The sequence below is a fragment of the Aquidulcibacter sp. genome (assembly GCF_049239865.1).
Lineage (GTDB): Bacteria > Pseudomonadota > Alphaproteobacteria > Caulobacterales > Aquidulcibacteraceae > Aquidulcibacter.
Genome location: NZ_JBMLTR010000144.1, coordinates 1 through 55,787 on the forward strand (window position 1 = coordinate 1; position 55,787 = coordinate 55,787).

58 protein-coding genes (1 of these 58 running past the window's edge) are annotated in these 55,787 nt (G+C 56.5%); 38 read left to right on the forward strand and 20 right to left on the reverse strand.

Annotation, left to right across the window (positions count from 1 at the left end):
• The coding region (locus ACOVRA_RS10495) for a TonB-dependent receptor domain-containing protein (protein WP_421720253.1) at window positions 1-718 on the forward strand (718 nt) is incomplete at its 5' end.
• Between the two features lie 104 nt (window positions 719-822).
• Complete coding sequence (locus ACOVRA_RS10500; RefSeq protein WP_292932993.1) at window positions 823-2,040, forward strand: serine hydrolase domain-containing protein; 1,218 nt, start codon at window positions 823-825, stop codon at window positions 2,038-2,040.
• Here the strand turns inward: ACOVRA_RS10500 and ACOVRA_RS10505 are convergent.
• Entirely contained in the window at window positions 1,998-2,582 is a 585-nt protein-coding gene (locus ACOVRA_RS10505) for an AAA family ATPase (protein ID WP_292932995.1), read from the reverse strand. The two genes, ACOVRA_RS10500 and ACOVRA_RS10505, sit on opposite strands and share 43 nt — an antisense overlap.
• 222 nt (window positions 2,583-2,804) lie before the next feature.
• Between ACOVRA_RS10505 and ACOVRA_RS10510 the strand changes: the two genes are divergently transcribed.
• The 9 genes from ACOVRA_RS10510 (at window position 2,805) to ACOVRA_RS10550 (ending at window position 12,450) form a co-directional block, all read left to right on the forward strand.
• On the forward strand, window positions 2,805-5,582 hold the full coding sequence (locus tag ACOVRA_RS10510; protein ID WP_421720254.1) for a TonB-dependent receptor: 2,778 nt from the start codon (window positions 2,805-2,807) through the stop codon (window positions 5,580-5,582).
• A 297-nt stretch (window positions 5,583-5,879) separates the two neighbouring features.
• Window positions 5,880-6,866 carry a phosphate/phosphite/phosphonate ABC transporter substrate-binding protein gene (gene phnD / locus ACOVRA_RS10515; protein ID WP_421720255.1) on the forward strand — a complete coding sequence of 329 codons (987 nt, stop codon included), beginning with the start codon at window positions 5,880-5,882 and terminating at the stop codon, window positions 6,864-6,866.
• Window positions 6,863-7,711: a PhnD/SsuA/transferrin family substrate-binding protein gene (locus tag ACOVRA_RS10520; RefSeq protein WP_421720256.1), complete on the forward strand. Its 849-nt coding sequence runs from the start codon at window positions 6,863-6,865 to the stop codon at window positions 7,709-7,711. The genes phnD and ACOVRA_RS10520 overlap by 4 nt, the downstream gene beginning before the upstream one ends.
• 1 nt (window position 7,712) lies before the next feature.
• Window positions 7,713-8,615, forward strand: coding sequence for a phosphonate ABC transporter, permease protein PhnE (gene phnE, locus ACOVRA_RS10525; protein WP_421720257.1), 903 nt, complete (start codon window positions 7,713-7,715; stop codon window positions 8,613-8,615).
• Entirely contained in the window at window positions 8,612-9,475 is an 864-nt protein-coding gene (phnE, locus tag ACOVRA_RS10530; RefSeq protein ID WP_421720258.1) for a phosphonate ABC transporter, permease protein PhnE, read from the forward strand. The genes phnE (ACOVRA_RS10525) and phnE (ACOVRA_RS10530) overlap by 4 nt, the downstream gene beginning before the upstream one ends.
• A 112-nt stretch (window positions 9,476-9,587) precedes the next feature.
• Window positions 9,588-10,379: a phosphonate ABC transporter ATP-binding protein gene (phnC, locus tag ACOVRA_RS10535; RefSeq protein ID WP_421720259.1), complete on the forward strand. Its 792-nt coding sequence runs from the start codon at window positions 9,588-9,590 to the stop codon at window positions 10,377-10,379.
• Window positions 10,376-11,065: a DapH/DapD/GlmU-related protein gene (locus ACOVRA_RS10540; protein WP_421720260.1), complete on the forward strand. Its 690-nt coding sequence runs from the start codon at window positions 10,376-10,378 to the stop codon at window positions 11,063-11,065. Before phnC ends, ACOVRA_RS10540 begins: the two co-directional genes overlap by 4 nt.
• A gap of 15 nt (window positions 11,066-11,080) precedes the next feature.
• Entirely contained in the window at window positions 11,081-11,626 is a 546-nt protein-coding gene (phnN, locus tag ACOVRA_RS10545) for a phosphonate metabolism protein/1,5-bisphosphokinase (PRPP-forming) PhnN (protein ID WP_421720261.1), read from the forward strand.
• The gene (locus tag ACOVRA_RS10550; protein ID WP_421720262.1) at window positions 11,626-12,450 is read left to right on the forward strand and encodes a transglutaminase-like domain-containing protein; all 825 of its coding nucleotides are present in this window, start codon (window positions 11,626-11,628) and stop codon (window positions 12,448-12,450) included. Before phnN ends, ACOVRA_RS10550 begins: the two co-directional genes overlap by 1 nt.
• 9 nt (window positions 12,451-12,459) lie before the next feature.
• On the opposite strand, the gene ACOVRA_RS10555 is transcribed toward ACOVRA_RS10550, so the two are convergent.
• From ACOVRA_RS10555 to phnF, 3 genes are all read right to left on the reverse strand, one after another.
• Window positions 12,460-14,187, reverse strand: a complete 1,728-nt coding sequence (locus ACOVRA_RS10555) for an ABC transporter ATP-binding protein (RefSeq protein ID WP_421720263.1) — start codon at window positions 14,185-14,187, stop codon at window positions 12,460-12,462.
• A gap of 197 nt (window positions 14,188-14,384) precedes the next feature.
• On the reverse strand, window positions 14,385-15,518 hold the full coding sequence (locus tag ACOVRA_RS10560; protein WP_292933017.1) for an alpha-D-ribose 1-methylphosphonate 5-triphosphate diphosphatase: 1,134 nt from the start codon (window positions 15,516-15,518) through the stop codon (window positions 14,385-14,387).
• 46 nt (window positions 15,519-15,564) lie between these two features.
• Window positions 15,565-16,317, reverse strand: a complete 753-nt coding sequence (gene phnF, locus ACOVRA_RS10565) for a phosphonate metabolism transcriptional regulator PhnF (protein WP_292933019.1) — start codon at window positions 16,315-16,317, stop codon at window positions 15,565-15,567.
• Between the two features lie 136 nt (window positions 16,318-16,453).
• On the opposite strand from phnF, the gene phnG reads away from it, so the two are divergent.
• The 8 genes from phnG to ACOVRA_RS10605 are packed head-to-tail and all read left to right on the forward strand — an operon-like array spanning window position 16,454 to window position 23,084.
• Complete coding sequence (gene phnG, locus ACOVRA_RS10570; RefSeq protein WP_421720264.1) at window positions 16,454-16,939, forward strand: phosphonate C-P lyase system protein PhnG; 486 nt, start codon at window positions 16,454-16,456, stop codon at window positions 16,937-16,939.
• A gap of 2 nt (window positions 16,940-16,941) precedes the next feature.
• Window positions 16,942-17,559 (forward strand): phosphonate C-P lyase system protein PhnH, encoded by a 618-nt coding sequence (gene phnH, locus ACOVRA_RS10575; protein ID WP_421720265.1) that lies wholly within the window; start codon window positions 16,942-16,944, stop codon window positions 17,557-17,559.
• Window positions 17,560-17,561: 2 nt separating this feature from the next.
• Window positions 17,562-18,695 carry a carbon-phosphorus lyase complex subunit PhnI gene (locus tag ACOVRA_RS10580; RefSeq protein ID WP_421720266.1) on the forward strand — a complete coding sequence of 378 codons (1,134 nt, stop codon included), beginning with the start codon at window positions 17,562-17,564 and terminating at the stop codon, window positions 18,693-18,695.
• A complete protein-coding gene (locus ACOVRA_RS10585) occupies window positions 18,692-19,633 on the forward strand; it encodes an alpha-D-ribose 1-methylphosphonate 5-phosphate C-P-lyase PhnJ (RefSeq protein WP_421720267.1) in 942 nt (313 codons plus the stop codon). Before ACOVRA_RS10580 ends, ACOVRA_RS10585 begins: the two co-directional genes overlap by 4 nt.
• A 2-nt stretch (window positions 19,634-19,635) precedes the next feature.
• Window positions 19,636-20,454: a phosphonate C-P lyase system protein PhnK gene (gene phnK / locus ACOVRA_RS10590; protein ID WP_292933029.1), complete on the forward strand. Its 819-nt coding sequence runs from the start codon at window positions 19,636-19,638 to the stop codon at window positions 20,452-20,454.
• A gap of 48 nt (window positions 20,455-20,502) precedes the next feature.
• Entirely contained in the window at window positions 20,503-21,207 is a 705-nt protein-coding gene (gene phnL, locus ACOVRA_RS10595) for a phosphonate C-P lyase system protein PhnL (protein ID WP_292933031.1), read from the forward strand.
• Between the two features lie 36 nt (window positions 21,208-21,243).
• Window positions 21,244-22,389, forward strand: a complete 1,146-nt coding sequence (locus ACOVRA_RS10600) for an alpha-D-ribose 1-methylphosphonate 5-triphosphate diphosphatase (protein WP_421720268.1) — start codon at window positions 21,244-21,246, stop codon at window positions 22,387-22,389.
• The gene (locus ACOVRA_RS10605; protein ID WP_421720269.1) at window positions 22,386-23,084 is read left to right on the forward strand and encodes a DUF1045 domain-containing protein; all 699 of its coding nucleotides are present in this window, start codon (window positions 22,386-22,388) and stop codon (window positions 23,082-23,084) included. Before ACOVRA_RS10600 ends, ACOVRA_RS10605 begins: the two co-directional genes overlap by 4 nt.
• Here ACOVRA_RS10605 and ACOVRA_RS10610 read toward each other — a convergent pair.
• The 6 genes from ACOVRA_RS10610 to ACOVRA_RS10635 all read right to left on the reverse strand — a co-directional run bounded on the left by ACOVRA_RS10610 (window position 23,081) and on the right by ACOVRA_RS10635 (window position 28,884).
• The gene (locus tag ACOVRA_RS10610) at window positions 23,081-23,494 is read right to left on the reverse strand and encodes a DUF1330 domain-containing protein (RefSeq protein WP_292933036.1); all 414 of its coding nucleotides are present in this window, start codon (window positions 23,492-23,494) and stop codon (window positions 23,081-23,083) included. The genes ACOVRA_RS10605 and ACOVRA_RS10610 overlap by 4 nt on opposite strands.
• Window positions 23,491-24,387, reverse strand: coding sequence for a haloalkane dehalogenase (locus tag ACOVRA_RS10615; RefSeq protein WP_421720270.1), 897 nt, complete (start codon window positions 24,385-24,387; stop codon window positions 23,491-23,493). Before ACOVRA_RS10615 ends, ACOVRA_RS10610 begins: the two co-directional genes overlap by 4 nt.
• A 67-nt stretch (window positions 24,388-24,454) precedes the next feature.
• Window positions 24,455-26,929: a cation-translocating P-type ATPase gene (locus ACOVRA_RS10620; RefSeq protein WP_421720271.1), complete on the reverse strand. Its 2,475-nt coding sequence runs from the start codon at window positions 26,927-26,929 to the stop codon at window positions 24,455-24,457.
• Window positions 26,892-27,596 carry a cytochrome c3 family protein gene (locus ACOVRA_RS10625; RefSeq protein ID WP_421720272.1) on the reverse strand — a complete coding sequence of 235 codons (705 nt, stop codon included), beginning with the start codon at window positions 27,594-27,596 and terminating at the stop codon, window positions 26,892-26,894. The genes ACOVRA_RS10620 and ACOVRA_RS10625 overlap by 38 nt, the downstream gene beginning before the upstream one ends.
• Entirely contained in the window at window positions 27,593-28,183 is a 591-nt protein-coding gene (locus ACOVRA_RS10630; protein WP_421720273.1) for a hypothetical protein, read from the reverse strand. The genes ACOVRA_RS10625 and ACOVRA_RS10630 overlap by 4 nt, the downstream gene beginning before the upstream one ends.
• Window positions 28,184-28,191: 8 nt before the next feature.
• On the reverse strand, window positions 28,192-28,884 hold the full coding sequence (locus ACOVRA_RS10635; RefSeq protein ID WP_290801577.1) for a helix-turn-helix domain-containing protein: 693 nt from the start codon (window positions 28,882-28,884) through the stop codon (window positions 28,192-28,194).
• Between the two features lie 289 nt (window positions 28,885-29,173).
• On the opposite strand from ACOVRA_RS10635, the gene ACOVRA_RS10640 reads away from it, so the two are divergent.
• On the forward strand, window positions 29,174-29,749 hold the full coding sequence (locus tag ACOVRA_RS10640) for an NAD(P)H-dependent oxidoreductase (protein WP_421720274.1): 576 nt from the start codon (window positions 29,174-29,176) through the stop codon (window positions 29,747-29,749).
• Here the strand turns inward: ACOVRA_RS10640 and ACOVRA_RS10645 are convergent, their stop codons facing one another.
• Window positions 29,750-30,103 (reverse strand): DUF4342 domain-containing protein, encoded by a 354-nt coding sequence (locus ACOVRA_RS10645; RefSeq protein WP_290801558.1) that lies wholly within the window; start codon window positions 30,101-30,103, stop codon window positions 29,750-29,752.
• A 163-nt stretch (window positions 30,104-30,266) separates the two neighbouring features.
• On the opposite strand from ACOVRA_RS10645, the gene ACOVRA_RS10650 reads away from it, so the two are divergent.
• The 4 genes from ACOVRA_RS10650 to ACOVRA_RS10665 are packed head-to-tail and all read left to right on the forward strand — an operon-like array spanning window position 30,267 to window position 34,943.
• Window positions 30,267-31,643 (forward strand): efflux transporter outer membrane subunit, encoded by a 1,377-nt coding sequence (locus tag ACOVRA_RS10650; RefSeq protein ID WP_421720275.1) that lies wholly within the window; start codon window positions 30,267-30,269, stop codon window positions 31,641-31,643.
• Window positions 31,640-32,977, forward strand: a complete 1,338-nt coding sequence (locus tag ACOVRA_RS10655; protein WP_421720276.1) for an efflux RND transporter periplasmic adaptor subunit — start codon at window positions 31,640-31,642, stop codon at window positions 32,975-32,977. The genes ACOVRA_RS10650 and ACOVRA_RS10655 overlap by 4 nt, the downstream gene beginning before the upstream one ends.
• A complete protein-coding gene (locus ACOVRA_RS10660) occupies window positions 32,974-33,714 on the forward strand; it encodes an ABC transporter ATP-binding protein (RefSeq protein ID WP_292933046.1) in 741 nt (246 codons plus the stop codon). Before ACOVRA_RS10655 ends, ACOVRA_RS10660 begins: the two co-directional genes overlap by 4 nt.
• Window positions 33,714-34,943, forward strand: a complete 1,230-nt coding sequence (locus tag ACOVRA_RS10665; RefSeq protein ID WP_292933047.1) for an ABC transporter permease — start codon at window positions 33,714-33,716, stop codon at window positions 34,941-34,943. The genes ACOVRA_RS10660 and ACOVRA_RS10665 overlap by 1 nt, the downstream gene beginning before the upstream one ends.
• Before the next feature lie 113 nt (window positions 34,944-35,056).
• Here the strand turns inward: ACOVRA_RS10665 and ACOVRA_RS10670 are convergent, their stop codons facing one another.
• Window positions 35,057-35,581 (reverse strand): general stress protein, encoded by a 525-nt coding sequence (locus ACOVRA_RS10670; protein WP_290801545.1) that lies wholly within the window; start codon window positions 35,579-35,581, stop codon window positions 35,057-35,059.
• A gap of 50 nt (window positions 35,582-35,631) precedes the next feature.
• Window positions 35,632-36,099 carry a hypothetical protein gene (locus tag ACOVRA_RS10675; RefSeq protein ID WP_421720277.1) on the reverse strand — a complete coding sequence of 156 codons (468 nt, stop codon included), beginning with the start codon at window positions 36,097-36,099 and terminating at the stop codon, window positions 35,632-35,634.
• 118 nt (window positions 36,100-36,217) lie between these two features.
• Here ACOVRA_RS10675 and dps point away from each other — a divergent pair, with 118 nt between their 5' ends.
• The 6 genes from dps to ACOVRA_RS10705 all read left to right on the forward strand — a co-directional run bounded on the left by dps (window position 36,218) and on the right by ACOVRA_RS10705 (window position 41,421).
• Window positions 36,218-36,739: a DNA starvation/stationary phase protection protein Dps gene (gene dps / locus ACOVRA_RS10680; RefSeq protein ID WP_292933050.1), complete on the forward strand. Its 522-nt coding sequence runs from the start codon at window positions 36,218-36,220 to the stop codon at window positions 36,737-36,739.
• 121 nt (window positions 36,740-36,860) lie between these two features.
• Window positions 36,861-37,193, forward strand: a complete 333-nt coding sequence (locus tag ACOVRA_RS10685; RefSeq protein ID WP_421720278.1) for a hypothetical protein — start codon at window positions 36,861-36,863, stop codon at window positions 37,191-37,193.
• Window positions 37,194-37,264: 71 nt separating this feature from the next.
• Window positions 37,265-37,864 (forward strand): biliverdin-producing heme oxygenase, encoded by a 600-nt coding sequence (locus tag ACOVRA_RS10690; protein ID WP_292933051.1) that lies wholly within the window; start codon window positions 37,265-37,267, stop codon window positions 37,862-37,864.
• A 50-nt stretch (window positions 37,865-37,914) separates the two neighbouring features.
• Entirely contained in the window at window positions 37,915-40,491 is a 2,577-nt protein-coding gene (locus ACOVRA_RS10695) for an HWE histidine kinase domain-containing protein (protein WP_421720279.1), read from the forward strand.
• An 87-nt stretch (window positions 40,492-40,578) separates the two neighbouring features.
• Window positions 40,579-40,806, forward strand: coding sequence for an entericidin A/B family lipoprotein (locus tag ACOVRA_RS10700; protein ID WP_366557164.1), 228 nt, complete (start codon window positions 40,579-40,581; stop codon window positions 40,804-40,806).
• A gap of 33 nt (window positions 40,807-40,839) precedes the next feature.
• Window positions 40,840-41,421, forward strand: a complete 582-nt coding sequence (locus ACOVRA_RS10705) for an RcnB family protein (RefSeq protein WP_421720280.1) — start codon at window positions 40,840-40,842, stop codon at window positions 41,419-41,421.
• 92 nt (window positions 41,422-41,513) lie between these two features.
• Here ACOVRA_RS10705 and ACOVRA_RS10710 read toward each other — a convergent pair whose 3' ends face one another.
• On the reverse strand, window positions 41,514-42,272 hold the full coding sequence (locus ACOVRA_RS10710; protein WP_421720281.1) for a response regulator: 759 nt from the start codon (window positions 42,270-42,272) through the stop codon (window positions 41,514-41,516).
• Between the two features lie 70 nt (window positions 42,273-42,342).
• Here ACOVRA_RS10710 and ACOVRA_RS10715 point away from each other — a divergent pair, with 70 nt between their 5' ends.
• From ACOVRA_RS10715 to ACOVRA_RS10735, 5 genes are all read left to right on the forward strand, one after another.
• Window positions 42,343-42,738, forward strand: a complete 396-nt coding sequence (locus ACOVRA_RS10715; protein WP_421720282.1) for a NepR family anti-sigma factor — start codon at window positions 42,343-42,345, stop codon at window positions 42,736-42,738.
• A complete protein-coding gene (locus tag ACOVRA_RS10720; RefSeq protein WP_292933734.1) occupies window positions 42,735-43,397 on the forward strand; it encodes a sigma-70 family RNA polymerase sigma factor in 663 nt (220 codons plus the stop codon). Before ACOVRA_RS10715 ends, ACOVRA_RS10720 begins: the two co-directional genes overlap by 4 nt.
• Window positions 43,397-45,067, forward strand: a complete 1,671-nt coding sequence (locus tag ACOVRA_RS10725; protein ID WP_421720283.1) for a sensor histidine kinase — start codon at window positions 43,397-43,399, stop codon at window positions 45,065-45,067. The genes ACOVRA_RS10720 and ACOVRA_RS10725 overlap by 1 nt, the downstream gene beginning before the upstream one ends.
• A 103-nt stretch (window positions 45,068-45,170) precedes the next feature.
• A complete protein-coding gene (locus ACOVRA_RS10730; protein WP_290804887.1) occupies window positions 45,171-45,344 on the forward strand; it encodes a DUF1328 domain-containing protein in 174 nt (57 codons plus the stop codon).
• A gap of 37 nt (window positions 45,345-45,381) precedes the next feature.
• The gene (locus ACOVRA_RS10735) at window positions 45,382-45,735 is read left to right on the forward strand and encodes a glycine zipper domain-containing protein (protein WP_290804890.1); all 354 of its coding nucleotides are present in this window, start codon (window positions 45,382-45,384) and stop codon (window positions 45,733-45,735) included.
• A gap of 290 nt (window positions 45,736-46,025) precedes the next feature.
• On the opposite strand, the gene ACOVRA_RS10740 is transcribed toward ACOVRA_RS10735, so the two are convergent.
• Genes ACOVRA_RS10740 through ACOVRA_RS10750 form a run of 3 tightly spaced genes read right to left on the reverse strand, consistent with a single transcriptional unit; the run spans window position 46,026 to window position 47,153 of the window.
• Window positions 46,026-46,253 (reverse strand): CsbD family protein, encoded by a 228-nt coding sequence (locus ACOVRA_RS10740; protein ID WP_421720284.1) that lies wholly within the window; start codon window positions 46,251-46,253, stop codon window positions 46,026-46,028.
• A gap of 38 nt (window positions 46,254-46,291) precedes the next feature.
• Complete coding sequence (locus ACOVRA_RS10745; RefSeq protein WP_421720285.1) at window positions 46,292-46,981, reverse strand: superoxide dismutase; 690 nt, start codon at window positions 46,979-46,981, stop codon at window positions 46,292-46,294.
• On the reverse strand, window positions 46,971-47,153 hold the full coding sequence (locus ACOVRA_RS10750) for a hypothetical protein (protein ID WP_421720286.1): 183 nt from the start codon (window positions 47,151-47,153) through the stop codon (window positions 46,971-46,973). The genes ACOVRA_RS10745 and ACOVRA_RS10750 overlap by 11 nt, the downstream gene beginning before the upstream one ends.
• 191 nt (window positions 47,154-47,344) lie before the next feature.
• On the opposite strand from ACOVRA_RS10750, the gene ACOVRA_RS10755 reads away from it, so the two are divergent.
• From ACOVRA_RS10755 to ACOVRA_RS10765, 3 genes are all read left to right on the forward strand, one after another.
• Window positions 47,345-49,681 carry a glycosyltransferase family 4 protein gene (locus ACOVRA_RS10755; protein WP_421720287.1) on the forward strand — a complete coding sequence of 779 codons (2,337 nt, stop codon included), beginning with the start codon at window positions 47,345-47,347 and terminating at the stop codon, window positions 49,679-49,681.
• Complete coding sequence (locus ACOVRA_RS10760) at window positions 49,678-50,955, forward strand: glycoside hydrolase family 130 protein (protein ID WP_421720288.1); 1,278 nt, start codon at window positions 49,678-49,680, stop codon at window positions 50,953-50,955. Before ACOVRA_RS10755 ends, ACOVRA_RS10760 begins: the two co-directional genes overlap by 4 nt.
• A gap of 81 nt (window positions 50,956-51,036) precedes the next feature.
• Entirely contained in the window at window positions 51,037-51,621 is a 585-nt protein-coding gene (locus ACOVRA_RS10765) for a fasciclin domain-containing protein (protein WP_421720289.1), read from the forward strand.
• Window positions 51,622-51,675: 54 nt separating this feature from the next.
• On the opposite strand, the gene ACOVRA_RS10770 is transcribed toward ACOVRA_RS10765, so the two are convergent.
• From ACOVRA_RS10770 to ACOVRA_RS10780, 3 genes are all read right to left on the reverse strand, one after another.
• Entirely contained in the window at window positions 51,676-54,054 is a 2,379-nt protein-coding gene (locus ACOVRA_RS10770; RefSeq protein WP_421720290.1) for a hypothetical protein, read from the reverse strand.
• 115 nt (window positions 54,055-54,169) lie between these two features.
• Complete coding sequence (locus tag ACOVRA_RS10775; RefSeq protein WP_292933722.1) at window positions 54,170-55,501, reverse strand: HAMP domain-containing sensor histidine kinase; 1,332 nt, start codon at window positions 55,499-55,501, stop codon at window positions 54,170-54,172.
• Window positions 55,483-55,787, reverse strand: the final stretch of a protein-coding gene (locus tag ACOVRA_RS10780) for a response regulator (protein WP_290804913.1). Its footprint extends 430 nt past the window's final position; only the last 305 of its 735 coding nucleotides appear in the window; its start codon lies off the right edge, out of view; its stop codon occupies window positions 55,483-55,485. The genes ACOVRA_RS10775 and ACOVRA_RS10780 overlap by 19 nt, the downstream gene beginning before the upstream one ends.

Sequence of the window (55,787 nt, forward strand, 5' to 3'; positions counted from 1 at the left end):
GATCGACGACGCGATCGGCTCGATTACGCCGATCCAATTGATGGATAGCTGCTATCTGGTGCTGCAGGACGCCAGCAGCGCGCTTTGTAAGAAGATCACCCGCGATTCCAGCGGTCGGGTTGTGAAATTCGACCAACGTGACACCAACTTGACCTTGCTCAAGACCTCTGGGGTCGACTTCTCCATCTATTACAATGCGAAACTGCCAGAAGCTTTGCCGGGCGACCGGATCAACATCAGCTTCCAAGGCGGTACCGTGGACAGCTTCATCCGTCTCTTGTTCCCATCCGATAATCTGTTTGATTGCGCTGGAGACTTTGGCGGTGGGGCATGCTCTGATGCCGGTACCGGTATCCGCGCCATCCCAGCCTTCCGCTCCAACCTTGCAGTCGCATGGATGGATGGTCCTTTGACCATTCGTGGTGCTTGGCGCTACCAAGGTCAGGTCGATGCTTTGATCAAGCGGGTACCAGAGCCACAATGGCGCAACGTGGCGGCCAACTTGAACAATGTCCAGCACATTGACGCCTGGGACTATTTCGACTTGGGCTTCTCTTACAAGATCAACGACAATCTGCGCGTTGGCGGCACGATCAGCAATCTGTTCGATAAAGAGCCACCAATTTTGGGCTCGGCACAGCAAGACGCCAACACGCTTCCAAACCAATATGACATCATTGGTCGTCGCTATGCGATCAATCTGGTCTGGAAAATGTAGTCCAGTCGCAGGAGACACGCGCGAAATGCGGCCCGCCCTTGTGGCGGGCCGTTGACGTTTAAGGGGCGTGGATGCCAAACAAACGACAGACAAAAGGAATGATGATGAGACGGCTCGGAACCTATGCATTGCGCGGCTTTCTGGCCGTGGCGCTCGTTTTGGCCTTGGCGATTGGCTGGTCGAGTTGGTTGGGCAAGCAGCGCGCAGGCTGGACGGAGACGACTTGGCAGCTACCGGCAAAGGACATGGACCTTGGCTCGTCGCTGCAAGCCGAACTCAATCGCGAAACAAAGGCCAATCCCAATATTCCCGGCCAATTACTGTATGTCAGGGCACCCAGTCTCGGGCTCGATCAAACCTTTGCTTCTGGTCCTGACCTGCGGACAGATGACGATGTTCGTGTGGCTTCCAATACCAAGACCTTTGTCTCCGCCATGGCTTTGCAATTGGTTGAGGCAGGGAAGCTGCAAGTAGATGGCCCGATTGGCCCGGCACTATCCCCAGCCGTGAGAACAATGATGGAGAAGAATGGCTATCAGCTTGATACCATCACTCTGCGCCATTTGCTTAACCACACCTCGGGTATCCCGGATTATGTCTCCGTGCCTGCATTTCGGATCCTCGCGCTGGGACCAACTGCTTATGGTTGGTCCCCGCATTGGACTGCTGAGTCAGAGATTTGGTTCGCCGTGACTTTCGGCCGACGAGATGCCGTCGGCGGCGACTTCAACTACACCGATACGAATTATTTGATTGCTGCAGATATGATCAAGCAAGCAACAAAGTCGGCCACCATCGGGGCCGCTGCTCGGCAGATGTTGGATTGGCCTAAGCTGGGGGCTGACGAAACCTATTGGGAAGCGATGGAGCCCACGCCGGCAGGCACACGCCGCGTTGCCCAATATCGTGGAGCCATTCGCGATTCCGAACTGGACGTCTCTTTCGATCAATATGGCGGTGGCGGATTGGTCATGAGCATGGACGACCTGGGACGCGCCACGCGGGCGGTAGTCCGTGGCGAGGTCTTCGCCAATCCAGTTGCGACCCGTATCCTCATGCAAACATCTGGTCCGGATGGGGCTGGGGAAGGATATGCGCTTGGCATTGAACCAACCAAGCTGAATGGCGAGGTCTGCTGGGGCCATGGTGGCTTCTGGGGCACCTCGGCATTTCATTGTCCAAGGCTGGATATCACCGTGGCCCGCTCCACAGGCCAGTCTAATAGCATGCAAGGCTACCGAGAGGGCTTCGGGCCATTGTCAGCCTTAATCCTTGCGGCTCAGGCGGCAGAACGTGATCGCGCTAAAGCCACAAGCGACTGAAGTGCTTTCTCAGTTTCCCTGTGATTGCCGCACCGCAGAACTAAGCCGCCTTGTTCCTTGATCTGCTCGCTTAAGGCAACATAGCGGGGGCGGCGCGCATGATGGGTAGCTAAAGCCCAGCGGATTGGGTGCTCAGCCTCCAGCAGTCTGGGCCAATCCTCGCGGCAACCCGGAAAGACATCGGCTCCTGAGCTTGCGCGCTGCAACGACCGGCGGATCACTTGCGTCATTACTTGCCATAAAGGCAGGTCCAGCCAGACCATATGGGTCAGGCGAGGCAAAACAGTTGGACGCGTCATCGCATAATTTCCAGCAAGCACCCAATTCGAGGCGGAGGTCGCCGCGGCCACATCGGCTAAGAAAGCCTCTGGTTCTTCAATCGAGCGGTCATACCAGCCGGGCCGCCAATTCATCTGATCAAGCTCAAGATGGTCGATGCGCGCTGCCCGTGCGAGCTTCTCCGCAAAGGTCGATTTGCCCGAGCCACTGGTACCGACCACAAGGACGCGGAGACCAGGGAGGAGTTGGGTGGATGCGGTCATTTTTAGTTTATTGGCTTGGGGAAAAGAGTGGGATTTGCGGCTTAGCCCAAAAGCCAAAGGATTACACCTGCGTGAGTGGCCAAATTGCCGAGCCTTAAGAAACTTCACACTTGTGTGATCGCATTTTCACAAAACTGACGCCTGAACGACGTCAGTCTGTCACGCCGCGGCTTTAATCGCCGCGGCGGAAACGGGTGCTGTGCGCCCGAACAGGGGATTCCTATGACAGTTCACGTAACGCGAGCCGCCTTGATGGGCGCTGTTGGTTCTTTTGCTTTGCTGATCGCTACCGATGCTGCGGCCCAAAATGCCGCAGCCAGCACGGAGTCTGCGCCTCAGGCCGCTGAGACTATTGTTGTGCGCGGCAGCCGCCCAATTTTTGAGTCAGACCGCGCCGCTTTGCAGGTCCAGCGCAACGCCCCTGCTCTCGTCAGCGTTCTGTCTGCCGATGAAGCCGGCCGCTTGGCCGACCAAAACATTGCGGATGCCGTCAGCCGTCTTCCCGGCGTCGCCGTCGAGAAGGATCAAGGCCAAAGCCGCTATGTGAATTTGCGTGGCCAGCCGCGTCGTTGGGTGACGTATTCGATCGACGGCATGAGCGTGGTATCCCCAGAAGGGCGCGATACGCGCTTTGATAACGTCCCTACCGCGATCGCCAGCCAGGTTTCGGTCAATAAGGCCATCACGCCAGATATGTCGGGCGATACGGTGGCTGGCAACATCAACATCCGTACCCGCTCTGCCTTTGATTATCGCGGACGCCGGATCACGGGTGGTCTTTCGCTTGGCCAAGTTGAACTGGGTGGTGGTCGTGAGATCGATGCCTCGCTGGTTGTTGCAGATCGCTTCCTCGATGGGAAGCTGGGCCTCTTGGGTCAGGTTTCCTTTTATGAGCGTGAAATGGTCACCGATAATTGGGAGACCGACCCTTACTTGCGCCCCGGCAGCACCACATCCGGGATTGATCGTCGTCCGGGTTCTGAGACTCGCCGTTGGGCCCGCGAATATGAAAACAAGCCTTACCGCCTAACCCGCGGCAATATTTCCGGCTCGGTCCGCGCTGATTGGCGACCGACAGAGCAAGATAGTTTCTTCGCTCAATCCGTATACAGCCAGTTTACCGATATTGAGCTGCGCAACAATTACATTTTCCGGTTCGACAATGGCGCAACCAATACACCCAATACAGCCTGCTCAGGCACTGTAACCCCCATTACAACCAGCGCTGCCAATGATTTTTGTGCCGGCAACTTGCCCAATAAGGGGACAGTTTATGGCGTGCAGATGAACTGGAACTTCCGCACGGGTGACATCAAAGAATACATTTTCACCAATACGATCGGCGGAAAGCATGCGCGCTTTGGCTGGGATATCGATTGGCGTTTGAACTTCACAGAGACCGAGGATGGACAAGACCTAACCGGGACACCGACATTTCAGAGTCCGACGACAGTCACATCGCGCCCAACCGTCGATTATGATTTTACTGATGTTCGCAACAATACGGTGCGACTGTTCAACACAGTCTTGACCGGCACGACCCGTTCCAAAGGCACTGCGGTAAGCAGCATAGAGGCCTTCCCGATGGTATTCACGGATATCATCGATGCAGAAGGTGGCGATCTGACTGCGGCGTGGACGGGTAAGTTCGATGCGAGCCGCGACATTAGTCTGTTTGGTGCGGAAGCGACATTGAAGCTTGGTGGTCTGTATACGACGCGCGACAAGAAGCGTCGCTTGACTCAATATCGCGCTCGGCCGGCTGACTTTACGGCTGCAGGCGTTGCCTTGCCGACTTATAATGATTTTGCCATCGATACGGCATTCAAAGGCGAATACGCGCTTGGCTACACATTCCGCTACTACTCCGGCGATAAGGTTAGGGACTTTGTCCAAAGCTTGAAAGATCGCCGTATTGGCTCTTATCAGGATGGCTCCGGCGAATATTTTGAAGTGACCGAAGATATCGCTGCAGCCTATGCGATGGCGACCGTCAAGCAGGACTGGGGCAGTGTCATTTTCGGCGGCCGTGTCGAACGCACCGAAAATACGTCAAAGGCCCTGCCAATCATCGGCGGCGTGCGCGTTCTCACCCAGCTCAAAAGCGATGACACGCTCTTTTATCCCAGCGTCCATGTGAATTATGACCTGAATGAAGAGATGAAGGTCCGCCTCAGCCTGAATAGTGGTGCTGCGCGTCCTGACTTTGACGATTTGGCTGCCAACTTCTCCATTGATGATGCGCCAGGCACCATCACGGGAGGCAATCCTGAGGCTAAGCCTGAAAAGTCGGTTGGCTTTGATGCTTATTTCGAATGGTATATGAAGTCACAGGGCTATTTCCAAATCGGCTTCTATTACAAGGATATCAAGGATGCCTTGTTCACCCAAAGCGGCACATTTGGCAGTACCATCCTGAATACGCCTGATCGCGACCGTTCCGGCTACAATTTCACCACCGTGCGCAACGGCGGCGATGGCAAGCTGATGGGCGTTGAAGTCGCTTTCAACCATACGATTGAAGAATTGGTTGAATCCATGAACGGGCCGGATTGGCTCGAAGGGTTTGGCATTCGCCTGTCCGCCAATTTCAATGATAGCGAGATTAATGTGCCAGCCGTTGGGACGGCACCTTTGCGGGTTGTTGATCTGCCAGGGGCGTCAGACGTCGTGACCAATGTCGGCCTGACCTATGAAAAGTATGGCTTGTCGGCCCGCATCGCTTATCAATATCGCACCAAATGGCTGCAATCGGTTGGCGGTTATACAACGGTCAATGGCGTCTTGGTGCCCGATGGCAATGGCGACATTTACTGGAACGATTCTGAAAGCTTGTCGGTCTCGGCACGCTATGAGTTGAACGACAACATTGAGTTGACGTTCGACGGCGTGAATTTAGCCGACAGCCCAGGCCGCCGCTTTGCTGACAGCGAACTTAATCCGATTGAGTATGAGACCTTCGGCCCTCGCTACATGGTCGGGGTTCGCTTTAAGTACTAAGCCCCAGCGCCCGCTCTATGAGACGCACATAGGGCGGGTCTGCCGTTTCCCGAGTTTGAAAACGCCGATCTGCCCCTGACTTGGTGAGAATAGGCATCTGATTGTTAGGACTGTCGTTCGTTGGGGGGCCTGCCGGTTTGATCCGGCAGGCCCCTTTCTTTTTGATAATTGCACGAAGGCAAAGGCAATTAGGCTCTCACAAATCGGCTGTAGGTTGGGTTGGTGGCGTTTCCTTTCGTCGCGCCACTGACATGATTTTCAGGCATGAAGGCCGGATAGATCGTGGGGGTAAAGCAGGTGCAGAAATCAACCTGGCTCAAATCGCTTTGCTTCGTGCTTTGTCTGTCAGGGCTTTCCGCCTGTGGCTCTGACAAGCCCGACACCAAACTCACGGGCTGGCAGAAAGAAGTTGGCCAATTGCGTATTGGTGCAACAGCAGGCGAGGATAGCCCTACGACTTTGGCCCGTTGGACGGCCTATCAAGAATATCTGAACCGCATCACTGGGTTGAAAGTCGAAGTCTTCCAGGCCGCAGACTATAATGGCATTATTCAAGCAATGGCCTCAGGCCAGCTTGAGCTCGCCCAAATGGGGGGTGCAGCCTATGCGAATGCCCGCGAGCAGATGGGCGAGAAGGTAACACCCTTCTTGGCATCCCGAACGGCTGAAGGTTTTTCGGGCTATTATTCAGCGCTTATCGTGAAAGCAGACAGCCCGTATCGAACGATAGAGGACTTGCGCGGAAAGTCCTTGGGCTATGTCGATTTCAATTCGACTTCTGGCTATTTGTTCCCGCGCTGGGCGATGCGCCAGCAAGGAAAAAATCCTGACACTTTCTTCGGCAAGACCGCCATGAGCGGTGGCCACACGCAGTCGGTTTTGGCTCTGGCGAACGGTCAATTTGACGCAATCTTTCTGATCGCTAGTGGCGGCACGCCAGAGACCGGCTTTACCACAGGCTCACTCTACACCTTGGCTCGGAAGGGCGCGGTGAAGATATCGGACTATCGCATCATCTGGACGGCAGGTCCGATGCCTAACTCGCCCTATGTGATCCGCACAGACCGCCCGCAAGCCTTTCAAGACGTCACCCGCGGGGCGATGGCCGCGCTGGCTTACGAGGATCCACAATTATGGGTGGATATCGGGCTTCAAGAGGGATCCGATATGCAACCCATGACGGCTGCTGACTATCAGGCCGTGGTCGAAATGCGTCGCGCGGAAATCGCCGAACGCCGTGCTGCCCCGGCTCAGAAACCATCCACTGGGAGCGCTAAGCCATGATCCGCGCTTTAGGTTTCTTCCTTATTCTGCTCGCCTTGATGCAGCCCGCGACAGCACAGACACCGCCAGCTGGCTTTCGGGTTGGGATAGCGGGCCTGGCAGAAGCAGGTTGCTCCGCCGCGCCAAGTGACGGGGCAGCTGCGGCGTACCGGAAACATCTTGAAGGACGACTAGGTAAGCCGGTGGTTCTATGTGGCTACGAAGACGGCAAAGCCGTGGCAACAGCCTTGCAAGATAGTCAATTGGACTTGGCTATTCTGGATCAGCCATCTTTTGAGGCTGTCAACAAGATAGCCCGCCCAATTCTGGCACCGCGGGCTGACGCCATTACCGGTCGCGTTCTCGCCGTGGCGTTAGCTTTAAAGTCGTCTGGACGAGATACGCCAGCCAAGCTTGCTGGTAGTCGGCCGATCTTCATTTCTAAGCTGGCAGCTAGCCATAGCGTGCCCTTGCAGGGCTTGGCGGATTATGGCGCAGATACCAAGAGCTTTAAGCCAGAACAATTTGTCTTGGACGAGCATGCTGGTCTTGCAGCCTTGCGCGCCGGACAGGGCGATGCGTTGATTATCACAGCAGGTGCGCGCCAAAGGCTCTGCCGTGGCGATGACCCCAAAATCGTGTTGTGTGGCGATGTGGTTGAGGCTTGGCGCGGCCGCCCCACGGCGCAGACGGGTCTTGTCGTCAGAAATGACCTGCCGGAGGCGGATCGCTATCAATTGGTTGGCATCCATGTGGCTCTGCATCAAGAGCGCCCCGAAGCCATGACCTTTTTGGCGACCAAGCTAGGCGGTGGGATCGCCCTAGATCCAACTGAGGCGACTGCTATGCAAAAGGGTGCTCGCTAACGTGCCCCAGCAAGAAGCGATTAAGGCGCAAGTTATTCGGGAATTTGAAGCGCAGCGGCGAGTGACCCTGCTGCGCCAGCGCACCCAGCAAGTAGTCGTTTTGATTGGCTTCAGTGCGCTGATTGCCGTGTGCTTCCATGTCAGTGGGTTCTTCTCTGGCAGCCAAGGTAGCGACCCTTGGGGGCGGATTGCCAATCTCCTCAACATCATGATCCCAGACCTCAAGCCAGAGGTGCTGTTTGAGGATCGTGGGACTGCTGGCTCGCTCTCCTCTTGGTTTTATGACATGCCAACCTGGCTGAGCCTGTTGTGGGAAACAGTTCAGATCGCCGTCGTTGCGACATTGTTTGGCATTTTCTGCGGGTTTTGGGCCTCACTCTTGGCATCAAAAAATCTTTCGCCCTCGCCCGTCATTTATTGGTTCACCCGGCGCTTGCTCGAAGTGATCCGAACACTGCCAGATCTGATCGTCGCGCTCATTCTGGTTGCAGCCTTTGGCGTTGGTCCATTGCCGGGCGTGATCGCTATTGCTCTGGGGACCATGGCCAGCCTCGGAAAGCTCTATTCTGAAGCCAATGAAGCGGCAGATATGCGGCCGGTGGAGGCGGTGAGGGCGGTTGGTGGCTCTTGGTGGACGCAGGTGCGCTTTGGCGTGCTGCCACAAGTCCTGCCCCATTATGCGTCTTACGGCCTGCTACGTTTGGAGATCAATGTGGGTGCCGCTGCCGCCTTGGGCGTAGTCGGGGCCGGTGGGATTGGGATCGAGCTTTCTCGCGCCATCACCTACACCGAGTTTGACACCTATCTCGCACTTTTAATCCTGATCATTGGTCTGATCATCCTGATCGATCTCGTGTCAGAAGCAATCCGCCACCGCCTAATCGGCTTGGAGGCATCCGCATGACCACAAGCGCTACCCTAGCCGCACCGCCTCAGGTCACCGCCCATCAGATGCAAGTGGCGCGCGCGATTGCGCCGCATCTGGTGGACACGCCTTTGGCTGTCCAAATACGCCGTCTTGCCCTTTGGATTGGATTGAGTGTGATTTTTGTTGCCCTGTGTATCGGGGTTGATATGACGCCTGCTACATTTGCTAAGGGCCTTTCCAAGCTGGCCGACTTCACGGCCAATATGTTTCCCCCGAACGCGGCTGGCGGGGAAGTTCGGATCTTGCAAGCTTTGGCTGCGACGTTTGCTATGGCGGTAGCGGGCACTTTCTTGGGTGTTCTGGGTGCCTTACCTTTGGGGCTAGTCGGGGCGAAAACCTTTGTCGCGAACCCCGCACTCCATTTCCTCATCCGGCGCAGCTTCGACGTGTTTCGCGCCATTCCCGCCCTTGTCTGGGCGCTCATTCTCATTGTTGCCTTCGGGCTTGGACCTTTTGGGGGCGTGATCGCCTTGGCACTGACCGACATCCCGCGCTTGGCCAAACTCTATGCCGAAGCGATTGAGAATTGTGATCCTCGCCCGCAAGAGGGCATTCGCGCGACGGGTGGACAGCGCCGAGCCGCCATTCGCTTTGGCCTGTTGCCAGAGGTATTGCCGGTGATGGCCAGCCAGTCGCTCTATATGTTGGAGTCCAATTTCCGCAACGCCGCCATCTTAGGCATCGTAGGGGCAGGCGGCATCGGTTTTGAGTTGGAAGAGCGCATCCGCATTTTCGCCTTTGATCAGGTCGCATGGATCGTCATTGCCTATGTGCTCTGCGTCATGGTGCTGGACCTCGTGTCTGAGAAGATTCGCTCAAGACTGGTCCATGGCTGAGAAATCAACCGCGGATCCAACAAATCAGCGCCCTAAACGGAAGAGTCGGGTCAGATCGTCACATAGGTTTCACGCGCTCGCTTTAGCCTCACCCCAGCGATAGGAGGCATACGTGCTCGAACTCAAGTCCGTGACAAAGCGCTTTGGCTCCACCCAAGCAGTGCAGGATGTTTCCCTTCAAATCCCAGCCGGCTCGATGGTCGGCATTATCGGACGGTCCGGTGCTGGTAAGTCCACATTGCTGCGCTTGATCAATCGCCTTTGCGACACCAATGAAGGCGCGATCACGTGGCATGGTAAGCCAGTGACCGAATTGCGCGGCAAAGCGCTCAGCCAGTGGCGCGCCACCTGCGGCATGGTTTTTCAGCAGTTTAATCTCTCGCCACGTCTCGATGTCTTGACCAATGTTCTAATCGGTAGTCTGGCCCGACAACGTGGGGTGGCCCCCATGCTCAAGCTATTTCCAGCAGAAGAGCGAGCGCGCGCGATATTGGAATTGCATGCTTTGGGCATGTCGCACACCGCGTTGCAGCGGTGCTGCACCTTGTCCGGTGGCCAGCAACAACGTGTCGCTATTGCACGGACTCTGATGCAATTGCCTGAAATCATATTGGCGGACGAGCCCATCGCTTCCCTCGATCCAGCCAATGCCCAGACAGTTATGGAGACTCTGTCCACGATTAATCGAGAGCGGAACATTACCGTTCTGGTCAATCTGCATGCGCTCGATATTGCTCGCCGCTTCTGTCCACGGATCATCGGTATGGCGGATGGCCAGATTGTCTTTGATGGCACACCCGATGACCTCAACGCCTCAGTGGTCGACGCGATCTATGGCCGTCACGTCATCGAAGGGTCAGGTGCGCGCGATGAAGCCCAAGAGCTTCTGGAGGCGGTTGCGTGACCGGCAAGCTATCAGGGCGCATCTTGCCGCCAGACTATCGCTATTTTGAGCATTGGAGGCACGATCCAACGGCGGAACAGCCTGCAGAATCTGAGCCGGGAATCTCACCTGAGGCTCATGTCCGCGACAGTATCCTAGGTCCTTGGACCCGGGTTGGTGCCCGTACATCTTTGATGGAAACAGAGATGGGTGCGTATAGCTACATTGTCACGGATTCCAGCGCTGCCTACTCAACGATTGGCAAATTCTGTTCGATTGCGCGCGACACCCGGCTTAATCCCGGCAACCACCCCACTTGGAAGGCAGCCCTACACCACTTCACCTATCGCTCAGTTTCTTATCAATTGAGTGATCAAGACGACGACGCTTTTTTTGACTGGCGACGCGCCGATCATGTGACCATCGGACATGATGTCTGGATTGGGCATGGCGCAACCATCCTTGCAGGCGTCAGTGTTGGAACCGGTGCTGTTGTCGGCGCTGGGGCAGTTGTGTCAAAAGACGTAGCCCCTTTTACGATTGTCGGCGGGGTACCATCGAAGCCCATCCGCGAGCGGTTTCCCAAGGCAGTTCAAGATGGGCTTCTCGCCCTAGCTTGGTGGGATTGGCAACATGATAAGTTGGCTGAAGCGCTGCAGGATTTTAGAGATTTGGATGCCGATGCCTTTGTTGAGAAACATTCCTAAGCTGCGTCGCTCGCTATGACCGGAACCTTGTTCTTAATCGTTGGCCCGTCAGGTGTCGGCAAGGATTCGCTGATTGAAGGCGCCAAAGCCCAATTGTCGGCCGACCCCACCTATTATTTTCCTCAACGCTTTATCACCCGGCCACAGGACGCCGGTGGGGAAGATCATTTTGCCGTTGAGCCTTCCGTGTTTGAAGATAAACGTCAGAGAGGCGACTTTGCGCTTTTCTGGAATGCCCATGGTCTATCGTACGGCGTACCGGCGGACATCTCGGCCCGGCTCAAGCGGGGTCAACATGTGGTGGTCAATGTCTCGCGCGCGATTTTGGACGAGGCGCGTCAGAGGTTTTCGCCATTGGTCGTTGTTTCGATTACCGCGCCCAGCAAGGTCATTGAGCAGCGCTTGACGGCCCGTGGCCGTGAAACAGCCCCTGAGATTGCTGACCGCATCGCGCGTGCCGCCGCTTATGATGTGACAGGCCCAGGCGTTATTTTCTTGAACAATGATGCGAGTTTGGATGCTGGTGTTTCAAAGTTGGTTGAAATCCTGGAGGCGTCATAATGGGTGTGTTTGAAGCATTTCTGGAAGACCCTGTTCAAGACGCAGGTCTCTACCTGTTCCCAGTCGCCCCCGACACGTGGGAGCAAAAGATTACGGGCGTCACATTTGAAGGCGCAGAACCGCAGGCGATAGTGCAAGACATACAAGGACGGATTGCTGCTTATCAATTCGCTTTGAAAGCTGGCGATCAACCCATGGTCAAAATAGCCTTTGACGAGCCCGGCCCCGGGTTAAGCGACGAGGCTTTCATTCCCGGTCTCAACGCCTTTGAGAGACCGTCGCAGGCTTTGACGGATCAAATCGCGGAAGAAGTGGCGGAGGCACCTATACAAATCCGTGTGCCCGCCCTCATCCAATATGTTGGGGACCACTTTACCTATGGTGCACGCGACACGCATCTGGGGACGGGTGAAGACGCCATGCCCGCGTTAGAATGCGGTCTGACACCCGGCACCTGTGTGGATATGCATACGTTAGCTGTGGCGGCTTTGCGGGCGATTGGGGTACCCGCAGCCTACATTATGGGTGTGCACATTGCCGAAGCGCGTGAGCAGTGGTCCACTGGTCATTGTTGGCTTAATCTGAAGTGCGAAGGCGTGCCACATCATTGGGATATCTCGCATCACGTCCAATATGGCGTGCGAGAAATAACGCCAAAACTCAATCCAAAGCCTGGGCGACGCTTCGCGCTCAGCATTGGGCGTGGACTCGAATTTGATGGGCCAGACGGCAAAGTCACCTACCCATCCTTGTCGGGCTTTCATGCTTTGACTGGGCCAAGTGCCGGCCAAAAGCTGCGCACATTGGCCCGAATTCGGGACTAAAACCGACCCTTAGCCAATCAAGTGCTCTTCTTCGTGGACGGCATGGAGGCGGGCATAAGCACCTTCTGGGATAGCCAAGAGGGCTTGGTGATGGCCTTGCTCGATGATCTTGCCGCGCTCAAACACCAAAATCCGATCCACATCCTTGATGGTCGAGAGGCGGTGCGCCACGATGATTGTGGTGCGATCAACCATGAGATCAGCCATAGCCGCTTGGATTAATCGCTCGGTCACGGTGTCGAGGCTGGAGGTTGCTTCGTCGAAGATAACAATGTTGGCGTCGGCCAAAAAGGCGCGGGCTATGGCAACCCGCTGACGCTCACCGCCAGAAAGCTTCACGCCGCGCTCTCCGACCAAGGTCTGATAGCCCTCTGGCAAAGCTACAATGAAGTCATGGGCGTAAGCGCGCTTGGCCGCCGCCACAATGGCTTCCATCGGCGCGTCGGGGTGCGCATAGGCGATATTGTCGGCGAGGCTGCGATGAAACAGGATCGGCTCTTGCGGCACAATCGAAATTGCTCGCCGCAAGCTGGCTTGTCGGACTTGGGCAATGTCTTGGGCGTCGATCCAAATGGTTCCGGACTTCAGGTCATAGAGGCGTTGGATCAGCTTAACGAAGGTAGATTTGCCAGAGCCAGATGGGCCGACAAGCGCAATCTTTTCACCCGGCGCGATCCGAAGGTCCAAATTCTGGTACAGGGACGCTTTGCCGGTCTCCGTGCCGGGATACTTGAATTGCACTTGGTCGAAGATGATCTCGCCCAAACCGGGCTGAAAGTCTGGGGCTTGATCGACATCTTCAACGCCAAGCGGTGCACGGTCAAATTCGATGATATCGGCCAGCTCTGCGCTTGCACGTTGCAGCATCCGGATATGATCTCCGACTTTGCGTAGGCTGCCGCCTAATTGGAAATTGGCGGTGATGACAAAGGCGACGTCACCCGGCGTGGCCTGCCCTCGCGTGGAGAGGCCGATCAACAAAACCAACATGGCGGCCTGCAGGGTTAGCCACAAGAAGTGTTGAACTAGGCCCATGTCCAAGGCCTTGCGCCACGAGACGACGGCGAGGGATCGCCACGTGCCAGTGACCTTTTCAAAGCGCTCGGTTTCGCGCGCTTCTGCTCCAAACGCTTTGACAGCATTATTGTTGGAGACGGCGTCGGCGACCGCAGCGCCAATGCGTGAGTCTGCTGCTGCGGCTAAAACATTGGCTGGGCGCACATAGTGGATGGCGATCACGAATGAGGCCACCACATAGATTGCCACCATCACGAGAAACACGATCCCCACGACGGGAAAGCGAACCAACATCACGCCAGCAAGACCCAAGATCACCAAGCCTAGGGGCAGAAATTGTTGCCACAGAATGTCGGAAATATGCTCGTATAACCAGCGGCCGCGCGTGAGCTTGTGGACAGTCGCGCCGGCAAAGGTATTCGCATGCCAATCTGAAGAGAAGTGCTGAATTCGCGCGAACCCGTCTTCAATGACTTTGGCCATACAGCGTGCGGCAGCCCGATGATAAACGCGGGTCGAAACATTGCCCAGCACATAATAGAGGGCGGAAATCCCGGTCATAATCGCGACAGCTCTGAGTGCGGCGTGCCCAGCGTTTTGGTCGGTCAGTCCTCCCGCAGCAGCCTTGGTGAGCGTGTCAACTAAATGGCCAGCGGAGAGGGGGATACAAACTTCTGCAACCACCATCGCGAGGGTTAGCACGATGACAACGGATAACAATGGTCTCTCTTGCCGCCAATATCGGGCACAGAATCCAATGGTTTCGCGCCATGAGTGGCGCGCCTGATTACTTTGTTGGGACATGGGGCTTGCTTATGGGGCTTGCGCGACACGCCCATGACATGACCAAGTAAAATCACTCCCTAACCGAGGGATTTGTGGCAGAGCTTTTTTAGGGCGACGGGTGCGAAACTGTATCAGCCGACCCGCACACCCCCGGTCCAGACACCGCGCACAAGGGCGTGGCCATCTACCACTTTCACTCGGACGACATCGGCACGTTTTCCGACTTCCAGTGTTCCGCGGTCATTTAGGCCAACGGCTCGGGCAGGCAGTCCGGTTACCGTATCTACCGCTCGTTCGATCGGCCATTGCCACGGGCCAGCTGCCAAGGCAAAGGCGCATTCAATTAAGCTTCGGGGAACATAATCAGAGGCAAAACCAATCGGCAGACCTGCGGCGATCAAGTCTTTGGCGGGCACATTGCCGGAGTAAGAGCCACCCCGGATCAGATTGGGCCCGCCCATCACAATATGCATCCCACGGGCTTGGGCCGCTTGAGCGGCTTCCATCGTTACGGGGAATTCTGCAATGGTCGCGCCAAGATCTGCCGCCTCATCAATATGGGCCACCGATTCATCGTCATGGCTGGCGATCGGCACGCCACGAGCTTTGGCGACTTCTACCACAAGACGCCGGTTCGCGGCATCATGACGGGCGACATTAGCCCGACGCTCGGCCAGCCTGTCTTCGATCGCAGCTTCGGTTAGCCCTTCACGTCGCCACATATCCAGGAATTTATCGATGTTGCGATATTGGCGCTGGCCCGGTGTGTGATCCATCAAGGAGAACAAGCCGGTCAAAGGGGCATCGGCAAAGTCAGGAAGCCATTCAGCCATCACATCTGATGGCGCTTCACAGCGCCAATGCAGGCGGTGGGTTGCTTTCAAAAGTCGTTTGTCATGCGCTTCATGTAACGCATCAGTCAGGCGGATCAAATTGTCGGGCGTACGGGCTGACCCAGCGCCAAAAGAGCCTATCGATAGGGAATCAAAAACGGTCGTCACGCCGACGCTAATGCATAGGCCGTCGTGGACCACAGCGGCGGAAACTGGGTTCCAATCAATGTTGGCCCGCGGGAAGAAGTGACGCTCCAAATTGTCGGTATGAATATCAATAATGCCAGGAATCAACCAATCCCCATCACAATCCTCGCCATGCTGGCTTGGACCTTCCACGATGTCTGCGATTTCCGTGCCTTTAAAAGAAAGGCTTCCTTGGACTACCCCAGTGGGCGTTACGATTTTGGCTTGAGAAAGTTGGATGGTCACAGTCAGCTCACTACAGTTAGGGGTGGGGGAGGAAATTTGTGAGTGTTTAGTCGAAGGCAGGGAGCCGTTCGTTTTCGATGGTGATTTCAACCCGATCAGAGGCCATTCTGGCTTCGCCATATTCGAGAGGGCGGCCCAGACCATCTACATTCCAAGCATGGGTCACCAGCAATGGAATGTGTCGCGGAACATTGAGGAGCTGGGTTTCTTGCGTGGTCGGTAAGCGCGAACTGATCTTGGTGCGCAGGCGCGTATAATCGGGCACACCGCAATCAATCAGGGTTTGCGTAATCGACTTTGATCGCGCGTAAAACACTGCAAATGTCGGGAAGCGTTCAAAGGCGAACCAATGTCTGGCGACCGAAATGACTTGCCCATTGGCAAACCCTACACGTTCAAGAAAGATCGTCGGTGAGCCACCTTTAAGTCCAAGTGCTGCTGCAACATGGGGTTCTGCTGGGCGAGTGTCCAAGGTCAATGTCTTGGTTTCTGGGTTGGCGGCTTGTTCTTGCAAACCTGCAGAAAAACGCGTTCGCTTTCCGATTCCGTAGATCAAAGTTGGTCGCCGTACAAAACTTCCTCGCCCTTGGGTCGATTCGACCAAGCCTTTCGATTGCAGATGCGCCAGCGCGCGTCGAGTCGTGTGACGATTTGTCGAAAACCGTTCACAAATCTGCAGCTCAGTTGGCAATTTGTCGCCCGGCACCAACCGACGCTCGGAAATTTCTACTTCGAGCCATTGGACAATTGCACGCCAATTTGTTGTCGTTTGGCCTTTTTCATCAATAACAATTGACATTTTACTGCCTTTTTACATTGAGTACAACAAATTTATATTATGTCACAGCAATGACACAATAAATCTGTTGAATTTATACTAGTATACCGATAGCATAATGCAAGTCCTAATTCAATCAATTCAAAAGTTGTTCGCTATGACCCAATCGTACACAGACGAATTTGTTGACAATTCCCAGTTGGCCGGCACGCCCCGTCAAAGCTGGTTGTCGACTTTGGCAAAGGCCCCGGCGTCAGAGGTTTTAAGACTTTGGGAGGGCTTGGTTGCGCCAAAAAGCCAAGTTCTTCGCCCCGCTGAAACCGGCATGGTGATGGTGCGTGGTCGCACAGGCGGCGCAGGCAATCCGTTTAACCTTGGCGAGATGACGGTCACGCGCTGTGCGATCCGTTTGGCTACCGGGGAAACCGGCATCGGCTATGTGGCCGGTCGAGATAAGGCGCATGCCTATGTCGCAGCCGTTGCTGACGCGATGATGCAATCTTCCGTCTGGCACGACCAAGTTCGCGACGGTCTGATTGAACCCTTGCAGCAGGCCTCTGATGCACGACGCGATGTCCTAAGCCGGAAGGCAAAGGCCACGCAGGTTGAGTTTTTCACCATGGTTCGAGACCGGAAGGCCTAGATATGAATGCCCCTCTAAATCTTGCTGAATTGCGCCCCGGCTTTTTTGAGCCCGTCCGTGACAGCCAAAGTGTTTTTCGTGCGCTCCTGACCGCCACAGCCCAACCCGGGACCCAGGTAGAGCTTGGCAAAGCTTTGACGCCACCGGTCGGTCTCAATCAGACAGCGGCAGCCGTGCTGTTAACTTTGGCGGATCAAGATACCTTGGTTTGGCTAGAGCCAAGCTTGCGCGGTGGTGCGGTCGAGAGTTGGCTTCGGTTCCACACATCTTGTCCATTGACCGAGCGAGCAGAAGAAGCTGCTTTTGCCGTCGTGTCTAATACGGCGCTTGCGCCGCAACTTCTGTCAGCTTTCAATCAAGGCGACGCCAAATATCCAGACTTGGCGACCACAGTGCTTGTGATGGTCCAAAATCTTGAGACAGGCGGGAAATTGGTTCTCGAGGGACCCGGGATTGAGACGGTCGCAGAAATCGCCCCGCAAGGCGTCCCAGATTTCTTTTGGTCAGAGCGCGCCGAATTAGTGGCTCACTTTCAATTTGGGATCGACGTGATGCTGTGTGCTGAGGCTACGCTTGTATCGATCCCGCGTACCACCCGCATTCAGATTAAAGGGGAATAAGCATGGCTTATGTGGCTGTTAAGGGCGGCGAGCGCGCGATCACCAACGCGCACGCCTGGCTGGGCGAAGTGCGTCGTGGCGATGTCGCTGTTCCTGAGTTGAGCGTCGCACAAATTCGCGAACAAATGGGTTTGGCGGTTGATCGTGTGATGGCCGAAGGCTCTTGCTACGATCCTGATCTGGCCGCTTTGGCCATCAAGCAAGCGCGCGGCGATCTCCCGGAAGCTATTTTCTTGCTGCGGGCTTATCGCACAACTCTGCCACGTTTTGGCGCGTCGACCCCGATTGAGACGGCGGACATGGCCGTGCAGCGCCGGGTATCTGCGGCATTCAAGGACATTCCAGGTGGGCAGGTCCTAGGGCCAACGTTTGATTATACCCACCGTCTATTGGACTTTAAGCTGGCGGCTGATGGCGGCCATGACGTCCCGCCGGCACAAGTTGCCGAAGAGCTCATGCCAACGCAATTGGCGACAATTGCGCAAGTCTTTGCGCATGAAGGCTTGTTAGAGGCCGATCCAGTCGCGGAGACCGACACGCCGCCCTATGATCTGACCCGCGAGCCGATGGCCTTTCCAGCCGACCGCGATCAACGCCTGCAGGCCCTTGCACGCGGCGATGAAGGTTTCCTCTTGAGCCTTGCTTACTCCAGCCAACGTGGCTGGGGTTCAACCCACCCCTTGTGCGGCGAGATCCGGATGGGTGAAGTCAGTGTCGGCTTTACGCCTGATGAGCTGGGCTTTGAAATTGAGCTGGCCGATTTGCCGATGACGGAGTGCATCATGCTGTCAGGGTTTGCAGGCTCTGCCGAGCAAGCACCGCAATACACGCGCGGCTATGGTCTCACTTTTGGCCACAACGAACGCAAAGCGATGAGCATGTCGATTGTCGACCGCGCGCTTCGCGGCCGTGAGTTGGGCGAAGAGGGCCAAGCGCCCTGTCAGGATGAAGAGTTTGTGCTCTATCACTCCGACGTGGTGGAAGCTTCGGGCTTTGTTCAACACCTCAAGCTGCCACATTACGTCGACTTCCAGGCTGACCTTCAATTCCTGCGTCGTCTACGTCGGGAGTTCTTTGACGCCAAAGCAAAGGCTTTGGCAGAGCAGGCAGAGCACATGAAGGAGGCCGCAGAATGACCGCCACCGAAGCATATTCGCGCCCCAACGCGGCACCAGAAGACCGCTATTACACCTATGCTTATCTGGATGAGCAGACCAAGCGGATGATCCGCCGTGCCATCTTGAAGGCCTTGGCAATCCCTGGCTATCAAGTCCCCTTCGGCTCGCGCGAGATGCCCGTCCCCTACGGTTGGGGTACGGGCGGCATTCAGTTGACTGCAGCCATCATTGGCCCAGAAGACGTTTATAAGTGCATCGACCAAGGGGCTGATGATACCACCAATGCGGTCTCTATTCGTCGGTTCTTTGCCACTGTGGCCGATGTTGCCACAACCGAAGACACCCGCGAAGCGACGATCATTCAGTCGCGCCACCGGATTCCCGAGCAGCCCTTGGCCGATGGCCAAATCATGGTGTTCCAAGTTCCCCAGCCAGAGCCTCTGCGCGGCCTAGAACCACGAGAAACCGAGACGCGCGCCATGCATGCCTATGGTGAGTATGGCCTGCAATATGTCTCACTCTATGAGAATATATCCGCCTACGGACGGATTGCTGCAACGGCAGGTTATCCTGTGATGATTGATGAGCGCTATTTGATGAGCCCTTCACCCATTCCCAAGTTTGACAATCCCAAAATGCACATGAACCCAGCGATCCTATTGTTTGGCGCGGGTCGTGAGAAGCGGATTTACGCGGTCCCACCATTCACACGGGTGCGCAGTTTGGACTTTGAAGATTATCCGTTTGAGACACAAAGTTGGGACGAAGTTTGTGCCCTATGCGGCGCCAATGATTCCTATCTGGACGAGGTGGTTCTCGACGATCAGGGACAGCACATGTTCGTCTGTTCCGACAGCCACTATTGCGCAGACCGCCGTGCCAAAGGCCATGCAGGCCCCATGGCAGGACACGCGCTTGCCCACATTGAGACCGAAATCGCGGCAGAGGAAGCATAGCCATGACTGACATCTTGGATCGGCCCGCTTCTACAAATTCTGATGGTCGTGCAGAGCCTCTGCTGCGCGTCTCTCATTTGACCAAATATTATGGTCATGTCGCTGGGTGCCTCGACATTAGCTTTGAGATGAGACCTGGGGAAGTTCTTGGCATTGTTGGCGAGAGCGGTTCGGGTAAAACGACTCTTCTCAATTGCATTTCCGGCAAGCTGGCCCCCACTTCAGGGTCCATTGCCTTCAACTCACGTCGTCATGGCTTGGTGGACATCTATGATTTGTCAGAGCCAGATCGACGCCGCATGCAGCGCGAAGATTGGGGCTTTGTGCACCAGAATCCTCGTGACGGCCTCAGAATGCGTGTTTCGGGTGGTGCCAATGTCGCTGAGCCATTGATGAACCTCGGTCGCCGCCATTATGGCGACATGCGGCAAGCAACCATGGACTGGTTGAGCCGCGTTGAACTTGATTTGGGTCGCGTTGACGATAAGCCGCGGAACTTTTCTGGCGGCATGCAACAACGCATTCAGATTGCCCGCAATCTAATTCATAACCCCCGCCTTGTGTTTATGGATGAGCCGACCGGCGGGCTAGATGTTTCCGTTCAGGCGCGTTTGCTTGATCTATTGCGCGAGTTGGTGCGGGACCTTGGACTGGCTGCCATCATTGTGACGCATGATATGGCCGTTGCCCGCCTCATGGCAGATCGCTTGATGGTGATGAAAGGCGGTCATGTCGTGGAGACTGGCCTAGCCGATCAAGTGCTCGACGACCCGCAGCATCCCTATACCCAATTATTGGTCTCAAGCGTGCTGCAAATCTAAAGCACCCTTGTTCCATCCTCTTTAGCCTTTGTTTGAAGCGATCCTCCCATGACCCAAGAAGCAGCTATCCGCGTCGATGATCTCAGCAAGATTTTCACCCTGCACAATCAAGGTGCGACGTCGATTGGCGTCTTTGAGGCGCTCAAGCTGGAAGTGATGCCTGGCGAATGTGTTGTCTTGGCGGGTGAATCCGGCGTCGGGAAGTCGACCCTAATGCGAACCATTTATGGCAATTACTTGCCAACCTCGGGCGGGGTTTACGTAAGCCATGACGGCGTGCCCGTGGATATCACCAAGGCACCGCCGCATCAGGTGCTGGAGATCAGACGGCGGACTTTAGGCTATGTCAGTCAGTTCCTACGCGTGATCCCGCGTGTTTCAACGCTGGATCTCGTCGTTGAGCCGTTGCTTGAAAATGGTGTCGAACTGGAAGAAGCACGCGAGCGGGCGATCACCCTTCTGCAGGCTTTGCGTTTGCCAGAAGCACATTGGGAACTGCCGCCGTCAACTTTCTCTGGCGGAGAGCAACAGCGCGTCAATATCGCACGCAGCTTCATCCGCGAATATCCGGTCCTTCTGTTGGATGAGCCAACGGCTTCCTTGGATGCTGCCAATCGCGCCATCGTCGTAGAACTGATCAATGCGGCTTTGGCTAAAGGTGCCGCCATGGTCGGGATTTTCCATGATCATGATGTCCGTGATGCGGTAGCCACGCGCTTGTTCAATGTCTCAGAATATAAGGCTGCGGCTTAGGTCTCTTTGACGCTATAGTTTTAGGTGGAGGCTTTTATGCGTACCAGCTTGTTCTCGAAACGCGTCGTCGCACCCGAAGGAGTCGTGGCCGCTCAGGTTGAAATTGATGATGGTCACATTGTCGCGATTGTCCCAAGCGAAATGCGTTCTTCGTCGGACGCGCACGATTTAGGCGATGACTTTCTCATCCCTGGTCTGGTCGACATTCATACGGACAATCTGGAAAAGCATTATCAGCCGCGCCCGGGTGCGCATTGGGATAGTCTCGGGGCGGCTTTAGCCCATGATGGCCAATGCATCATGGCGGGTATTACGACCGTCTTTGACAGTCTCAGTCTGCATGGCCGCAAGGACGGCCTCGACCGCAAAGAGGCTTTGGCCCCGATGATTGCGGCAATGGATCAAGCGGGCGCGGAGGGTCTGCTGCGCGCGGAGCATTTGTTGCATTTGCGCTGTGAGATCACGAACCCTGAGCTGTTGAGTTTGGTGGAACCCCATCTCGACAATCCCCGGCTCAAGCTGCTTTCGGTTATGGATCATACCCCCGGCCAACGCCAGACGGCTGACCTCAATCGCTTTAAGGAGCGGATGGAGAAAGCCGGTACTGGGCGTCAAGAATTGGACGCTATGTTGGCCGAACAGACGGATTGGCGTGATCAGACAGTGGCTCCCAAAAACCGCGAGACCATTGTGGCCTTGGCCCGTGAGTTCGGCATTGCCCTAATGAGCCATGATGATGCAACGATAGAACATGTTGAGGAAAGCCATCAGGATGGCTGTGTCGCGGCCGAGTTCCCGGTGAGCCTTGTTGCTGCCCAACGCGCGCGCGAGCTTGGCCTACTGAATGTGATGGGTGGCCCAAATTTTGTGCGCGGTGCTTCTCATTCGGGTAATTTGAGTGCGCAAGCCTGTGCGGCGGCCGGTCTATTGGATATTCTGTCATCAGACTATGTGCTATTGTCGATGATCCGTGCGGCCTTTATGTTGGTAGAGGCTCCCTTCAATTGGCCGATCCAGCGCGCCATCGACACGGTCGCTAAGAATCCCGCCCATGTGTGTGGCCTGACCGATCGCGGCGAGATTAAAGTGGGGCAACGAGCTGATATGGTTCGGGTCTATCTTTCGCCAACGGGTTGGCCCATTGTCCGCGCGGTTTGGCGTGAAGGACAAGCAGTGGGATGATCCCCCGATACGCGATTTATTATGCGCCGCGAGAGGTGCACCCTTTGAGCCAGATGGCGTCTGCTTGGCTCGGGCGTGATGCGTTCACCAACACAGTCTGTGATCGACCAGTTCTTGAAGGCCTAGATGGGATCAACCTCGACCAATTGACGCAAGACGCGCGTCACTATGGCTTCCACGCGACGCTGAAAGCCCCTTTTGAATTGCACCCTGAGCAAGACGAGGCGGGCCTTTTGTTAGCCTTTAAAGCGCTCACCACCCGCCATGCACCCTTTCAAGCGGATATACAGGTCGCGGCTCTGGGACCATTTTTGGCCTTTGTGCTGGCAATGGACTCGCCGCAGATGCAGGCGCTGCACACGGATTGTGTGGTCGCGCTTGATGGCTTCCGCGCACCATTGAGCGAATTTGATCTCAAGCGTCGCCTACATTCGGGCATTAGTCAGCGGCATGAAAGCCAATTACGGGAATTTGGCTATCCCTATATTTTTGATGACTTTCGCTTTCACATGACCTTGACCGAGCGCATTCCCGATCAAGCGCGACGAGCACAGGTCTTGGCGGTCTTACAAGACCATTTCCAAGCCTTTGCTGGCCCACATAAGTTCGAAACCTTGGCAGTCTTCAAGCAAGGGGCGCGCGATGAGCCATTCACCATCTTGGATCTGCAAAGCCTTACAGGACCCAGCCTTTAGCCGCCCATGACTTTGGTGCGAATGTTCAATTGACCGGCAAGGCCTGCCATCCGATGGACTTCGATGGCTTGATAGTCGGGCGATTGCACCATCGCCAACATGGCTGCGCGGGAGGGATATTCGGCAATCGCCACCATGTCCCAAAGCTCTTCCACTTGGCCCAACATTAGATCGGTGACCATGCCCGAAAAGCGCGTTTTGCCGCCAACGGCTTCGACGCACGCCACAACGGCCATACCATAGCGCATATAGGCTTCACGGCCCGTCAATTCAGGCTCTGACCCGTCTGGATAGGTCGCCTTCTCCTTGAACTTCAACAGATTGACCATGCAGAATGGCCCATCTTCCTCACCACCAAAAAAGGCTGTTGCGCGTTCTGGGCTTGGAAAAACTTCATTGGTCACATTCATCGGGTCACTACTTTCATAATCGAGGCGACAAAACCTTGCGGGTCATCTTCTTGGATGAAGTGGCCCCCATGCAAGGTCGTATGGGGTTGATTGGCCGTACCGGGTACGCGGCCAACGAACAATCGCTGCCCGCCGCGTGTAACTGGATCGCCGTCGCTAAAACAGCAGAGGAAGGGCTTTTCCCAGGTGTCCAAAACCTTCCAAGCTTTCAGTTGGTCTGGCACCGCAACATTGTCGCCAATGGGCACAAAGGACGGGAAGATGCGCGCGCCTGCCTTATAGCGTGCGTTCGGGAATGGAGCGTCATAAGCCGCGATCTCGGCAGGCGACAGCTTCCGTTTGGTGCCCCCCTGAACAATTTTGCCGATCGGGAAGACTGGGCTGAATTGTGAGAAGGCGCGCCATATCTTGAAGGCAGCGGGGCCACTTTGACCAGCAGGAAGACCACCGTTCGACAGCACCACAGCGGAAAAGCGATCTGGCATCTCGGCCAATAGTCGAAGGCCGATCAAAGACCCCCAGTCCTGACAGACCAAGGTAATGTTCTTCAGATCCAAGGCCTCAAGCCACAGGCGCATCCAAGCGACATGTTTGGCATAGCTATAATCCTGTTTCGAAGCCAGCTTATCTGAGCGGCCAAAGCCAATCAGGTCTGGTGCCACAGCCCGAAGGCCTTCGGCCACGACAGGCCCGATCATGTGGCGATACAAATAGCTCCATGTTGGCTCGCCATGCAGCATCAGAACGACCGGGGCGTCGCGCGGACCTTCATCGACATAATGGACGCGCATGGGCGTCTGGGTTTCTGGGTCCTTGATGGTCAAATAGCGGGGCAAGAAGTCAAACCCCTCAACCGCCTCAAATGCCGCATCTGGCGTACGTAAAACCTTCAAGCTCACTCTCCCCTGGCCCCTCTCAATTATTGACACTTAACGTGTCATATTTCAACCGAGGGGTCAATCAAGTTGTTGATTGTCGGACAGGGCCTTTATCAAAGAAGCGAACGACTACGGACCAGCCCCCCGCCAAAAAGGCGACGCCAAGTGCCAGTGCCAGGTCTGCGCCGCCCAATGGGGCCATCTTAAAGATTTTGGCCAACCACGGCACATAAAGAATGGCGGCCAAGGTCGTCGAAACCAGCAGCGCGACGATCCATAGTAATCTATGACGCCGGTCAAACGGGCTGATGGAAGGCTCATAGCCATCCACAAGTGCAAGGGTCACATTGCCTGTCACCAAGCAGACATAGCCCATCGAGCGTGCGGTCGTTTCTGGGATTCCTGTCTCAATCGCCCAGAAATAGAGGCCCAAAACGCCGCCCAGGAGGATTAGGCCTTGAAAACCAGCCCACGCCATTTGGGACAATCCAAACAGAGGTTCACTCAAGGCGCGCGGTGGCTGAACCATAGCCGAAGCTTCGCTCGGCTCGGCTTCGAAAACGAGCGAGGAAATGGGATCAATCATCAACTCCATCACCACAATATGCATGGGGAACAACATCGGGGGCAGTCCCAATAGGATGGGTAGCAAAGCGAGGCCTGCTATGGGGATATGGATCGCCAGCACATAACCAAGGGCCTTTCGCAAATTGGCAAAAATGCGCCGCCCAAGTCGCACGCCAGAGATGATGGAGGCAAAGCTGTCGTCGAGCAAAACCAAGTCAGCCGCCTCGCGCGCCACATCGGTGCCGCGCTGGCCCATCGCGATCCCGACATGAGCGGCTTCTAGGGCTGGTGCGTCATTGACCCCATCGCCCGTCATGGCGACGACATGACCCAAGGCTTGAAAAACCAAGATCAGCTTAAGCTTTGCCTCGGGCCGGACCCGCGCGAAGATCCGTACATGGGCTAGGCGGGCTTGAAGCGCTTCAGGCGATAAATCCTCAATCTCGTGGCCGGTCAGGACGCCCGCGCCAGCATCGAGTCCGGCTGCCTTCGCAATGGCCAAGGCAGTGGCGGTTAAGTCGCCTGTGATCATGGCGATCTGAATGCCCGCTTGGCGGGCTTCAGCTAAGGCCGCTGGCACATCCTCTCGCAAGGGGTCGATGAAGCCCAGCAGACCGACGAATTCAAACGCAACATCTTCAATCTTCAGATCGGTCTTCGTGTCTGTCCTCGCCTGAGCGCAGGCCAAAACCCGCAGGCCAGAAGAGGCCATGGCCTCCAATTCAGCTACGATGCGTGCCCGGGCCTCTGGTGGAAGATCGGGGCACAGATGCAGCACGGCCTCTGGAGCGCCTTTCGTTGCCCAGATGCGCTGCCCTTCATGCTGCCAGTTTTGGATGACTGCTAATCTTTGCGGGGCGAGTGGGCTGACACTCTTGAGCGCAAAATCATTGAGCTCTACTGCCCCAGACGTTTGGGCATTGGCTGCTGCGTGGATGGCTTTATCCATCGGATCGATCGGGTGAACCGCACTGGCCAAAGTGCTAACCTGCAGGACCTCTGCATGATTGGTTTCATCAAGGGACCAGACACGATCAACTCGCATTTGGTTCTGGGTCAGCGTTCCGGTCTTGTCGACGCACAACAGCGTAATGGCACCCAAAGTCTCGACCACCGCTGCGCGACGTACGAGTACGTGGTGTTGCGCCAGACGTTGCGAGCCCATCGCCAAAAACACTGCGAGCACGAGCGGAAACTCTTCGGGCAAGAGGGCGATGGCCGCGGTGAGGCCCGCCAGTCCGCCAGCCAACCAGTCGCCGCGCAAAAGTCCGTAGGCTGCGACAATGGCGAGGCAAACGACGAGCGCGCCTAAGCTCAGCCAAATCACCAAACGGCCTGTGCTGACTTGAAGGGGTGTTTGCTCAATCTCGCCTGAAAGTGCTGTCCCGATCATGCCGATCTGGGTGTTGCCGCCGGTCTGGGTTACAACGGCCAACCCTTCGCCGCTGACGACCAAGGAACCGGCAAAAAGCGAGACATCCTGCCCCAAGGTTTTGCTGGCAGGCGCTGATTCTCCGGTCAGGACGGCTTCATCCATCATCAGCAAATGGTCTGAGACGAGGTCCGCATCGGCTGGGAAGCGTTCTCCGGCATTGGGGATGATCACATCACCGGGCACCAATTGATCGGCTGGCAGCAGGCGTGTTTGACCGTCGCGGATCACATGCGCATGGGGTGCCGCCAAGTCGCGCAAGGCATGTAGCGCGCGCTCGGACCGCGCATCTTGAAAGACGACAAGGCCCATAGAGACGCTCGCCGCAAGGACCAGAAACGCCCCTTCGGCTAGGTCGCCAACCATGAGATAGAGTGCTGCAGCCGACAGCATGAACAGAAACATCGGTTCTTTAAGGGTGCCAAAAATAATCCGCAGGACAGAGCGATCCTTGACGACAGCCAGACTATTGGGCCCGAATTCCTCTAGCTTCTGGTCGGCTTCTGCTTGGGTTAGGCCTTTAGTCATCGTCTCGCCCTTCGCCTTTTTCACCGGCATGGCCGCCACGATGGCACGACGTGCATTTTGCCGTCATGACGATGCCTTCTTCGGCATGTTTCTGCTTAAGGCGCGCGGGCTCATGCGCGTGGCAGGTTGTGCAATTGTATTGGCGATAGTCTTGCCCAACCACGTGGCACGTGGCGCAGGCGACATCATGTGGGCCGGTTAAGGCAAAGAAGCGGCCATGGTCAAAATGGGCAGGCTTCCAGCTTTCTTGGGTATGGCATGAACTGCAATTGCTCTTCATGGCTTGATGAAAAGCAGCCCTTGGTGGCGTGTGGCAACTGACGCAATTGGCCTGAGCGGGCTGGCCGATTAAGGCGTGTGAAAAATGCGGCTGCGCGCTAACCGGTATGATCCTGCCCTTATGTTCGGTATGACAGGTGAGGCAGTCTTGTGTTGTGAGGCGCTTGTGAAAGGACAGCGGGTTGGCCCCAGTTTGGCCTTTAGTCCGGCCAATGTTGGCGACGGCGTGGCAGGTCACACAACGCTCCGCGACGGCACCTTGGAACGGGGCATGGCAGGAGACGCATTGATTATCCAATTTGGCGTGCGCTTGGGTCAGCTTTCCTGGACTGATCATCGCATCTGGCTGGAAATAAATCAGCGTTAAGACAACTGAAAAGGCCAACAGGCCTGCAGTCATCAGCCAAATCCGGGTCACTGAAAGCCCCAATACCAAGTTTCGACGGCAATGTGGGTCAGGGCGAGTAAGGCAAAAGCGCTGGCGATGGGGATATGGACCTGATGCCATTTCCGGATGACGTTTAGGGCCAAACTGGCGGCATGGGTTTGTGTTTCAATGCTGGCTTCAGGGACCAGCTCTTCCCGCAGTCGTGCTTGGGTGGCTGAGAAGCGCTTGCGAACCCGCTGCAGCAGATATTTGCCGGTCAGGCCGCTGCAAACATTGATCAGCATGGCCCAAACGGCAAGCCAAGCCAGCCAAGCATTAAAGTGGATGCCCGCATGCACCAAGATGAAAAGGGAACCAGCCCAAGCCATGATTTCGTGCACGTGGAGCAGTTCCAAGGGCTGGCCAACCGAGATCAGCTTTCGCTTACGTAAAGAATAGCCAAAGGAAAAGATGATCAGCAAGACGCCTGGGATGCCCAATAGCTTCCCGATCCAAACAAGATTTCCAAAGTGGAGTGCAGCATCAAGCGCCAGCGCACTCGCACCCAACAGAGCCAAGGATGCTGCAAACGGCAGGACATCGAAGAAGAAAACATTATCCTTGGCTTGCGCTGACATGGTCTTGGCTAGCCAGCAGACGCAGCTGCAAGATCAAATGTCCGGCGGGCTGGCATCCTAGGGGAGAATGCAAGACTTGATGGGCTAGGTACGTGCCGGCTAGTCGCCAAACTGCCCGTCAGCGCGAGAGATTGTAAGACTGCAGCGCGTTGGATTTTGAACTTGCGCAGGCCCAAAAGATCAATGATCTTCAGGTCCCGCAACTTCGTCATTTCACGGCTGACCGTTTCAAAGGTCATGCCAAGGTGGTCGGCAATGTCGGCCCGCATCATCGGTAAATCAACGAGGAGCTCTCCGCCGACCGATTGGCCCAAGCGTTGACCTAAGCTGGCCAAAAACCACGCAAGCTTTTGTTCGGCGGGGGCAAAGCTGATCATGACGACATGCTCGCTGCCAGGCTCTTGTCCGCCATAGGCGGCGTCAATCACCTTCATGGCCCGTGTAGGCTCTGATTGCAGCATGCGCTGAAGGCCCAAATGCCCCAGTCGCGACACGCGCGACGCACAGGCTGCTTCCGCATCAACCTGTTCTGGCCCATGCGTCCCTAAGCCGAACACGTCGCCCGGATAACAAAAGGACAACACACACCGCCTGCCACCCTCCGTCATCTTTTGCAGGCGGATACAGCCGCTCTCAACTTGATAGATTGCGCCGCTGGGGTCGCCCTCCGAAAAGAAGGGGCGGTTTCGCGGCCGGCTCATAAAGAGATCCAGATCGCTTGTCTGTAAAAGGGGGTTGGCCATGCAATGAGCCTCCATCAAATCTGTTGAGTGCCCCGGAGAGACGCGCGGCTGCCACAGTTTTGGTTCAACCTTTCTGGCTGCAAGCAGTTCCGTCCGTACATGACGTTTCTTGTGTGTTGGGCCCAAGCTGGAGCATAGAAAACGCGGCGCTTCACGCTTTTTCGCCGTGGCGATTTGATGGCGATCAATTCGAAGGATGGGCTATCAGGAAAAGAATGACGCTAAATTCCTATATCGAGGTAAGCGCATGACCCATATTTGCATCATTCAAGGCCATCCAGATTCACGAGGCGGGCACTTATGCCACGGCCTAGCGGCTGCCTATCGTCAGGGTGCGGTAGACGCCGGACATCGCGTTTCTGATATCGACATTGGTGGCCTTACCGTTGATTTTATTCGTAATGCGGATGCAATGGCCCTGCCGCCGAATGAGACGATCCAAGAAGCGCAGCAGACGATTCTAGAGGCAGAGCATTTGATGATCATCTATCCCCTGTGGCTGGGCACCATGCCGGCCTTGGTGAAGGCCTTTTTTGAGCAAGCCGCGTGCGGAGATTTCTTTCTCGAAAAGACAGAAAAGCCTTGGCCAGTTGGAAAGTTGAAAGGACGCAGCGCGCGTCTGGTGGGTACCATGGGCATGCCCGCACCTGCCTATCGCTTGTTCATGGGCAGCCATGGTGTCAAAGGGTTTGAGAGTGGGATATTGGGGATTGCCGGCATCGGCCCAATCCGCGAAACCCTGTATGGCAATGCGGAGGGCAGTCAACGTACCCGGACAAAATGGCTGGCAAAGATGCGAGACCTTGGTGCCCGGGCGCGCTGATCAGACGGGCATAGAGTCCTTTTTGGGCGATGGGCTGGCAGGGCCAGGACCGCTGCGGACAATTTCGACCCGCACTTTGGTGACATAGGAAGCCAAAGCCCCCAAGATCGCCAACATCGGTGCTGCCAGTACGACCGCACCGCCGGCAATAGCACCGAGCGTCAGCGGCATATCGACCACAATGTCACCATCGGGCTCAACGATCCGGATACGGCGCACTTTGCCTTCCGCGGCCAATTTCTTGACCGAGGCAATCAACTCATCACCAACCAGTTCGACATTCTCAGTCCAGGTCGTTTTCTTCTCGTCTTTATCATGCTCCGCATGGGCTTCGTCGTCTTTGTGATGGCTCATGGTCTGCTCCTCGGTTTTGTGGGTAAGTGGGGAGCGTACGGGCAAACGCCGTGACAGGCTTGATGCCGGTCAAACCGCCAGTAGCAATCATCGGCTTAGTGGGCGTATGATGAGACGGTACGCGCCCACACAATGGAACAGACCAAAGGTTGGCGCTCTATTTGTGTTGACCGCGTTTACTTTGGCAGCATGCGCTACGCCGCAACCTTATGAGCCTTCAAACAGCCGTACCGATGTGCCTGCCGTCTGGTCTACGCCGCAACCCGCGGTGCCAGCGACGGATTTAACTCAGTGGTGGGAGAAATTTCACGACCCGATTCTAAGCCGACTGATCGAAGACGCCTTGGTCGCAAATCCCACTTTGGAGGGGGCCGCAGCAAGCCTGCAACAAGCCCGTGCGCTGCGCGACGTTGCCGAAGCTGGACTTTGGCCGCAGGGCCAAGGCACGGGGTCCGCGCGCAGGTCAACGCAAGGCACTGCCGCCAGTAATCGCGCCGCTTCCACCTTGGTGTCGCTGGGCATTGAAGAGAGTTGGACCTTGGATGTGTTCGGGGGCAAGCGCAGCGCGCTCGCAGCCCAGCAAGCGGCCGTCTGGTCACGCATGGCTAATTTAGGCGATTACCGCGTCCAAATCTCCGCAGAGCTTGCGACGACCTATATCAATCTGCGGGCCGCGCAGGCAGGTTTGGCCTTGGCGCAGCAAACCCTGTCCAGCCAGTCGCACACCCGGCAATTGGTAGGATGGCGTCGTCAGGCAGGCTTGGTTAGCGCGCTCGATAGCGATCAGGCCGACTTTGCCTTTGCGTCCACTCAAGCAAGTCTGCCCGCTCTTCAAAACGCGATCACCCAGTCAAGTCATGCCCTCAGCGTCCTAACCGGCAGGCCACCACTGGAGTTGGTAGGTCTGTTGGAAGAGGTGCGCGCAGTGCCCGTGGTTGAGACCAGCCTTGTCCTAAACCTTCCCGCAGAGACCCTGCGTCGGCGCGCGGATGTTCGGGCTGGCGAGTTTGCGGTGCTGGAAGCCTTAGGGCGATTGGGGCAGGCCGAAGCGGCGACTAAGCCAAGTTTCACTTTAGGCGGCTCTATCGGCCTTTCGGCAGCAGGTCTCGGCACGTTGCTCAACGGCTCCTCGCTGCTCACGGCCCTATCGGCATCGGTTCTGGTTCCCATTGGGCCTGGCCCGGCAGCGCAAGTGCGCGCCGATCAGGCGGGGGTTGAGCTGGCCAAGCACACCTATCGCGGCACCGTGCTTTCCGCCTTGCGCGATGTCGAAGATGCGCTGGAGCGCTTGCGAGACGATCAAGCCTTTTTAGCGTCACTCACGAAAGCCAATGCTGCCGCATCACGGGCCTATGGACTGGCGCAAATCCGCTATCGCAGCGGCCTGATCGACTTCCAGACCGTGCTCGACACCGAGCGGGCCGCGTTTTCCAGCCGCGATGGTTTGGTGACCGCGCGCGCCAATCTCAGCCTCGATTCCATCACTTTGTATAAGGCGCTAGGGGGTGGCTGGGATGCTGACCTGCGGGAACAGCCATGACCGATACCAGCAAAACAAATCCACCAAATCCGCCTGAGCTCAACACCGGGGTCAAAGAAAAACTCGATAGGCTGTTGGGGGAGGATCAGGCCAAGCCTTGGTTTAAACGACCAGTGGTTTGGATTGGAGTCGCGCTTCTGATAGCCGCAGCTCTCGGTTTTTGGTGGTGGCAGGTTCAAAAGGCCGCTCGGGCAAAGCCAATGTTTCATACTCAAGCTGCCCGCATGGGTGACGTGACTTTGAGCGTTATAGCCAATGGCACGCTGCAACCCATTCGAACCTATGCAATCGGCAGCGAATTGTCTGGCACCGTGTCGCGGGTCAATGTGGACGTGAATGACCGCGTGACACAAGGACAAATCCTGGTGGAACTGGATACCTCCAAACTGCGGGATCAGATCGCACGGACCAAGGCCACGCTATTTTCCGCGCGCGCCAGTGTAGCCCAAGCGGCTGCAACTCGAAGGCAAACCCAAGTCAGCCTCGCCCGCCTGCAACGCGTGTGGCAACTTTCCAATGGCCAAGTCCCGGCTCAGGCCGAACTGGATATGGCGAGGGCCGATGTCGATCGTGCGATTGCGGCAGGCAATATCGCAGCCGCTGGCGTCCGGGATGCGCAAGCCGCGCTCTCCACCGACGAGATCAATCTGTCGAAAGCCTCCATCCGCGCCCCAGCAGATGGTGTCGTCTTGACCCGGACTGTAGAGCCCGGAAGCGCTGTGGCCGCTTCGTTCCAATCTGTCACACTCCTCACACTCGCCTCCGATCTCGCCCGCCTGCGCGTGTGGGGCTATGTCGATGAGGCAGACGTTGGCTCTGTCATGGTTGGCCAAGAGGCGACCTTTACTGTCAGCGCGTTCCTAAATCGCACCTTTCCAGCGCAAGTGACCCGCGTTGGCTCAGGCTCCACCATCACCGACAATGTCGTGACCTATCTGACCTATCTAGACGTTGCCAATGATGACTTGATGCTGAAGCCCGGCATGACGGCTACGGCTACCATCATTGCTAAGCGTCACCAGAATGTCCTGCTCGTGCCCAATATGGCGTTGCGCTTTACACCAAACCAAGCCGCCACTAGCGCCGCGTCAAAGCAAAACAGTCTGTTGAGCGCCTTAACGCCGCGGGTGCCGGGCGGGCGAGGTGTCCGAAAACAGGATCAGGCCCCGTCGGTCGCCGGTGCAAAGGTGGTCTATATCCTGCGAGACGGTGCCCCTGTCGCCATCACCATCAAGACTGGGCTCAGTGACGGGCAAATGACTGAGATTGTCGGTGGCGACCTAAAGGCAGGCATGCCCGTCATCACGGATCAACTTGCAGCGCCAAGTCCATGAGTTCGCTGATCTCGCTCCAAGGGGTGTCCAAGCGCTATGGCGAAGGGGCCAGTGAATTGATGGCGCTCAACCAGATCAGCCTTGAGATTCAAGAAGGCGAGTTTATTGCCATCATGGGTGCCAGCGGCTCTGGCAAATCGACGGCCATGAATATTCTGGGCTGTTTGGATACGCCAACCGCCGGCACTTATTTGTTCAAAGGCGTCCATGTTGAGGCGCTGAGCCGCGATCAACGTGCGCGCATCCGTCGACGTTATCTGGGCTTTGTCTTTCAAGGCTTCAATCTCTTGGCGCGGACGTCGGCGCAGGAAAATGTTGAACTGCCCTTGCTCTATCGTGGCGACTCCCAAGCGGATCGAAAGAAGGCCGCGCGCGAGGCCTTGGGCGCAGTCGGACTGGCTGGCTGGGAGCATCACACACCGTCGCAATTGTCTGGCGGTCAGCAACAACGTGTCGCCATTGCGCGCGCAATCGTGACAGAGCCCGCGGTGGTTCTGGCGGATGAGCCGACCGGCAATCTAGACACCCAACGCAGCCACGAGATCATGAGCCTCTTGGTCGGCCTAAACCGAGATCATGGCATTACCGTCCTGATGGTAACGCACGAGCCGGACATGGCCGCCTATGCCCATCGTATGGTGCATTTTAAAGATGGAAAGGTCGCCAAGGATGCGACCAATCCTAACCCGACTTCCAGCCCGCCATTTCAGGCGGACCCTGCGCAGGAGACGGTGTGATGTTGTTTTCAGTGTTCATGCTGGCGGTGAAGTCGGTTTATCGCAATCTCTTGCGCTCCTTTCTCACTATTCTGGGCATTGTGATTGGCGTCAGCGCCGTCATCACGATGGTCACCATCGGCAATGGGGCGACCCAGGCCATCAAGGATCAGATCTCCAGCCTTGGGACCAATATCTTATTGCTCAGCCCCGGTCAGCGCATTGGCGGCGGGGCCGGTGGGGGTGGGGGCGTTCCACAATTTACAGAGGCGGACGCCGACGCGATCCGCGACCAAATTGGTGGGATTAAATTCGCCATTGCAACGTCGCAGCGTCCCGTCGTTGCCATTGCCAATGGGCATAATTGGTCGACCATAATTGCCGGTGCCGCCAATGACTATTTTGCCGCCGGAAACTGGGAACTAGCCAGCGGTCGCACGTTTGAACCAGCAGAAGAAGAGGCAGGCGCGGCGGTGTGCGTGATTGGCGAAACCGTGCGCCGGGAAGTCTTTGGCGGCACGATTGGTCAAACGGGCCTTGGCTCTGCTCTTCGGATCAAGCAATTCTCCTGTCAGGTGATTGGAATCACAAAGCCCAAGGGCCAGATCGGCATGGGGGATCAGGACAATAGCATTGTGACCCCCCTCAAGACCTTTTTGCGACGTGTCTCGGGCAATAGCCAGATTGGCTTGATTGTCATCAATATGACGGAAGGGGCCGATAGCGCATCGCTGAAATCCAGCCTCACGCAATTAATGCGCGAGCGTCGCAAGTTGGGCGACCTGAAGACTGGTGGCGCGGATGATAATTTCAATATATTCGATACCCAACAATTGGCCGATACCTTGTCGGGCACGATGGGTCTATTGACGTCTCTTTTAGGCGCCGTGGCAGCTGTCAGCCTGTTGGTAGGTGGTATCGGCATCATGAATATCATGCTGGTCAGCGTCACCGAGCGCACCCGCGAGATTGGGCTTCGTCTTGCAGTTGGTGCGCTGGAGGGAGAAGTCCTGCTGCAGTTTCTGATTGAGGCGGTCGTGCTGTCGGCGTTGGGTGGACTGATTGGCATTCTCTTGGCAACAGCAGCTTCGATTGGCCTCTCCTCGCTCATGAATCTGCCCTATCGGTTTGATCCGGCGATCAACATTTTCGCGCTCTTTTTCTCAGGGTTGATTGGGGTCATTTTTGGCTATTTCCCCGCCAGAGGGGCAGCGCGCATGGACCCGATTGAAGCGCTTCGTCACGAGTAAAAGCGCGTTTTGATCCGTTGGGATCAAAGTTGCGCGCTCATGATCAATTGGAGTAATGCCCTCGGCCGCCGTCAGGCAGCCGAGGGCAAATCTGTGATCATGGACCGCTGGCGTTACGCAGCGACGCCGTCATAGACATCCAAGCGGCTCGGGTCAGACTGACTGAGCACGCCACGGGCTTTCTCAATCTCTTCGGCACTGCCATGCGCCATTACCAAGAAGCTGTCGGCCTTCACGTCGGTCTCATAACGGACAACACTGTCTTCAGGGACGCCGATGCTGGAGATGGCACCACCCAAGGCACTTAGGCTTCCGATCACCAGCGCGCCTTCGAGCGCTGAGATAACGGCAGTGGCGAGATAGCCGAGCACGACGACTTGGCCGAACACGGGAACGACCATGAAGACACCGCCAAACAAGAGGCCCCACAGTCCGCCCCAAAGCGCACCGCGTGAGCCCCACATTTGGATGCGGTCGCCCATGTTGTAAAAGCCCATAACCTTTTCTTCGGTGTGATAGCCTTTGCCTACGACACTGATGTTCTTCACGCCGATACCGGCTGCTGCCAGTGCTTGCACCGCTTTATCCGCGTCTTCGTGACGAGGATAAACGGCGATGATTGTGTTTGCTTGATCCATAGGTTTCTTCATTTCTAAAAGAGGGGAGGGGAGGGGAGGATGGCTTGGCGCTATTTGTCGAATTCAATCGTGACGCCGCTGATTGCCAAGGTGAGTTCGAGGCCTTCGCTTTGGGTGTTGAGACGAAGTTCCACGCCCTTGCGATTTGTAAGGCCGCCGGTGCCGGCACCAATCGGGCCAACCGTCGCCCCGACGCCTGCGGCACCATAAACGCCTTCAAAATCGGCGAGGCTTTTCAGCTTGTAGACTTCGGCGGTACCGTCGATGGTCGATGCACCGATACCAAGGGCGCTCAAGCCTTTGACGGTGAAGGGATAGGTGCGGCCTTTGTAGCTCAAAACCCCGTGGCCCCAGCTATAGCCAACCCCAATCGCGATGTTTGTCGCTTTAAACGTAGCTGTTGCGCTCAACGGGGTGGGAGCAGGGCTGGTGACGGGGGCAGCCGGGCGCGCTTGAGCCGTGGAGGTGATGCCAAGGGCAGAGATGGCGCAAAGGGCCAGAATAGGAACCAATTTCATGATGTGTCTCCAAAAGCCAGATTGGCTAATGGATTTGACTGGTAGGGCTGCACCCGATTTGCCGACTTGACGCCCGTCAATCGTGGCCCCGCCTTTCGCGCCTAGGTGAAGGTTTGGAATGCCGTCGTCCCAATTGGATAGGCTCAGGAGTTATCACATGAACAAGACACGCAATACCTTGCACGAAACCATTCGCGCCCAATCGGTTGAATTGCTCAACAAGCATTTGGCTGCGGCTATCGATCTCCATGCCCAAACCAAGCAAGCCCATTGGAATGTGCGCGGCCCAAACTTTATCGCCATTCATGAGTTGTTTGATCGTGTGTCAGAACAAGTCGAGACCTATTCCGATATGTTGGCCGAACGCGCCGGTGGCTTAGGCGGTGTGGCGCAAGGCACTGTCCAAGTCGCCACCAAAAACTCATTTCTGGTCCCCTATGATTTAGGCTTGGCCGATGAAAACCAGCATGTATTTGCCGTCGCTGGCAGTTTGGCGGCTTTTGGCCAATCGGTGCGCGAAGCGAGCGCAACAGCCGCCAAGTTTGGCGATGCCGACACCTCTGACCTGTTCACCGAGATGTCGCGCGGGATAGATCAGCAACTCTGGTTCGTTGAGTCCCATGTCGCACCCTCTGCTTAAGCATCAGAAATCAACTGGCTGGTCAGCCAAGCCTCACTATTGGGGCTTGGCGCTGGTCGCTTTGGGCTTGGGGGCGTGCGCGTCCCCATTGCCTATAACGACTGCGGACAAGGATTTGGTCATGGGGGATCGAATTTGCAGAGGCGAGGCAACTCAAATCTACTTTGCTAACCAAGATGACGTCCTAAGCCCCAGCGCGGTTCAGGTGCTGTCGGTCTTGAGCACCAGCCTCTTGCGCTGCCCACGCCGCAAGATCCTATTGTTGGCAGTATCAGGCGATGATGGTGCACCCGCCTTTACCAACGTGGCCGAGCAAAGGCTGTATCGTGTCCGTTCAACCTTGTTGGAGCGCGGCCTATCAGAGGACAGTTTTGACGCGGAACCAACGCTTGCGCCGCATGTACGTCTTCCCAAAGGCCCAATAGGCGGGGTTGTGGTTGTAACAAGGCGGTGACCGATCAATTTTAGATTGACTTTGCCGCCCGATGCGCGCGTCATCCAAGTTGTTCTAGATGGAGATGGACTTTGGGTACGACGCGCGACCTCCTCCGTCAGGGCACTCGGACCATCCACGAGCGCCTTCACCATCATTCAAGCTTTGCGGAATTGATGGACGAAACGATTGCTCTGCCGGGCTATTTGGCGCTGCTTGAAAGCTTATACTCTTATCATCAAGGGCTAGAGCATGCTCTGGACTCCGCCATTTTTCCAGAGCGGTCACAGGCACCCACAGTCGATCATCGCAGCCAACGTCTCTTGCAAGACATGGAAGAATTACGGCCAAGCAGCCCTGATCATACCGGCTATGTGCAAGCCGTCGCGCATACCGAGATTAAGTCCTACGGCGCTTGGCTGGGTGTCCTCTATGTGCGCGAAGGCTCGATGATGGGTGGACGGGCTTTAGCTGCCAAGCTTGATCATTTGTGCGGCGACCAAGCGAGCGGGCGCAGCTTTTTTCAAGGCGGCAGTGGCGATGGGGCATCTTGGCAAAGGCTCTGTCGTGCATTGGATGGCCTCAATGAACCGGAAGCTCAAGACCAAGCGCTTCAAGCGGCTCTGGCCAGTTTTCAGCTTTTTGACACATGGATGATGCCGAAAGCCGTTGTTACTCCATTTCTGGTTTAGAGTGCCCAGCGCTCTAGGGAACCAATCAACCCCGGAGGCGTTTAATGGCTATGCCCCAGACCCTTGCCTCATCAACCCTTCCCCCTGAACCGCCAACCCTGACCAATTGCGACAAGGAGCGGATCCACGAGATCAACTCGATCCAAAGCGGCGGCTTTCTGCTCGCGCTAACGCCAGACTGGATAATTGAGCGGGCCTCGGCCAATTGCGGGGAGTTTCTGAATCAGAAGCTTGAAGAGATATTGGGGGCAAATCTAACGGCCTTGATCATGCCCGAAGCGGTGCATGCGATCCGCAATCGCCTGTCCTCCCTTTATCGGCAGGATGTCATCGAGCGAATATTTGCCATTGTTCTGCAGGAAGGCGGTCCAGGCTTTGACCTTGCGGTCCATACCAGTGGCGATTTGATCCTGCTGGAGGCGGAGCTAAGCGAGGAATCGGGTGAGTTAAACGCGGGCTCTATGGTACGGTCGATGATTGACCACGTGCAGCATCAGCATCATGTGAGCGACCTAACACATGAAGCCGTCCGACTGGTACAAGCTTTGACCGGCTATGATCGTGTGATGATCTATCAGTTCCATCCCGATGGCTCTGGCGAGGTGATTGCCGAACGGTGTCGCCCATCGATGGAATCCTTTCTGGGCCTGCGCTATCCAGCGACCGATATCCCCAAACAAGCTCGGGCGCTTTTGATCCGCAACCCAATCCGCACCTTGCTAGATATCGATAGTCCACCTTCACCTATCGTGAGCACCAAGACTTTCGCTGATGCATTGACAGACCTATCCATGAGCAGCCTCCGCTCGCACTCGCCCATCCACCTCGAATATCTGCGCAATATGGGTGTGGCGGCGACCATGACGATTTCGCTTCTCAAGAATGGCGCGCTGTGGGGCTTGATTGCGTGTCACCACATGACCGCTCGCACCATAGGCTATGAGCGGCGCACGACGGCCGAAGTATTTGGCCAAGTCCTGGCCCTGCTGATTGATCGGTGTGAGCGGGAAGAGCTGATCACGTTTGAAGCTTCGACCCGTCAGATTACCGCTGATCTTTTGGCATCCGTCGCTCTCGCTGGCGTCGCAACTAAGGACGTCGCGCAATTGGCCAATCAATTGGTCAATATTGTCCCCTGCGATGGAACAGCCTTTTGCATCGACGGCAGCGTGACCCTGAAGGGCTCCACACCCTCTTTGGAAGAATTTGAGGTGTTGCGTAGTTTTCTTGACGGTGTTTCGGCGAGCCGCGTCTATAGTAGCAATGAAATCGAAAGTGTCTGCCCGTCGGCAAATAGCTTTAAGGATCGCGCCGCAGGCATGTTGGCGATCCCCATCTCAACCATTCCCCGAGATTATCTTGTCTTCTTCCGTAAAGAGACCGCGTCGACGGTGAAATGGGCGGGCGATCCCACCAAAACGGTGGAGGTGCTTGGCCCAGGTGAAGTCCGTATCAGCCCGCGCAAGAGCTTCAAGGCGTGGCAGGAAACCTTGCACGGCAAAAGTACGCAATGGACAGATGCTGAACTGCGTGCCGCGGAAGCTTTGCAAATCACGGTGCTGGAGGTGGTTTTGCGCTTGATCAGTGCCACAGAGGCAGAGCGCAAGGCAGCCAGCCAAACGCAAGACCTTTTGATTGCTGAGCTCAATCATCGGGTCCGAAACATCTTGGGCCTCATCCGAGGCTTGATTTCGCAAACTCGGATCAATGCCAAAGACATGGATACATTCGCCAGCGTGCTGGGCGACCGGGTTCATGCACTCGCCCGTGCGCATGATCAAATCACCGCGAAGAATTGGGGGCCCGGGTCGTTTCAAACCCTCATTGCTACCGAAGCTGAGGCCTATCTGGGGCCAGCCTGCAACACCATTCATATGTCTGGCCCACCTGTATTGTTGATTCCACAAGCATTTTCTACGCTTGCCCTCGTCATCCACGAACTCATAACCAATGCCGCTAAATACGGCGCATTTTGTGGCGAGGGTGGCCATGTCGATATTACTTGGCGGATCGGCCCTCAAGGCGAGCTAATCGGCAATTGGACAGAAATTGGTGGCCCACCGGTGACAGCACCATCTCATCGTGGCTTTGGCTCTACCATCATCGAAGCGTCTATTCCCCACGAACTGGGTGGAGAGTCCGCGATTACCTTTCTGGCCACTGGTGTGAAGGTCAGCTTTTCCGTCCCTTCCCAATTCGTCGTCATGGAGGAACAGCCGATTAACGCCCCAACAAAGACAGCCGATACGCCCCAAGTTGGCAGCTTGCAGGGCCATGTTTTGCTGGTTGAAGACAATCTCATCATCGCCCTCGACGCAGAAGCCATGTTGCTGAGCCTTGGCGCCGAGCGCGTCTTGGTCGCCAGTAATGTAAAAGATGCGCTGGCCATTCTTGACCGTGAAAAGCCAAGCTTTGCTTTGTTGGACGTCAATTTGGGCAATCAAAATAGCTTCCCAATTGCCGATCGCTTGTTTGAGATGGAGGTGCCGTTCATCTTCGCCACCGGCTATGGGAGCGGTATCAATTATCCCTCAGATCAAAATGCGCGGCCCTTTATCACCAAACCCTATACCAAGGATTCAATCGCGAAAGCCTTGGGTGGGATTGAACCATTTATCGCCAGCTAATCGGGCCATGTCTGGAACCAAGGCCGCTTTGATACGTTTCTCTTCCATAGGCTGAGCAATCTTGCCAGCGGCCTAAGGACTAAAACGATGAAACCGAAAATCCTGATCTTGTGTTTGACGATGCTGAGCGTCACCTCTTTTGCAGCTTGCAATACCATTCGTGGTGCTGGCCGGGACGTGAGCGCTGGTGGCGAAGTGGTCAGCGACGCGGCTGGCAAAGTTCAATCCGACCTAGCCACTTCTAAAGCTAAGCAAGACGCGAAAGACGAAGCCGACCGCAAGGCAGCTGCGCGCGCCAAGCCTTACTCAAACTAGAGCCACGTGCTCGCGTCCAAAAGGACAAATCCTATGAAACGTCAAATAAGTGCCTATCTCTTGGCAGCGTCCGTGCTGTCACCTGCCTTCTTTGTCCCTGCCGCGATGGCGCAGCCCGCTCGCATTGAGTTCGGTCGGGCGGGCGGTGGTTGGGTCGATCAAAATGGCCAACCGACCCGCCGTGAACGCACCGACGCGCAAGACCGCAATATGGAACGGCGCGACAATCGGTTGGACCAGCGCGAAGCTGCCGTCCGTCAAGACCGCCGTGAGCTGAACCAAGACCGCAAATCATGGCGCGATACGCGCCGTGGCGCGACTTGGGACCAGGGCGTCCACAATGGCTATTACAATAACCGCAACCAGTGGCGTTACGGCCAGCCTTCGCAATGGCAAATGCGCCAACGCGGCTTCTCCATGGGCTATCGCCCGTGGACGCGTGGTCAAAGCCTAGGCGGCTATAACCAGCGCTTCGTCGAACTTGACTATCGCGGCCACAATCTGCGCGCCCCGCCCCTTGGTTATCGCTGGGTCGAGGATGATCGCGGTGATTATCTACTGGCAGCCATTGTCGGCGGGTTGATTGCGCAAGTGATCATCAATAGCCCGCGCTAGTCTGCTAACGAACGCAGGGCTTACCATGAAAAGGGCCCGGCCAATCAATTGGCCGGGCCTTTCTATTTGAGCGCTTTGCGGACGAACATTACCTAGCAACGGTTCGCTGTCATCTCCCGCTGGTTCTCGCGATGGAAGAACATGGCCTGGCTGATTGTCGCCGTTACCGTCTCTGGTAGGAAGGGCTTGGTGATTAAATAGGTCGGCTCAAGAGTCTCACCGCTGAGGAGGCGCTCAGGGAAGGCGGTGATGAAAATCGCTGGCACATCGCACATCGTTAGAATGTCGGCCACCGCATCAATCCCCGACGTGCCATCTGCCAAGCGAATATCGGCTAGGACCAGATCTGGTTGGGCTTGTTCGACCAATCGGACGGCTTCACGGCGGGTAGTTGCCACACCGATGACGCGGTGACCAAGGTCTTCCACCAAAGTCTGCAAATGCATGGCGATGATCGACTCATCTTCAATAATAAGGACTTGGCCGATCGATTCTGACTGTATGGCGGCGCGTGCCGTCTGGATTTCTTCGGCAATGTCAACGGCGGATTTCCCGAGCACAAGACCCGCTTCATCATGGCTAAAGCCCTCTACCGCAGTCAGAAGAAGGGCGCTGCGCTCTGGTCGCAACTTCGGGTCAAGTGCGGGCGCGACAGAGGTCCAAACCGCGTGGAACAGTCTAAACAATTCCACCTTCGGCGGATGGGCGGTGGAGATCTGGGTTGGAGCGGCCAAAATGGCCTCTAGCGCCGCGCGAACGCAGGCGTCCCCGCTCACTTGCGAACCGGTCATGGCGCGCGCATAACGGCGCAGGATTGGAAGGTGCGGTCCGAAATTGGCAACTGCTGACATGGAATTCTCCTCAAGGCTTGCTCCGCGACAACGCACATCTTGGAAATAAGTTCCCGTCCTATGGAACGATTTGAAACCGGCCGCGTTGGAACCCTATCTGGGGCGGCCTGAAACCTACCCCGACCCTGCTGAAGACTTGTTCGCGCCACCTCGATCCAGCGGGATCGGGATGCGCTTTATCACAGATCGGACCCGCTGCGTGACTCAGTCGCCACCGCCCCTAATTGATCCGCTGAACGACTCTAACCCGAACCCATGTTTGGAACTTGGCCCAGAACTTGGCCCAGACCTCATCGACGACCCAATCGTCGCGGGCCTGCGTACCTTATATCGCGAAGTCTTGGCTGAGCCTGTGCCAGACGAGTTCACGGATCTCCTTGCCCAGATTGATGCAGCCCTTGGCGCGATACCCGTCGATCCGGCCGCAGCGCCAAATGTTGAGACTGAAAAAGAGCCAGGCTCATGACCGGCGACCGTTTGCATTTTGCCCGTCGGGGTATTGCCGCCGTGCCGGTGAAGGTCCCTGAGGTCGATGTGGAGCAAGCCCGCGCCCTCGCTGCTGAATTTGCTTCGAAGCTCGTCTTGGTCATCCCCCCGTTACGGGCTTTCGCGCGTGGCCTGTGTGGGCGGGCCGATCTGGCTGATGATTTGGCACAAGAAGCCCTCGCGAAGGCTTGGGCGGCGCGCGCCAGCTATTTGCCTAACACGAACTTCAAGGCTTGGATCTTCACCATCCTGCGCAACCATTATTATTCTTGGTGTCGCAAGCAAAGGCGCGTTGCCCCGTGGGACCCTGATGCTGCCGATAAGCTGTTGGTGTGCGAGCCCGCGCAGCAAGGCCATCTGGCATTAGCCGAGTTAGCCGCAGGTTTGCAGGCTTTGCCGGCTCAACAACGCGAAGCCTTAATACTCGTCGGTGCTGGTGGATTTGCCTATGAAGAAGCGGCGCAAATCATCGGCTGCGCAGTTGGCACCGTAAAAAGCCGAGTGGCCCGGGGGCGCGCTTTTTTGCGGGACTTTGTCGATAGTCGACAGCGTGACCTCAGCCAAGCCAGACCAACAAGTGCGGAAGCCAGTCAGGCGATTTTAGGTGAACTCCGCCGTCTTGATCCCAACAGTCATTGATGTCGGCCCCACGTATTTCCGCTTTCTGGCGCAGGTGGTTTCAAAACCAGTCTTTGCGCAGCCTCTTGCTGGCGGCCGTAGGCGGGGCATTGGTTCCTGTGTTTCTGATCAGCTTTGGGCAGGCTTTTGCGCGGCTAGCCCATGACCGCGAAGTCGTCCAATCCAGTCTGACGGATCAAGTGTCGATTTCGGAAGAACAAGCCCGGCATGTCATTGAAACGGGTCAGCAGGCTTTGGTGCGCTTGGCTGACCGTCTTGATGTCCGGCAAGGAACACCTAAGTGCCGAGAAACTTTAGCGATTGCCTTGGTCGGTATGCCGTTTGTTTCAAACCTCGCTCGGATTGATCCTAAAGGAAAAATCCTATGCTCAGCCCATCCGATCCTTGTCACGGCAGATGTCAGTGATCGAACTTGGTGGAAGGAGCTATCGTCTGGTCCAGCTCTATCGGCCGCTGGTCCCTTAATCGACCGTGCGACTGGTCAGCCCAGTTTGGTCCTTGCGCTTGGCCTGGTGGACCAACAGGGAAAGCCAGAGGGCCACATAGCTTTCGGTGTGGATCTAAATCGATTGGAGCAGGACCTCAATCGCCGCATGCTCGACCGACGTGCGCAGTTGACCCTGATCGATGCCAAGGTGCTGGCGAGTGACCCACGTGCGAACGACCCCATTGAAGTTAGCCGCGACAGCCAAGGCCGCACTTGGTCGGCTGCTACTCAGGTCCTCGTACCAAAGCATTTGGCCATTCGCTATGCGATGCCAGATGAGGTTTTGTATTCATCGACCTTCTTTCATATGGCGACCGATATCGCCTTGCCATTGATCGCGCTCTTGTTTGCTGGGGCCGCGACGTGGTTTGCGATGGAATATTGGGCCATCCGCCCGATTGAGCGGCTTAGGCGCATTGCTAAGCATTATGGCGCGGGTCTTGTACCGGAAGATCATGTGGGCGACGCGTTCGAGCCGCAGGAATTGCTTGAGCTGCATGAAGAAATGGTCGCCATGGCTGCCCGCGTCGACCTACGGGACCGTCATCTCATTCAAATTGCCAAGCAAAAGGACGCTTTGGTTCGCGAGCTGCATCACCGGGTCAAAAACAATATCCAAGTCGTGTTGAGTTTGTTGAGTTTGCAGGCCCGTCAGCTTGAGACCCCAGAACAGCGCGCGCCCTTGGAACAGGTCCAAGCCCGGGTAACGGCCCTGGCATTGGTTCAGCGTTTGATCGTCGAAAGTGACGATCCAGCACATGCTTCGACCATTGATGTGCAGCTTTTGCTCACAGATCTATGTGCACAAATCCGCCGTAGCTATCCGGTTCAAATGCAACGGATCAAAATCGAGTGTGATTGCGATCCATTGCCGATTGCAACTGACTTGGCCGTGCCCATCTCCATGTTTGTGGTGGAGGCGCTGACCAATGCGATCATTCACGCTTTTCCCGGCGACGCGACTGGGCAGGTCCATGTTTCCTTGCGAGTCGATGCGCAAAAGCTGGTTTGCCTGCAGGTTTGCGATACCGGGGTTGGTTGGGCAGAAACGACTTCCAAGCTTGGTACTGGCCACAGTCTATTGACGGCGTTTGGACGCCAATTGGGCAGCAAGCTGACGCTCTCGCCTTACAATGGCGGCGGGTCTTGCGTCGGGGTCAGCTTCTTACTGACCAGCCTCTGAGCCGATCCGACCTAAGCGAAAAAGGGAACCTATGTTCGAAGCCAGCGTTTGATCTGCATGGCGTGGGCCATGTGGACCCACCTTCACGGAAAGGAAAACCGACATGCTACGTTGGTCGATAAGTTTCTTGATTTTGGCCTTGATTGCAGGGGTGCTGGGTTTTGGCGGCATTGCCAGTGCTTCAGTCGATATTGCCAAGATCCTCTTCTTCGTCTTTGCGGTTCTGTTTCTCATCAGTGCCATTGCAGCTGCCCTTCGGGGCAGGCTGCCGAGCTAGCACGATCCTCCCCTCTCACTTCGAATTGGAATTCAACATGAAGACTCTCACATTTGGCCTAGTCGCCTTGGCAAGCATCTTGGGTGCGTGCACCACGACCGGCAATATGGAACGTAACGCAGGGGCCGGTGCCGCGATTGGTGCGCTCGCCGGGGCGGTCATTGGCAATAATACTGGCAGTGGCGATGCCGGGAATGGCGCTGTCGTTGGTGCCGTCATTGGCGGTACGGCGGGTGCTGTGCGTGGCTATAGCTTGGATCAACGACGCGATGAATGCGCCACAGCTCAGCGTGGACCTACCTACCGGGATCGCAATGGTTCCTATTATTACGTCATCCCCGGTACCAACCGCACATGCTGGTCGCGCAACCAGACCCCGCGCGGTCTGTAAGCCCTATTGCCCCTTCCCTTTCGGGGAGGGGCATCCCTTCAAACTCACTAAAACGATATCCCGCCAAACAGACAACTCCCCCACCAAGGTGAGGGAGTTGGGCCGGTTTGGCTTTTTCTGTTGTTGACGCACCCCAAAAATTAGCCGTCGCGCCCGGGGTGGAGCGCGACGGCCAAGACCAAGTAACAAACAGGGGGATCACAGTGGGGACTGCGGTGTTTGTTCTCCCGGTTCAGGCCCACATGACGTCTAACAAGAGGACCATGTCAGAAGTCGATGGGCATGAATTACTAGCTTCCAGAGCGATCTGTCATGTCGCGTGGGCGACCGGATTCCCATTTACTGACCTGCTTTTCAGCCTCTTCTTTGGTGATGCCATAGCGCTCTTGCACGGCACCTTTCAGCTTTTGCAGATCGCCGCTAACGCGCATGAAATCATCGTCGGTCAGCTTGCCCCATTCGGACTTGGCTGCGCCGATGAATTGATCGAATTGGCCTTTGATGGTGTCGTTGTTCATGATCTTCGCCTTTGGTTGGGAGGTATGGATGAAACGCTCTAAGCGGCATCTGGTTCCCGGCTCAGCCCATCTTCATAGCGTGTCTTGGCCATCGACCAGTCTGCCAACTGCCCAAAGAAACCATCAATCCAACCAGCTCTGTCGGACGCCCTGTCGAGATAATAGGCATGCTCCCAGATGTCGCAGACCAGTAGTGCGACCAAACTGGGGTCATCCAGAAGTGTCTCGGCATCGCGTGTCAGCTCCAATCGGACCGCACCTTCATGGTCGGCGACCAGCCAGATCCAGCCAGATCCAACCCTGCTTTTGCCTAAGGCAATGGCGGCGTCGGTGAAGCCCGCGAAATCACCGAACTTGCCATTGATGGCGATCTCGAGACTGCCGTCCGGACGGGTGAGGCCGGCGGCTTGGTGGCAGGTCCAGAAAAAGCCGTGATTGAGGGCTTGACCGGCTTGTTCCAAGAGACCGTGGGCTTCAATGCTGCGGGCAAAGCTGATCACTTCGACGGCCGTTTCGAACTTTTTGGCCATGGGCTCCATCAATCGGTTCGCTCCATCCACATAAGCTTGGTGGTGCTTGCCCAAGTGGACACCCAAAGTTTCGGCCCCAGTGATTGGTACCAAAGCCGTAACCTCGAAGGGCAGCGTGGGCAGGACAAAGGTTCCGGACGATCGGTTGAAGACACCGAAGGATTCATCGGGGGAAAGGGTGTGACCTTCAAGCGACATCGGAGCCTCCAAGTTGGCTCAGGGTTTCGCAAAAGGGCGTGATGCGCGGGTGCGCCTCAGTAAACTCCCAGCGGTCAAAGTCTTGGTCATAGAGTTTTAGAATGGAGTCTGGCGCTAGGTCTTGAGGCGCTTTATCTGGGTGGGTTGCATCGTCGCTTGGCAGTTCGGGCATGCGTGTCTCCTGAGTGTCCCTTTGATCCATCTGATCCAGATTGAGTGGGCGTTGCTCTCGGTTAGGGTTACGCCCCCACCCGCACGCGGTTCCAAAAATATCTGTGTTCGCCTTTCTGAAAGGAACCCTTTTTTCGTGTTGGCGTTGATGGACTGATGCCGGCCTTTGCTGGCGTGATAAGGATCAAGTCCATGCAGCCAGCTCCCCCTGATGCTCCACGTACGACCATTCTGCCAAGCCTCGAGGGGCTATTGCGCTTTCTGCCGCAAACGGCTGAGCCGACCGACCGACGCGTCGCGATTGTTGGCACTTTTCCGCCGCGACGGTGCGGAATCGCAACCTTTACCGCAGACGTCCGGCGCTCTTTAAACCTGTTGGACGGCTGGGCCTGCGACCTTGTTCGCATCTTAGATGACGACGAAGCGCTGACGGAGGAGCCCGCGCTGTATCGTATCCGTCAGCATGTGCAAACCGACTATCGCAAAGCGGCTGATCGCCTCAATCATCTCGGTATCGACGTGGTGTCGATCCAGCATGAATTTGGGATTTTTGGCGGCATTGATGGCGCTTATATTCTCGACCTGATCGACCGTCTGACCGCCCCCGTAGTGATCACCATGCATACGGTGATCGAGACACCAACCCAAGGACAGCGTCATGTGGTCGCCGCCCTTTTGCGGCGTGCCGACCAAGTCATTGTGATGGCCAAGAAGGGCGCGGATTTGCTGAAAGACGTCTATGGTGCCGACCCAGCGAAGGTCACTATTTGTCCGCATGGCACGCCAGATCGGCCGTTTGCGCGCCCGGATTCCTTCAAAGCAAGTTTGGGCCTTAGCCCCTATAAAGTGTTATTGACCTTTGGCTTGTTGTCGCCGGGCAAGGGCCTTGAAACCCTCATTGCCGCCATGCCTCAAATTGTCGCCGCCCATCCAGACGCCCTGTATGTCGTCCTCGGTGCAACCCACCCCAACCTCAAACGGGTGGACGGAGAGGCCTACCGCGATGGTTTGATAAGACTAGCGGAAGATTTGGGCGTTGCGAACCACATCCGTTTTGTGGATGCCTTTGTCGATGATGCGCTTTTGCTGACCTATCTCAGCGCGGCAGACATCTATGTGACACCCTATTTGAACCAAGCCCAAGTCACATCCGGCACGCTGGCTTACGCGATTGCCTTGGGCAAGCCTGTCATATCCACGCCATTTTGGCACGCAACCGAATGGGTGGATGAGACGTGCGGTGCTTTGGTCGATTTTGGTGATTCCGCTGGCTTTGCTGCTGTCATTTCCCGCTTGCTCGAAGACCCCGCACAGCTTCTAGCAGCCGGGCAGTCGGCTTACGCCAAGGGCCGCACGACGATTTGGGAGCGCTCTGCCGAAGCCTATGCCGCCGCGTTTCAAACCGCGATCACCCGGCGTCAAGAACCGCATTTGCCGGCCCCCCGCCTGACAGATCAAAGCCTGCCGTCGCTCCTGGCGGTCCAGCGTGTGACCGATGCCTGCGGGATTATGCAGCATGCTTCCTATGGCATCGACAATCGCGCTCATGGCTATTGTATTGATGATGCGGTTCGCGCGCTCATCCTAATCCAGCGCTTTAGGGAATTAGGTCATAAGAACCATACGCTCGATCATTTAGAACGCACCTATGCAGCCTTTGTCCAACATGCTTGGAATCCGGACACACAGCGCTTCCGAAATTTCATGGGCTATAATCGTACGTGGTTAGAAGCAGAGGGTTCGCCCGACAGCAATGGTCGAACCTTCTGGGCGCTGGGTGAGACAGCTTGCTATGCTGAGCATGAGCAAGTTCGCTTGTGGGCTATCGCTCTTGCAAAAGAAGTAGGGCCATCGGCAGCAACTTTAGGATCGTTGCGAGCCCAGTGCTTCACGATCCTCGGGGCGGTCAGTCTGTTACATGGAGAGCCGCATAATCTGGCAGTCTATGACATGTTGGTGCAGCATGCCGAAGGCCTGATGGCGCGGTTTGAAACCCACAGCGCGCCAACTTGGCAGTGGCTGGAGCCCAGCCTATCCTATGACAACGCCCGCATCCCACATGCTCTGATCGCAGCTGGCGTTAGTCTCAGCCGACCTGACATGCTGGCTATTGGCCTCAAGACTTTGGCTTGGCTCGACACCATTCAAAAATCTCCCAATGGCTTTTTCCGAGCGGTGGGAAGTTCGACCCCCGCGACCGCATTCGCGCCGCCGCGACTGCTCGACCAACAACCGATTGAGGCCTGTGCGACGATTGATGCGGCCTTGGCTGCTTATGCCGCCACCAAACAGAGCAAGTGGCTGATCATGGCGCAAACCGCCCATGCGTGGTTCTTTGGCGAGAATGATAATGGCCTACCGTTGAGTGATCAGCGGGGCGGCTGTTTTGATGGCTTAACCGAGACAGGTGTCAATCGAAATCAAGGTGCTGAATCGATACTGGCGCTCCAAATGGCAAATTGCGCGATGGCGCGTGTGACAAGTGTTGGGATTAGCCCGCCAGCGCGCCCAATCGGTCTATCCATGTGATCCAATTATTGGAAGGCACGCTTCTTCCCGATCCGTCCTTGGTTGTGATCCGGCCGTTTCACATCGCGCCGGAGCCACGCGATTTGCACCCGACGCAACTGGCGCGGGCACGACGTATCTTTCACACGGTGGCCACGCTCGATCAAGAAACCTGTCTGCGTGCTCTGGCGCATGTGAACGCAGACTTTAAAGGGCGACACTGGGAAACCCGCAGCTTGTTTCTCGATCGCAGCCTTCGGATTTGTGAGGCGATTGCTGGCGATTGCGATACGCTGTCGTCGGCCCATCTGGAGCTGATCGGTGCCTATTTCTGCCTTGAATACGCTTATTGTGCCGCTGCAGTGACCAACCCGTCAATAGTCGCGCACCCCGATCAGACTGGCATGCGCCCTGGAGATTTGCGTTTCATCCTTTCGCTTCGCAACGTGGGGGAGGGGCATATCTCCTCTATTTCGTTTCGGGAAGGGATTTTGACCCGGGATGATACCTTGCAGATCTGGCCACAAACCAGCCCTACGCTGGCGGCCAACTCCATCGGACCTGACGCAGACGGTTTCGTTAATGTGCAGCGGCCGCCAACCGTTCCCATTTCAGCCGCCGTGATCTTTCCGGTCACCAATGCCCAGCGCAATGGACTCGAAGACCTTCGAATGGTGCGGTTTGAGGAGGAGGGGCAACCGTCAGCTTTCCATGGCACCTATACCGCCTATTCAGGATTGGAGGTGCGGTCAGAACTCATGACAACCGCCGACTTTACTGACTTTAAGCTACAACCCATGACCGGTACGGCCGTCACCGGAAAAGGTATGGCCCTATTCCCGCGCCGTATAAATGGGGCTTATGCCATGCTCGGCCGCTATGATGGTGAGAGCCATTTCTACATGCAATCTGACCAATTGCTGCATTGGGACAAGGGCGAGGTGATTGCCAGCCCAAAATATCTCTGGGACCTCGTCCAGACGGGTAATTGCGGATCTCCCATTGAATTGGATGAAGGCTTCTTGGTGCTAACACATGGGGTTGGGGCAATGCGCAAATATGCGATGGGTGCCCTTTTGCTCGACAAGACAAATCCGCGTGTGGTCCTAGGCCGTACGCCTGAACCCATTCTGGTGCCCAGCGATCGGGGCCGCAACGGCTATGTGCCGAATGTAGTCTATGCCTGCGGGGCTCTGCGCAATGGCAGCAAAATCCTACTTCCCTATGGGGTCTCAGATTCTTCCGTGGCCTTTGGCCTAATCGACATCCCAAAACTCCTTGAACAGCTTCACTAAAGTGCGTCGCCGGGAACCTGCAGGCGGCTCGGGCGTTGCCTTTCAGACAGCTTTGACTGCCCGTCGATAAAGGATATTCCTATGACAATTTTCAATTTTCAAAAAACCTATGCCATTTTACCGCTCTTGGTTCTGACCTTGGGCGCATGCTCCACCACCACCATTGAAGCGCCGAAGCCGCAAGCGGTCACGGTCGTGACAGCAGACCCCATTGTGATGACCGTGCCGGCAACCGGCCCTGGCGATGTCGCGACCGTGGCCGCTGGCTATGGCCAGTTCAACACCTTGCTAGCGGCAGCCAATGCAGCTGGCCTTTACGACCGCCTGACCATGTCGGGCCCGATCACCGTGTTTGCACCGACGGATCAGGCCTTTGCCAATTTGCCAGCTGGCACGTTGGAGAAATTGCTCAAGGTTGAAAATCGTGCCGCTCTGCGCCGTATCGTCTCTTACCATATCGTTAGTGGACGTGTGCCTTCGTCTGGCCTCATGGGCATCACCATGACCAGCCCAACTTTGGAAGGACATTCTGTGGCCATTGACGGTCGCAATGGCGTTCGCGTCAACAATGCGACCGTGGTGCAAGCCGACATTCCGGCGAGCAATGGCGTCATCCACGCCATTGACACCGTTTTGATGCCGGCAGACTTGCCTTATATCCGCTAATCCAAAATGCCCGACCTCTGTGCCCTTCCATGGGCACAGAGGCTGGGCTGCGGCTTAGAATTGCTTCTTCAGGCTGAGCTTATAGCTGCGGCCTTCGGGTTCTAAGAGTCCACTTTGATAGGCTGTTGGAACGAGCCCTGTCGAATTCGTGACCTTGCGCTCACTATCGGTCAGATTATTGATTTCAAACCTGATTTGTGCGCCGTTTAAGAAGGGCACCGCCATATTGAGTTGTGGCATCAAATCCGTGGATGCAAAGAGCGATAGGTCCAACGTGGCCTGATCATCGACGAACAGACGCTCCGTACCATATCCCGTCGCGATCTCTCCCTCGCCCTTCCAGACCGCAGCGAGACGTCCGCCAATACCCCGATAATTGAGGCCGCCGTCGAGGGTCAGATGATGTCTGCGCCCCATCTCCGTGTCCAGCGCACCGCCATCCAGCAAATCTAGCTTCACGCCGCTATTTTTCAGGATAAGCGTATCATCCAGGGTGTAGGCGTAATTCAAGCCAATGTTCCAGCGACCCCCAGGGATCTTGGCTGCTTGCATGAGTTGGTTGAAGTCTGGTGGCGTGCCGCCTGGTGGGGGCTTGAATCCGGGCGGTGGCGTAATGCCCGGGGGCAGGCCGCCGGGCAAAGTAGTAGCATCTGGGTTTGCATCCTGCGCCTTTTGGACCTTTGAAACAATGTCGCGCAGGAATTGCGGGGCTTGGCCAAAGTTGCGGCTATAAGATAGACCAAAGCTCACGGTCTCGGTTTGACGGTCACCCAGATTGAGGGCACGCGTGTCCTGCCCAATCAACGTCCCGGCACTATTGCGCTGATAGCGGCTTGAAAAGGCCGTCTCTGCGGCGCGGATATTGACCCCGATACTGCCGATGTAATCCTCAGTCTTGTTGCGGGCATAGGTCAAAGACAGATTGAGGCCATCAATTTGAAGCGGCGAGAAGCTGGCCCCCAAGATGAAGTCGCGTTGTTGTTCGGGGAGAAGGGCTCCATTGCCGCCGCGCGTTTCGTCGAGTCTCAGGCTTAGGCCTGTTCGTGCGTCATAGACTGATGCGGATGGGATATTGGTTTGAGGTCCGCCCAATTGCTCAAGGGTTGGAAGCTTCTCGCTGGTACTGTAACGGGTTGTGATCTGTAGCTCATTGGTGGGTGACCAATTGAGACCCGTTCCCCAGCCGCCAGAGCCACCAAAGTCGCTGCTGCTGCCCAGTTCGCCATTGAGCGTGAGAGATAGATCACCAAAGCGGCTTCCAGCTGCCTTTCGGCTTGCCAAAGGGATGGTAAAACTGCCGTTTACATCGACTTTGGTGCGGTCGAGGTCGTTTGAACCCGCAAGTAATCCGCGCGTATAGTCAGACTCCAGCCTTTCGGCGGATGCTTGTGTGCGCAGACTAAAGGCTCCCGTTCCCGCCAAAAGACCGGGCACAGGGCCTGCCAGCGTGCCGTCAAAGGATGCGCCTGTTAGCTGTTGATTGGTGCGGTCGCGTGCTCGCCCGTCGGCCCAGTCCGTCCGCGTGTTCTGGTCCTCAGAGAGGGCAGAGACAATCGCGGTCCAGCGGCGGTCTTTCACAACACCTTCCGCTGTCACCGAGGATTTGGCTTTGGTCGTCTCAGTGTCGCGCGCTAACCGCGACCCCGTCAGCGACCGGGACAGGATGGACTGGCTTGTCTCTGATTGAGCATCCACACCCATGGTCACATAGCCTTGCTCGCCCAAGCGGGCGACGGACTTACCCACGGCACCGGAGAAGCGATAAGTCTCGGTCTCAGGCAGGATACTCCGTATGCTGGGTATTCCGCCAGGCGACAGAGAAAGGCCAAGATCCTCTTCACTGACGCCGGAGGCTTTCTGGGCATCAAAGCTGAATACGGACCGGCCGTTCGTATCAATCCTCGTGCTGTCGAGGACCAGATCATAGGTCTCACGTTCAGCATCGGCGGACTGGCCAATGCCACCGGTGATGCCGTTGATTGAAAAGCGGCCGACTAAAATCAGATTGACGACCTTCTGATCGGCTGGGAAGCCGTATCGCAGCGCCACGTCTTCCGGATAGACTTCGACCCGGCGGATCGCGCGAACTGGGATAGCCCGAATCTCACTAAAGTCAGCGACCCGGCGGCCATTGACCAAGAGGATCGGCTTATTGTCGCCGCGTCGAGCGCCGCTTTGCGTTTGGGGCAAGAGCGTCAGCAAGAGCTCGGGCAGGCTCGTTGCGCCGGTTGTGCGGATTTCGAATGTGCCAATCACCAGCTCTGGCTTGACATCGCCGGGTACGCTCTCTGGCAGGCGCGATCCGCGCACGACCACGACCTCCATCGCGGGGTCCGCTTTTGGGGCGTCTGGAACGGACTGGGCGGCGCTAATTTGTGGGAGGCCCAGCGACAAGTAGAGGGCGGTTGAGGCAAGGCAGGCGGTGAGTTTCATAAGACCATCTCTTTTTCTAGGGGAGGGATGGTCTGGTCTTTAGCTCAAGGCATAAAGCGATGTGCGGCAAGGCTTTGTATAGATGTGGCAAAGTATGTCACGGCTGCTGACCGGCTCAAATCCGATCAAAATCAATGCGCATCAAGGTGCCACTTTCGCCGCTGCGGTTCTTAGCACTTAGCTTGGCTTTGTGCCCTTCGGCGATCGAGCGCACGATGGCCAACCCTAGCCCAGTACTGCCGTCGGCGCTGCGGGCTTGATCGCCACGCACGAAGGGCTCGCCCGGGGCTGCTAGCACTTCTGTTGGAAGACCCGGTCCCCAATCACCGACTTCGATTGCGGGGGTAGGGTCAAGTGAGACAATGACTTGGACGGGCCCTTCGGTGTGACGCAGGGCGTTGTGGATCAGATTGCGAATGGCACGGACCATATCATTTGACCGCGCCAAAATCCGCGCCTTCGGGTTCTTGGTAATCGTTAGTCGGCTTGCAGATTCCGGGTCGGCGTCAATCAAGCCTGCGACTGCCTTTTCAACCAACTCATCGAGATAAGCGATCTGCGTCGGCGCGGTCGCCAAGTCGCTGCGCGCGAGGAATAACGCGTCTTCGACAACTCGTTCAATTTCGCGAACTGACTCGCGCAAGCGATCTCGCGTCTCGTCATCGTCCACCAACTCTAAGCGAATGCGCATGGCTGTCACGGGTGTGCGTAAGTCATGGCCCAAGGCCCAAAGTGTTGCGCGCTGGCGGTCGAGCAATTGGCTGATCCGCTGGGCCATGCGGTTGAAGGCACCAGCGGCGATCCGAAGCTCCAGCGGCCCGCGAACTGGGACTGTTTCGATGCGCTGGCTCTGCCCAATATTTTCGGACGCGGCCGCCAAGGTGGTCAAAGGCTGGGTCATGCGCCCAATCAGGAAGCTGGTGCCAAAGGTGATCAACACGCCCGAGATCAGGGTTGCGATCAGGGCGGCTAGGGGTGGGGGCAGATCAGGCTGGATACGGATCAGAATGGCGAGAGGCTGTTGGTCGCGCGGTGTCAGGATTGCGCCTACCTCTGGCCCGCCCTTTTGGACCTGTTGAAAGAGGTCGCCAAAGGTGAAAGCCGAAATACGCGGTGTAAACACGCGCAAGCTGCTGCCCCCCGAAGTTGCCATGATCTGGCTGGCCAGCAGCGGGGCTTCCTGCCAAGCATTCGGGTCCGGGGTCCAAGTCGCGGCAGGGCGAATGCTGATGGTCTCGTCTAAGCCGACTACTTCGCCGCGCTCAAGCGATGTCACGACAGGTGTCAGGCGCGCTAGCGTTTCGGCATTGACGATCGTGCGGATGATTTCATTGCGGTCGCCAAAAAAGAAGACGACCGTTAGAATATTGGAGAGAACGACCGCCAAAACGGCCAGACCGCCAACTTGCAGAGCAAGTCTAGAACCAATTAGTTTTCGTCCGACCATGTCACGGCCTCCGCAAAGACATAGCCGCCGCCCCAAATGGTTTGAATAAAGCGCGGGTTCTTGGGGTCATCACCCAGCTTTTTGCGCAGACGGGAAATCTGCGTGTCGATCGCCCGTTCGCTAATATCCAAGCCATGGACGCTGGAGAGATCGAGCAACTGATCCCGAGAGAAAGCGATGCCTGGGCGCTGCACGAGGACCTGTAGAAGGCGTGCTTCAGTCGAGGACAACAGCATATGCGCGTCTCCGTCTCGCTGCAGGCGGAATTGCGTCGGGCTAAAGGACC

What these genes read in the sequence shown, in the direction of transcription:
- ACOVRA_RS10665 (WP_292933047.1), top strand. Translation starts at nt 33,714, where the DNA reads ATGTTGTTTTCAGTGTTCATGCTGGCGGTGAAGTCGGTTTATCGCAAT.
- ACOVRA_RS10705 (WP_421720280.1), top strand. Translation starts at nt 40,840, where the DNA reads ATGAAACGTCAAATAAGTGCCTATCTCTTGGCAGCGTCCGTGCTGTCA.
- ACOVRA_RS10700 (WP_366557164.1), top strand. Translation starts at nt 40,579, where the DNA reads ATGAAACCGAAAATCCTGATCTTGTGTTTGACGATGCTGAGCGTCACC.
- ACOVRA_RS10605 (WP_421720269.1), top strand. Translation starts at nt 22,386, where the DNA reads ATGATCCCCCGATACGCGATTTATTATGCGCCGCGAGAGGTGCACCCT.
- ACOVRA_RS10745 (WP_421720285.1), bottom strand. Translation starts at nt 46,981, where the DNA reads ATGTCGCTTGAAGGTCACACCCTTTCCCCCGATGAATCCTTCGGTGTC.
- phnG (WP_421720264.1), top strand. Translation starts at nt 16,454, where the DNA reads ATGACCCAATCGTACACAGACGAATTTGTTGACAATTCCCAGTTGGCC.
- ACOVRA_RS10675 (WP_421720277.1), bottom strand. Translation starts at nt 36,099, where the DNA reads ATGAAATTGGTTCCTATTCTGGCCCTTTGCGCCATCTCTGCCCTTGGC.
- ACOVRA_RS10725 (WP_421720283.1), top strand. Translation starts at nt 43,397, where the DNA reads ATGTCGGCCCCACGTATTTCCGCTTTCTGGCGCAGGTGGTTTCAAAAC.
- ACOVRA_RS10735 (WP_290804890.1), top strand. Translation starts at nt 45,382, where the DNA reads ATGAAGACTCTCACATTTGGCCTAGTCGCCTTGGCAAGCATCTTGGGT.
- ACOVRA_RS10685 (WP_421720278.1), top strand. Translation starts at nt 36,861, where the DNA reads ATGGGGGATCGAATTTGCAGAGGCGAGGCAACTCAAATCTACTTTGCT.
- ACOVRA_RS10740 (WP_421720284.1), bottom strand. Translation starts at nt 46,253, where the DNA reads ATGAACAACGACACCATCAAAGGCCAATTCGATCAATTCATCGGCGCA.
- ACOVRA_RS10660 (WP_292933046.1), top strand. Translation starts at nt 32,974, where the DNA reads ATGAGTTCGCTGATCTCGCTCCAAGGGGTGTCCAAGCGCTATGGCGAA.
- ACOVRA_RS10635 (WP_290801577.1), bottom strand. Translation starts at nt 28,884, where the DNA reads ATGAGCCGGCCGCGAAACCGCCCCTTCTTTTCGGAGGGCGACCCCAGC.
- ACOVRA_RS10775 (WP_292933722.1), bottom strand. Translation starts at nt 55,501, where the DNA reads ATGGTCGGACGAAAACTAATTGGTTCTAGACTTGCTCTGCAAGTTGGC.
- ACOVRA_RS10655 (WP_421720276.1), top strand. Translation starts at nt 31,640, where the DNA reads ATGACCGATACCAGCAAAACAAATCCACCAAATCCGCCTGAGCTCAAC.
- ACOVRA_RS10610 (WP_292933036.1), bottom strand. Translation starts at nt 23,494, where the DNA reads ATGAATGTGACCAATGAAGTTTTTCCAAGCCCAGAACGCGCAACAGCC.
- ACOVRA_RS10520 (WP_421720256.1), top strand. Translation starts at nt 6,863, where the DNA reads ATGATCCGCGCTTTAGGTTTCTTCCTTATTCTGCTCGCCTTGATGCAG.
- phnF (WP_292933019.1), bottom strand. Translation starts at nt 16,317, where the DNA reads ATGTCAATTGTTATTGATGAAAAAGGCCAAACGACAACAAATTGGCGT.
- ACOVRA_RS10620 (WP_421720271.1), bottom strand. Translation starts at nt 26,929, where the DNA reads ATGCCGGTGAAAAAGGCGAAGGGCGAGACGATGACTAAAGGCCTAACC.
- phnK (WP_292933029.1), top strand. Translation starts at nt 19,636, where the DNA reads ATGACTGACATCTTGGATCGGCCCGCTTCTACAAATTCTGATGGTCGT.
- ACOVRA_RS10580 (WP_421720266.1), top strand. Translation starts at nt 17,562, where the DNA reads ATGGCTTATGTGGCTGTTAAGGGCGGCGAGCGCGCGATCACCAACGCG.
- ACOVRA_RS10500 (WP_292932993.1), top strand. Translation starts at nt 823, where the DNA reads ATGAGACGGCTCGGAACCTATGCATTGCGCGGCTTTCTGGCCGTGGCG.
- ACOVRA_RS10750 (WP_421720286.1), bottom strand. Translation starts at nt 47,153, where the DNA reads ATGCCCGAACTGCCAAGCGACGATGCAACCCACCCAGATAAAGCGCCT.
- ACOVRA_RS10640 (WP_421720274.1), top strand. Translation starts at nt 29,174, where the DNA reads ATGACCCATATTTGCATCATTCAAGGCCATCCAGATTCACGAGGCGGG.
- ACOVRA_RS10505 (WP_292932995.1), bottom strand. Translation starts at nt 2,582, where the DNA reads ATGACCGCATCCACCCAACTCCTCCCTGGTCTCCGCGTCCTTGTGGTC.
- ACOVRA_RS10720 (WP_292933734.1), top strand. Translation starts at nt 42,735, where the DNA reads ATGACCGGCGACCGTTTGCATTTTGCCCGTCGGGGTATTGCCGCCGTG.
- ACOVRA_RS10550 (WP_421720262.1), top strand. Translation starts at nt 11,626, where the DNA reads ATGGGTGTGTTTGAAGCATTTCTGGAAGACCCTGTTCAAGACGCAGGT.
- ACOVRA_RS10770 (WP_421720290.1), bottom strand. Translation starts at nt 54,054, where the DNA reads ATGAAACTCACCGCCTGCCTTGCCTCAACCGCCCTCTACTTGTCGCTG.
- phnN (WP_421720261.1), top strand. Translation starts at nt 11,081, where the DNA reads ATGACCGGAACCTTGTTCTTAATCGTTGGCCCGTCAGGTGTCGGCAAG.
- ACOVRA_RS10755 (WP_421720287.1), top strand. Translation starts at nt 47,345, where the DNA reads ATGCAGCCAGCTCCCCCTGATGCTCCACGTACGACCATTCTGCCAAGC.
- phnL (WP_292933031.1), top strand. Translation starts at nt 20,503, where the DNA reads ATGACCCAAGAAGCAGCTATCCGCGTCGATGATCTCAGCAAGATTTTC.
- dps (WP_292933050.1), top strand. Translation starts at nt 36,218, where the DNA reads ATGCCGTCGTCCCAATTGGATAGGCTCAGGAGTTATCACATGAACAAG.
- ACOVRA_RS10510 (WP_421720254.1), top strand. Translation starts at nt 2,805, where the DNA reads ATGACAGTTCACGTAACGCGAGCCGCCTTGATGGGCGCTGTTGGTTCT.
- ACOVRA_RS10765 (WP_421720289.1), top strand. Translation starts at nt 51,037, where the DNA reads ATGACAATTTTCAATTTTCAAAAAACCTATGCCATTTTACCGCTCTTG.
- ACOVRA_RS10630 (WP_421720273.1), bottom strand. Translation starts at nt 28,183, where the DNA reads ATGTCAGCGCAAGCCAAGGATAATGTTTTCTTCTTCGATGTCCTGCCG.
- phnE (WP_421720258.1), top strand. Translation starts at nt 8,612, where the DNA reads ATGACCACAAGCGCTACCCTAGCCGCACCGCCTCAGGTCACCGCCCAT.
- ACOVRA_RS10645 (WP_290801558.1), bottom strand. Translation starts at nt 30,103, where the DNA reads ATGAGCCATCACAAAGACGACGAAGCCCATGCGGAGCATGATAAAGAC.
- ACOVRA_RS10730 (WP_290804887.1), top strand. Translation starts at nt 45,171, where the DNA reads ATGCTACGTTGGTCGATAAGTTTCTTGATTTTGGCCTTGATTGCAGGG.
- ACOVRA_RS10710 (WP_421720281.1), bottom strand. Translation starts at nt 42,272, where the DNA reads ATGTCAGCAGTTGCCAATTTCGGACCGCACCTTCCAATCCTGCGCCGT.
- ACOVRA_RS10695 (WP_421720279.1), top strand. Translation starts at nt 37,915, where the DNA reads ATGCCCCAGACCCTTGCCTCATCAACCCTTCCCCCTGAACCGCCAACC.
- ACOVRA_RS10585 (WP_421720267.1), top strand. Translation starts at nt 18,692, where the DNA reads ATGACCGCCACCGAAGCATATTCGCGCCCCAACGCGGCACCAGAAGAC.
- ACOVRA_RS10600 (WP_421720268.1), top strand. Translation starts at nt 21,244, where the DNA reads ATGCGTACCAGCTTGTTCTCGAAACGCGTCGTCGCACCCGAAGGAGTC.
- phnH (WP_421720265.1), top strand. Translation starts at nt 16,942, where the DNA reads ATGAATGCCCCTCTAAATCTTGCTGAATTGCGCCCCGGCTTTTTTGAG.
- ACOVRA_RS10670 (WP_290801545.1), bottom strand. Translation starts at nt 35,581, where the DNA reads ATGGATCAAGCAAACACAATCATCGCCGTTTATCCTCGTCACGAAGAC.